This window comes from Streptomyces sp. TBY4 (assembly GCF_024213195.1).
GTDB lineage: Bacteria > Actinomycetota > Actinomycetes > Streptomycetales > Streptomycetaceae > Streptomyces.
On the sequence record NZ_JANAVF010000020.1, the window covers coordinates 1 to 55,256 of the forward strand.

Annotated in this window: 57 protein-coding genes (1 of these 57 running past the window's edge); 30 read left to right on the forward strand and 27 right to left on the reverse strand. The window is 73.0% G+C overall.

Going from position 1 to position 55,256, the window contains the following annotated elements:
- Positions 1-73: 73 nt before the first annotated feature.
- Positions 74-1,045, reverse strand: a complete 972-nt coding sequence (locus NLX94_RS33185) for a DMT family transporter (protein WP_254387007.1) — start codon at positions 1,043-1,045, stop codon at positions 74-76.
- 74 nt (positions 1,046-1,119) lie between these two features.
- On the opposite strand from NLX94_RS33185, the gene NLX94_RS33190 reads away from it, so the two are divergent.
- Positions 1,120-2,064 (forward strand): LysR family transcriptional regulator, encoded by a 945-nt coding sequence (locus tag NLX94_RS33190; RefSeq protein WP_254386852.1) that lies wholly within the window; start codon positions 1,120-1,122, stop codon positions 2,062-2,064.
- On the opposite strand, the gene NLX94_RS33195 is transcribed toward NLX94_RS33190, so the two are convergent.
- On the reverse strand, positions 2,061-2,564 hold the full coding sequence (locus NLX94_RS33195; protein ID WP_254386853.1) for a pyridoxamine 5'-phosphate oxidase family protein: 504 nt from the start codon (positions 2,562-2,564) through the stop codon (positions 2,061-2,063). The two genes, NLX94_RS33190 and NLX94_RS33195, sit on opposite strands and share 4 nt — an antisense overlap.
- 75 nt (positions 2,565-2,639) lie before the next feature.
- Between NLX94_RS33195 and NLX94_RS33200 the strand changes: the two genes are divergently transcribed.
- The 8 genes from NLX94_RS33200 to NLX94_RS33235 all read left to right on the forward strand — a co-directional run bounded on the left by NLX94_RS33200 (position 2,640) and on the right by NLX94_RS33235 (position 9,424).
- Positions 2,640-3,254: a cysteine hydrolase gene (locus NLX94_RS33200; protein ID WP_254386854.1), complete on the forward strand. Its 615-nt coding sequence runs from the start codon at positions 2,640-2,642 to the stop codon at positions 3,252-3,254.
- Positions 3,255-3,309: 55 nt separating this feature from the next.
- Entirely contained in the window at positions 3,310-4,149 is an 840-nt protein-coding gene (locus NLX94_RS33205; protein ID WP_254386855.1) for a HipA family kinase, read from the forward strand.
- Entirely contained in the window at positions 4,146-4,529 is a 384-nt protein-coding gene (locus tag NLX94_RS33210) for a DUF3037 domain-containing protein (protein WP_254386856.1), read from the forward strand. Before NLX94_RS33205 ends, NLX94_RS33210 begins: the two co-directional genes overlap by 4 nt.
- 144 nt (positions 4,530-4,673) lie before the next feature.
- Positions 4,674-5,435 (forward strand): 3-oxoacyl-ACP reductase FabG, encoded by a 762-nt coding sequence (gene fabG, locus NLX94_RS33215; RefSeq protein WP_254386857.1) that lies wholly within the window; start codon positions 4,674-4,676, stop codon positions 5,433-5,435.
- 20 nt (positions 5,436-5,455) lie between these two features.
- A complete protein-coding gene (locus tag NLX94_RS33220; protein ID WP_254386858.1) occupies positions 5,456-6,217 on the forward strand; it encodes an SDR family oxidoreductase in 762 nt (253 codons plus the stop codon).
- Positions 6,218-6,369: 152 nt separating this feature from the next.
- Positions 6,370-7,953: an ABC transporter substrate-binding protein gene (locus NLX94_RS33225; protein ID WP_254386859.1), complete on the forward strand. Its 1,584-nt coding sequence runs from the start codon at positions 6,370-6,372 to the stop codon at positions 7,951-7,953.
- A 190-nt stretch (positions 7,954-8,143) separates the two neighbouring features.
- Positions 8,144-8,812 carry a uracil-DNA glycosylase gene (locus NLX94_RS33230; protein ID WP_254387009.1) on the forward strand — a complete coding sequence of 223 codons (669 nt, stop codon included), beginning with the start codon at positions 8,144-8,146 and terminating at the stop codon, positions 8,810-8,812.
- Positions 8,813-8,908: 96 nt separating this feature from the next.
- The gene (locus NLX94_RS33235; RefSeq protein WP_254386860.1) at positions 8,909-9,424 is read left to right on the forward strand and encodes a hypothetical protein; all 516 of its coding nucleotides are present in this window, start codon (positions 8,909-8,911) and stop codon (positions 9,422-9,424) included.
- Between the two features lie 38 nt (positions 9,425-9,462).
- Here the strand turns inward: NLX94_RS33235 and NLX94_RS33240 are convergent, their stop codons facing one another.
- The gene (locus NLX94_RS33240) at positions 9,463-10,041 is read right to left on the reverse strand and encodes a hypothetical protein (protein WP_254386861.1); all 579 of its coding nucleotides are present in this window, start codon (positions 10,039-10,041) and stop codon (positions 9,463-9,465) included.
- A gap of 72 nt (positions 10,042-10,113) precedes the next feature.
- Complete coding sequence (locus NLX94_RS33245) at positions 10,114-10,638, reverse strand: DinB family protein (protein WP_254386862.1); 525 nt, start codon at positions 10,636-10,638, stop codon at positions 10,114-10,116.
- 82 nt (positions 10,639-10,720) lie between these two features.
- Here NLX94_RS33245 and NLX94_RS33250 point away from each other — a divergent pair, with 82 nt between their 5' ends.
- Entirely contained in the window at positions 10,721-11,626 is a 906-nt protein-coding gene (locus tag NLX94_RS33250; protein WP_254387010.1) for a Gfo/Idh/MocA family protein, read from the forward strand.
- Here NLX94_RS33250 and lnt read toward each other — a convergent pair.
- From lnt to NLX94_RS33275, 5 genes are all read right to left on the reverse strand, one after another.
- Positions 11,550-13,139, reverse strand: coding sequence for an apolipoprotein N-acyltransferase (gene lnt, locus NLX94_RS33255; protein WP_254386863.1), 1,590 nt, complete (start codon positions 13,137-13,139; stop codon positions 11,550-11,552). The two genes, NLX94_RS33250 and lnt, sit on opposite strands and share 77 nt — an antisense overlap.
- Positions 13,140-13,247: 108 nt before the next feature.
- A complete protein-coding gene (locus NLX94_RS33260; protein ID WP_254386864.1) occupies positions 13,248-13,727 on the reverse strand; it encodes a nuclear transport factor 2 family protein in 480 nt (159 codons plus the stop codon).
- Positions 13,728-13,796: 69 nt separating this feature from the next.
- The gene (locus tag NLX94_RS33265) at positions 13,797-13,973 is read right to left on the reverse strand and encodes a hypothetical protein (protein WP_243339660.1); all 177 of its coding nucleotides are present in this window, start codon (positions 13,971-13,973) and stop codon (positions 13,797-13,799) included.
- Positions 13,974-14,087: 114 nt separating this feature from the next.
- Entirely contained in the window at positions 14,088-14,966 is an 879-nt protein-coding gene (locus NLX94_RS33270; protein ID WP_254386865.1) for an undecaprenyl-diphosphate phosphatase, read from the reverse strand.
- Between the two features lie 48 nt (positions 14,967-15,014).
- Positions 15,015-15,752, reverse strand: a complete 738-nt coding sequence (locus NLX94_RS33275) for a TVP38/TMEM64 family protein (RefSeq protein WP_254386866.1) — start codon at positions 15,750-15,752, stop codon at positions 15,015-15,017.
- A gap of 49 nt (positions 15,753-15,801) precedes the next feature.
- On the opposite strand from NLX94_RS33275, the gene NLX94_RS33280 reads away from it, so the two are divergent.
- The 4 genes from NLX94_RS33280 (at position 15,802) to NLX94_RS33295 (ending at position 19,912) form a co-directional block, all read left to right on the forward strand.
- Positions 15,802-16,527 (forward strand): DNA alkylation repair protein, encoded by a 726-nt coding sequence (locus NLX94_RS33280; RefSeq protein WP_254386867.1) that lies wholly within the window; start codon positions 15,802-15,804, stop codon positions 16,525-16,527.
- A 344-nt stretch (positions 16,528-16,871) separates the two neighbouring features.
- Complete coding sequence (tuf, locus tag NLX94_RS33285; RefSeq protein WP_254386868.1) at positions 16,872-18,050, forward strand: elongation factor Tu; 1,179 nt, start codon at positions 16,872-16,874, stop codon at positions 18,048-18,050.
- Positions 18,051-18,145: 95 nt separating this feature from the next.
- Positions 18,146-19,033, forward strand: coding sequence for a patatin-like phospholipase family protein (locus NLX94_RS33290; RefSeq protein ID WP_254386869.1), 888 nt, complete (start codon positions 18,146-18,148; stop codon positions 19,031-19,033).
- A gap of 87 nt (positions 19,034-19,120) precedes the next feature.
- The gene (locus NLX94_RS33295) at positions 19,121-19,912 is read left to right on the forward strand and encodes a spermidine synthase (protein ID WP_254387012.1); all 792 of its coding nucleotides are present in this window, start codon (positions 19,121-19,123) and stop codon (positions 19,910-19,912) included.
- Between the two features lie 109 nt (positions 19,913-20,021).
- Here the strand turns inward: NLX94_RS33295 and NLX94_RS33300 are convergent, their stop codons facing one another.
- Together NLX94_RS33300 and NLX94_RS33305 are read right to left on the reverse strand one after the other, a co-directional pair.
- Positions 20,022-21,368 carry an MFS transporter gene (locus tag NLX94_RS33300; protein WP_254386870.1) on the reverse strand — a complete coding sequence of 449 codons (1,347 nt, stop codon included), beginning with the start codon at positions 21,366-21,368 and terminating at the stop codon, positions 20,022-20,024.
- A 70-nt stretch (positions 21,369-21,438) separates the two neighbouring features.
- Positions 21,439-22,500: a hypothetical protein gene (locus tag NLX94_RS33305; RefSeq protein WP_254386871.1), complete on the reverse strand. Its 1,062-nt coding sequence runs from the start codon at positions 22,498-22,500 to the stop codon at positions 21,439-21,441.
- A 95-nt stretch (positions 22,501-22,595) separates the two neighbouring features.
- On the opposite strand from NLX94_RS33305, the gene NLX94_RS33310 reads away from it, so the two are divergent.
- The 4 genes from NLX94_RS33310 to NLX94_RS33325 all read left to right on the forward strand — a co-directional run bounded on the left by NLX94_RS33310 (position 22,596) and on the right by NLX94_RS33325 (position 26,874).
- Complete coding sequence (locus tag NLX94_RS33310) at positions 22,596-23,048, forward strand: DUF4442 domain-containing protein (RefSeq protein ID WP_254386872.1); 453 nt, start codon at positions 22,596-22,598, stop codon at positions 23,046-23,048.
- 99 nt (positions 23,049-23,147) lie between these two features.
- Positions 23,148-23,300, forward strand: coding sequence for a DUF2191 domain-containing protein (locus NLX94_RS33315; RefSeq protein WP_254387014.1), 153 nt, complete (start codon positions 23,148-23,150; stop codon positions 23,298-23,300).
- 271 nt (positions 23,301-23,571) lie between these two features.
- Positions 23,572-26,109 carry a beta-glucosidase gene (locus tag NLX94_RS33320; RefSeq protein ID WP_254386873.1) on the forward strand — a complete coding sequence of 846 codons (2,538 nt, stop codon included), beginning with the start codon at positions 23,572-23,574 and terminating at the stop codon, positions 26,107-26,109.
- A 60-nt stretch (positions 26,110-26,169) separates the two neighbouring features.
- Positions 26,170-26,874 carry a DedA family protein gene (locus NLX94_RS33325; protein WP_254386874.1) on the forward strand — a complete coding sequence of 235 codons (705 nt, stop codon included), beginning with the start codon at positions 26,170-26,172 and terminating at the stop codon, positions 26,872-26,874.
- A 38-nt stretch (positions 26,875-26,912) separates the two neighbouring features.
- Here the strand turns inward: NLX94_RS33325 and NLX94_RS33330 are convergent, their stop codons facing one another.
- Positions 26,913-27,458, reverse strand: a complete 546-nt coding sequence (locus NLX94_RS33330; RefSeq protein ID WP_254386875.1) for a gamma carbonic anhydrase family protein — start codon at positions 27,456-27,458, stop codon at positions 26,913-26,915.
- A gap of 126 nt (positions 27,459-27,584) precedes the next feature.
- Between NLX94_RS33330 and NLX94_RS33335 the strand changes: the two genes are divergently transcribed.
- The gene (locus NLX94_RS33335; protein WP_254386876.1) at positions 27,585-28,325 is read left to right on the forward strand and encodes an acyltransferase; all 741 of its coding nucleotides are present in this window, start codon (positions 27,585-27,587) and stop codon (positions 28,323-28,325) included.
- A gap of 246 nt (positions 28,326-28,571) precedes the next feature.
- Here NLX94_RS33335 and NLX94_RS33345 read toward each other — a convergent pair whose 3' ends face one another.
- Positions 28,572-29,441: a DMT family transporter gene (locus tag NLX94_RS33345; RefSeq protein ID WP_254386877.1), complete on the reverse strand. Its 870-nt coding sequence runs from the start codon at positions 29,439-29,441 to the stop codon at positions 28,572-28,574.
- 112 nt (positions 29,442-29,553) lie between these two features.
- On the opposite strand from NLX94_RS33345, the gene NLX94_RS33350 reads away from it, so the two are divergent.
- Entirely contained in the window at positions 29,554-30,135 is a 582-nt protein-coding gene (locus tag NLX94_RS33350; RefSeq protein ID WP_254386878.1) for an XRE family transcriptional regulator, read from the forward strand.
- 32 nt (positions 30,136-30,167) lie between these two features.
- Here NLX94_RS33350 and NLX94_RS33355 read toward each other — a convergent pair whose 3' ends face one another.
- Complete coding sequence (locus NLX94_RS33355; protein ID WP_254386879.1) at positions 30,168-30,956, reverse strand: HAD-IB family phosphatase; 789 nt, start codon at positions 30,954-30,956, stop codon at positions 30,168-30,170.
- A 163-nt stretch (positions 30,957-31,119) separates the two neighbouring features.
- A complete protein-coding gene (locus NLX94_RS33360) occupies positions 31,120-31,524 on the reverse strand; it encodes a CoA-binding protein (protein WP_254387016.1) in 405 nt (134 codons plus the stop codon).
- A 215-nt stretch (positions 31,525-31,739) separates the two neighbouring features.
- On the opposite strand from NLX94_RS33360, the gene NLX94_RS33365 reads away from it, so the two are divergent.
- The 7 genes from NLX94_RS33365 (at position 31,740) to NLX94_RS33395 (ending at position 39,087) form a co-directional block, all read left to right on the forward strand.
- Positions 31,740-32,159 (forward strand): hypothetical protein, encoded by a 420-nt coding sequence (locus NLX94_RS33365; protein WP_254386880.1) that lies wholly within the window; start codon positions 31,740-31,742, stop codon positions 32,157-32,159.
- A 509-nt stretch (positions 32,160-32,668) separates the two neighbouring features.
- Positions 32,669-32,887 carry a hypothetical protein gene (locus NLX94_RS33370; RefSeq protein WP_254386881.1) on the forward strand — a complete coding sequence of 73 codons (219 nt, stop codon included), beginning with the start codon at positions 32,669-32,671 and terminating at the stop codon, positions 32,885-32,887.
- A 60-nt stretch (positions 32,888-32,947) separates the two neighbouring features.
- On the forward strand, positions 32,948-33,574 hold the full coding sequence (locus tag NLX94_RS33375) for a YigZ family protein (RefSeq protein ID WP_254386882.1): 627 nt from the start codon (positions 32,948-32,950) through the stop codon (positions 33,572-33,574).
- Between the two features lie 58 nt (positions 33,575-33,632).
- Entirely contained in the window at positions 33,633-34,247 is a 615-nt protein-coding gene (locus NLX94_RS33380; protein ID WP_254386883.1) for a DinB family protein, read from the forward strand.
- Positions 34,248-34,335: 88 nt separating this feature from the next.
- Entirely contained in the window at positions 34,336-35,508 is a 1,173-nt protein-coding gene (locus NLX94_RS33385; protein WP_254386884.1) for an exonuclease SbcCD subunit D, read from the forward strand.
- On the forward strand, positions 35,505-38,522 hold the full coding sequence (locus tag NLX94_RS33390) for an AAA family ATPase (RefSeq protein WP_254386885.1): 3,018 nt from the start codon (positions 35,505-35,507) through the stop codon (positions 38,520-38,522). Before NLX94_RS33385 ends, NLX94_RS33390 begins: the two co-directional genes overlap by 4 nt.
- A gap of 58 nt (positions 38,523-38,580) precedes the next feature.
- Positions 38,581-39,087, forward strand: a complete 507-nt coding sequence (locus NLX94_RS33395) for a rhodanese-like domain-containing protein (protein ID WP_254386886.1) — start codon at positions 38,581-38,583, stop codon at positions 39,085-39,087.
- Between the two features lie 70 nt (positions 39,088-39,157).
- Here the strand turns inward: NLX94_RS33395 and NLX94_RS33400 are convergent, their stop codons facing one another.
- From NLX94_RS33400 to NLX94_RS33415, 4 genes are all read right to left on the reverse strand, one after another.
- A complete protein-coding gene (locus NLX94_RS33400) occupies positions 39,158-40,864 on the reverse strand; it encodes a DUF885 domain-containing protein (protein ID WP_254386887.1) in 1,707 nt (568 codons plus the stop codon).
- 72 nt (positions 40,865-40,936) lie between these two features.
- On the reverse strand, positions 40,937-42,394 hold the full coding sequence (locus NLX94_RS33405; RefSeq protein WP_254386888.1) for a GNAT family N-acetyltransferase: 1,458 nt from the start codon (positions 42,392-42,394) through the stop codon (positions 40,937-40,939).
- A 153-nt stretch (positions 42,395-42,547) separates the two neighbouring features.
- Positions 42,548-44,146, reverse strand: a complete 1,599-nt coding sequence (locus tag NLX94_RS33410) for an alkaline phosphatase (protein ID WP_254386889.1) — start codon at positions 44,144-44,146, stop codon at positions 42,548-42,550.
- A 137-nt stretch (positions 44,147-44,283) separates the two neighbouring features.
- Positions 44,284-45,123 (reverse strand): alpha/beta fold hydrolase, encoded by an 840-nt coding sequence (locus tag NLX94_RS33415; protein WP_254386890.1) that lies wholly within the window; start codon positions 45,121-45,123, stop codon positions 44,284-44,286.
- Positions 45,124-45,453: 330 nt separating this feature from the next.
- Between NLX94_RS33415 and NLX94_RS33420 the strand changes: the two genes are divergently transcribed.
- Entirely contained in the window at positions 45,454-46,212 is a 759-nt protein-coding gene (locus NLX94_RS33420; protein WP_254386891.1) for a GntR family transcriptional regulator, read from the forward strand.
- A gap of 344 nt (positions 46,213-46,556) precedes the next feature.
- Here the strand turns inward: NLX94_RS33420 and NLX94_RS33425 are convergent, their stop codons facing one another.
- The 3 genes from NLX94_RS33425 to NLX94_RS33435 all read right to left on the reverse strand — a co-directional run bounded on the left by NLX94_RS33425 (position 46,557) and on the right by NLX94_RS33435 (position 49,673).
- Positions 46,557-47,714 (reverse strand): ROK family transcriptional regulator, encoded by a 1,158-nt coding sequence (locus NLX94_RS33425; RefSeq protein ID WP_254386892.1) that lies wholly within the window; start codon positions 47,712-47,714, stop codon positions 46,557-46,559.
- Between the two features lie 110 nt (positions 47,715-47,824).
- Positions 47,825-48,475: a response regulator transcription factor gene (locus NLX94_RS33430; protein ID WP_254386893.1), complete on the reverse strand. Its 651-nt coding sequence runs from the start codon at positions 48,473-48,475 to the stop codon at positions 47,825-47,827.
- Between the two features lie 4 nt (positions 48,476-48,479).
- The gene (locus NLX94_RS33435; protein WP_254386894.1) at positions 48,480-49,673 is read right to left on the reverse strand and encodes a sensor histidine kinase; all 1,194 of its coding nucleotides are present in this window, start codon (positions 49,671-49,673) and stop codon (positions 48,480-48,482) included.
- Positions 49,674-49,781: 108 nt separating this feature from the next.
- Between NLX94_RS33435 and NLX94_RS33440 the strand changes: the two genes are divergently transcribed.
- Together NLX94_RS33440 and NLX94_RS33445 are read left to right on the forward strand one after the other, a co-directional pair.
- Positions 49,782-50,693, forward strand: a complete 912-nt coding sequence (locus NLX94_RS33440; RefSeq protein WP_254386895.1) for an ABC transporter ATP-binding protein — start codon at positions 49,782-49,784, stop codon at positions 50,691-50,693.
- A 26-nt stretch (positions 50,694-50,719) separates the two neighbouring features.
- A complete protein-coding gene (locus NLX94_RS33445; protein ID WP_254386898.1) occupies positions 50,720-51,469 on the forward strand; it encodes an ABC transporter permease subunit in 750 nt (249 codons plus the stop codon).
- Positions 51,470-51,507: 38 nt separating this feature from the next.
- Here NLX94_RS33445 and NLX94_RS33450 read toward each other — a convergent pair whose 3' ends face one another.
- From NLX94_RS33450 to NLX94_RS33470, 5 genes are all read right to left on the reverse strand, one after another.
- On the reverse strand, positions 51,508-52,158 hold the full coding sequence (locus NLX94_RS33450) for an HAD family hydrolase (RefSeq protein ID WP_254387017.1): 651 nt from the start codon (positions 52,156-52,158) through the stop codon (positions 51,508-51,510).
- 21 nt (positions 52,159-52,179) lie between these two features.
- Complete coding sequence (mug, locus tag NLX94_RS33455) at positions 52,180-52,740, reverse strand: G/U mismatch-specific DNA glycosylase (protein ID WP_254387019.1); 561 nt, start codon at positions 52,738-52,740, stop codon at positions 52,180-52,182.
- The gene (gene purB / locus NLX94_RS33460; protein ID WP_254386900.1) at positions 52,737-54,170 is read right to left on the reverse strand and encodes an adenylosuccinate lyase; all 1,434 of its coding nucleotides are present in this window, start codon (positions 54,168-54,170) and stop codon (positions 52,737-52,739) included. Before purB ends, mug begins: the two co-directional genes overlap by 4 nt.
- 131 nt (positions 54,171-54,301) lie before the next feature.
- Complete coding sequence (locus NLX94_RS33465; protein WP_254386901.1) at positions 54,302-55,093, reverse strand: SGNH/GDSL hydrolase family protein; 792 nt, start codon at positions 55,091-55,093, stop codon at positions 54,302-54,304.
- Positions 55,094-55,185: 92 nt separating this feature from the next.
- A protein-coding gene (locus tag NLX94_RS33470; RefSeq protein WP_254386902.1) for a hemolysin family protein crosses the window boundary here: on the reverse strand, positions 55,186-55,256 show its end. It continues 949 nt past the right edge of the window; only the last 71 of its 1,020 coding nucleotides appear in the window; the start codon falls outside the window, past its right edge — the gene reads right to left on this strand; its stop codon occupies positions 55,186-55,188.

Here is a 55,256-nt window from a genome sequence, read left to right on the forward strand (position 1 = left end):
CAACCACAAGACCCGCCAGCCCGTCACACGATCACTGGTCGCCTACGACCACTGATCATTCGGAATGACTCATCTAGCGGCGACGGGTCTGGGTGAGGGCCGCACCGGCCAGGACGACGGCCGCGCCCACCGGGGTGTTCCAGTGGAGCTGTTCGCCCAGGAGGAGGACGCCCGCGGTGGTCGCGATGACCGGGATGAAGTACGTGACCATCTGCGCGGTGGTCGGACCGACCTCCGTGACCAGGCGGTACTGCATCTGCAGGGCCATGCCCGTGCCCAGGGCGCCCAGGGCGATCACCGACAGGGTCGGCCAGAGCGGGAACGAGGCGGGGGCCGAGGTGAACAGGGCGCTGATCACCGCCAGTTGGAGGGTCGAGGCCAGGAGCTGGGCGCCGGTCAGGGCGACCGGGGAGCCCGGTGTGGAGGCCAGGGTGCGGCGTACGTAGATCCAGCCGATCGGGTAGCAGAGCGCGGCCAGCAGGGCGAGCGCGGTGCCCTTGGCGTCGAGCCCCGAGAAGCCCTGCCAGGCGCCGAGGACGGTCAGGACGCCGAGGAAGCCCAGGCCCAGCCCCGCGAAGCGGCGGCGCGTCGGGCGGTCCTCGGAGAGCGCGACGAGCGAGAGGGCCATGCCCCACAGCGGCGAAGTGGCGTTGCAGATGCCCGCCAGGCTGGAGGGGATGCTCAGTTCCGCGTACGCGAAGAGGGAGAACGGGGCGGTGTTGAGGAGGAGCGCCGCCACCGTCAGGTGGGCCCAGGTGGTCCGGCCCCGGGGGAGCCGTTCGCGGCGGACCAGGAGCACGGTGAGCAGGGCGAGCGCGCCGAAGAAGACCCGGCCGAGGGCGACCTGGAACGGGGCGTACGCCTCCGTGCCCACCTTGATCAGCAGGAAGCTGAAGCCCCAGATCACCGAGAGGACCACGAAGCGCAGGCGCCAGTCCAGCCGACTGGTGGTGGTCTTCGCGCCGGAACCCCCGCTGGGGGTGGGGGCCGGGGCCTGGGTGGTCGCTGGGGCTGGGGCTGGGGCTGGGGTGCTGGGGGCGCTCATGACAACAACCTTGGCCTGCACGACCTCGTAGGACAAGCGAATGTTGCTGGGCATGACGTCGTAGGATTGCTTATATGTTGAACCTGGAGCGGCTGCGCACCCTCGACGCCCTCGCCCGCCACGGCTCCGTCAGTGGAGCCGCCGACGGGCTCCACGTCACCACCTCCGCCGTGTCCCAGCAGATGGCCAAGCTGGAACGGGAGGTCGGTCAGCCGCTGCTGGCCAAGAACGGGCGCGGGGTCAGGCTCACCGATGCCGGCCGGCTCCTCGCCGAGCACGCGGCCCGGATCATCTCCCAGGTCGAGCTCGCCCAGGCCGATGTGGAGGCCCGGCGCGGGTGTGCGGTCGGCGAGCTGCGGATCGGCGCCTTCCCGACCGCCATGCGCGGGCTACTGCCGCAGGTCCTGGCGGAGTTGCGTGCCGACCATCCCGAACTGCGGCCCCGGGTACGGGAGCAGGAATCGGAGGAGAGCCTGACCGCCGTGGTGCGGGGCGACCTCGACATGGCCCTCGCCATCGACTGGCACAACAAGCGGATGCCGGTACCCGCCGAGCTCACGCGGGCCCATCTGCTGGACGATTCCCTGGACATCGCGGTGCCGGTGGGGCATCCGCTGGCCGGCCGCGCCGGGATCTCGCTGGCCGAGTTCGGCGAGGACGACTGGATCTCCTGGACCGAGGGGCAGTTCTGCCACGAGTGGCTCGTCTCCACCCTGCGCGGTACCGGCATCGAGCCCCGGGTCACGCACATCGCCGAGGAGCACCACACCCAACTGGCCTTCGTCGAGGCCGGTCTGGGGGTGTGCGTGGCTCCCCGGCTCGGGCGCGGACCCGTGCCGCCGGGGGTCCGGCTGCTGCCGGTGCGCGACAGCGTCCGGCGGCATGTGTACGTCGTCTGGCGGGCGGACGCGGACCGTCGGCCGTCGATCCGGGCCGCCGTCGAGGCCTTGAGGAGGGCGGGGGCTGCGGCTGCTACAGGTGCTGGTGAGGCTGGGGGTCCCGCGGCCGCCGCGCCCTAGATCTTGCGGAAGTCCCAGGAGACGATCGAGTCCGGGGTCAGCCTGATCCAGGCGTGCCGTCCGTCGTGCGGCATCTCCGTGATGCCGAAGTTCTTGACGGGGAACAGCCGCTCCGGCTCCGCCAGTTCCTCGCAGGGCTCGCCCGTACGGGGGGCCTCGCCCACGAAGACGGCCGTACCGGACAGTTCGACGCCGCGCAGTTCGTCGTAGGCCTCGCCGGCGTCCACGACCACCGAGATCCGGGGGTCCTTGCGGAGGTCGGACCAGCGGCGGCTGCGGGTGATCGAGTACAGCCACAGGGAGGTGCCGTCCCAGGCGAACCAGAGCGCGCCCACGTGGGGGCGGCCGTCGGGGGAAACGGTGGCCACCCGGCAGGTGCGCTGCTCGCGCAGGAAGGCGTCCGTCTCCTCGTCGGTCATCATGATGCGGCGACCCCGCCGCTGCGCCCTGTCCGCGGGGGTGGTGTCCGTGGGTGTGCTGTCCACCGGTGTCCTGTCCATATGGCCGCGCCCCTTCACATCTGACTGTGTGTCAGGAATCATGCGTGCTCTTCCGTCGCCACGCCAGGGGGAGCCATGGCCGATCTCGATCCCGCCACCACCGCACTGCTCACCGTCGAGTGCCAGAACGGTGTCGTCGGCGAGGAGAGCGCCCTCCCGGAGCTGGCGAAGGAGGCGCGGGACTCCGGCATGCTCGACCGGGTCGCCGCGCTGGTCGAGGCCGCGCGCGGGGCCGGGGTGCAGGTGCTGCACGCCATCGCCGAGCGGCGGCCCGACGGGCTCGGGGCCAATGCCAACGCGCGGCTCTTCCGCGCCGCGGGGAAGCTGCCGGTGCGCCAGTTGACCGGCAGCCGGGCCGTGGAGGTGGCCGCGCCGATCACCGTCGCGGAGCAGGACCTCGTGCTGCGCCGCCTGCACGGACTCTCCCCGATGGCCGGCACGGACCTCGACGCCCTGCTGCGCAACCTCGGCGTCCGCACCCTCGTCGTCACCGGGGTCTCCTCCAACATCGCGATCCCGAACACCGTCTTCGACGCGGTGAACCTCGGCTATCAGGTCGTGATCCCCTCCGACGCCATCGCCGGGGTGCCCGCGGCCTGCACCGCCGAGGTGATCCGCAACTCCCTCTCCCTCGTGGCAGCCATCACCACGGCCGAAGCCCTCCTCGCGCAGTGGGCTCCGACGCACTGACCTTCGTACTCCGGGCCCGCCGGAGCCGTCGGCGGCTGCCCGTTAGTGTGGGGAAATGCTCACAGAAGTGATCGCGACCCGGTACGTGACGCCCCTGCGCGAGGGCGGATCGCTCCCGGGAATCGTGGAAGCCGACGATCTCGGCACCTACGTCATGAAGTTCACCGGAGCCGGTCAGGGCCGCAAGACCCTGGTCGCCGAGGTCGTCTGCGGCCGGCTGGCCCAGCGGCTGGGGCTGCGCGTCCCGCGGCTGGTGCAGATGCAGCTCGACCCGGTGATCGGGCTCGGTGAGCCCGACCAGGAGGTCCAGGAGCTGCTCAAGGCCAGCGGCGGGCTGAACCTGGGGATGGACTACCTCCCCGGCTCGATCGGCTTCGACCCGCTCGCGTACCAGGTGGACCCCGTGGAGGCGGGGCGGGTGGTCTGGTTCGACGCGCTGATCAACAACGTCGACCGGTCCTGGCGCAATCCGAACATGCTGGTCTGGCACGGGCAGCTCTGGCTCATCGACCACGGCGCCACCATGATCTGGCACCACAACTGGCCCACCGCCGGGAGCGCCGCCGCCAAGCCGTACAACGCCTCCGACCACGTACTGGCCCCGGTCGGCCCGGACATCGCCGCGGCGGCGGCCGCGCTCGCGCCGCTGGTCACCGAGGAGCTGCTCACCGAGGTCGCGGCCGACGTGCCCGACGAGTGGCTGGTCGACGAGCCGGGCTTCGACTCCACCGACGCGCTGCGCCGCGCCTACGTGGAGGCCCTGCTGCCGCGCGCGGCCACGATCCACGAGAGGATCACGATGGAGGCCGAGGTGAAGGTCCGGTCGGGTCCGCCCGGCTGGCTCGCCGACCGCCTCGACCCCCGTCCCCGGAAGATGAAGAGCGACAGCGAGTGATCAAGCGGGACGTGTTCGAGTACGCGCTCGTGCGTGTGGTGCCCCGGATGGAGCGCGGCGAGTGCTTCAACGCCGGCGTGATCGTCTACTGCCGGGGGCGTTCGTACGTCGCCGCGCGCACCCTTCTGGACGAGGCGAAGCTCCTCGCGCTGGATCCGGGGGCCGACGTGGCCGGCGTACGGGCCGCCCTGCGCGGCGTGGAGGGCGTGTGCGCGGGCGGGGAGTCGGCCGGTCAGGCGGCGGGCGACGACGCGGGGCGCCGGTTCCGGTGGCTGATCGCGCCGCGGAGCACCGTCGTGCAGCCGGGCCCGGTGCACACCGGCCTGACGGCCGACCCCGCCGCCGAGGTGGAGCGGCTGCTGGACCTGCTGGTCCGCTGAGCCGCCGGGCGGTGTGAGTCGCGGAGCCCTGGCACCTGGTGGCGTTGACACCGGGTGCCAGGGCTCCTAGCGTCTCCTCAGCTGAAGCTACTAAGCGGTTGCTCACCCATGGGGGCCGCTTTTTCGAGGGCGAGGAGATCCAGCATGTCCACCACCGAGCAGCGCGTCGCGATCGTGACCGGGGCGGCCCGGGGCATCGGCGCGGCCACCGCCGTACGCCTGGCGGCCGAAGGCCGGGCGGTCGCCGTACTCGACCTGGACGAGGCGGCCTGCAAGGACACCGTGGAGGCGATCACGGCGGCCGGCGGCACCGCCGTCGCGATCGGCTGCGACGTCTCCGACAGCGCGCAGGTGGAGGCGGCCGTCGAGCGGGTGGCGAGCCTGCTCGGCGCCCCGACCATCCTGGTCAACAACGCGGGTGTGCTGCGGGACAACCTGCTCTTCAAGATGAGCGACTCCGACTGGGACACCGTCATGAACGTCCACCTGCGCGGTGCGTTCCTGATGTCGAAGGCCTGTCAGAAGCACATGGTGGCAGCCAAGTTCGGCCGGATCGTGAGCCTCTCCAGCAGCTCGGCGCTCGGCAACCGCGGCCAGGCCAACTACTCGGCGGCCAAGGCCGGTCTGCAGGGCTTCACCAAGACGCTGGCCATCGAGCTCGGCAAGTTCGGCATCACCGCCAACGCCGTCGCCCCCGGTTTCATCGTCACCGAGATGACCGCCCACACGGCCGCCCGGGTCGGCATGGGCTTCGAGGACTTCCAGGCCGCGGCCGCCACCCAGATCCCGGTGCAGCGCGTCGGGCGCCCGGACGACGTGGCCAACGCCATCGCCTTCTTCACCGGCGAGGACGCCGGCTTCGTTTCCGGCCAGGTCATGTACGTGGCCGGCGGCCCGCTCAGCTGACGAGAGGCAGGACGCACGTCATGGCGTACGAAGGAACGGACAGCGGCAGGGTCGCACTGATCACCGGGGCGAGCCGCGGCATCGGCTACGGCATCGCCGAGGCCCTGGTGGCGCGCGGCGACCGGGTCTGCATCACCGGACGGGGCGAGGAGGCACTCAAGGAGGCCGTGGAGCGGCTCGGCGCCGACCGGGTGATCGCGGTCGCCGGCAAGGCCCACGACGAGGCCCACCAGGCCGCCGCCGTGGAGCGCACGATGGAGGCCTTCGGCCGCGTCGACTTCCTGATCAACAACGCGGGCACCAATCCGGTCTTCGGCCCGATCGCGGACCTGGACCTCGGGGTCGCCCGCAAGGTCTTCGAGACCAACGTGATCTCGGCGCTCGGCTTCGCCCAGCGGACCTGGCACGCCTGGCAGAAGGAGAACGGCGGCGCGATCGTGAACATCGCGTCCATCGCCGGGGTCTCCGCCTCGCCCTTCATCGGGGCGTACGGGATGAGCAAGGCGGCGATGATCAATCTGACCCTGCAGCTCGCCCACGAGATGGCGCCGGCGGTCCGGGTCAACGCGATCGCGCCCGCGGTGGTGAAGACGAGGTTCGCGCAGGCGCTCTACGAGGGCCGGGAACAGGAGGCGGCTGCCGCCTATCCGCTGGGCCGGCTCGGGGTTCCGGAGGACATCGGAGGGGCCGCAGCTTTTCTTACATCTGCACAAGCGGAATGGATCACGGGACAAACTCTCGTCGTTGACGGGGGAATGTTCCTCAATTCCGGGGTGCATTGACCGATAATCGGACGCATTTGCCTCCGAAGGGGAGGCAAATGCGTACCGAATGGGCACGTAATCGGTCAAGTGCCGCACGAAACCTACCCATTGGTTTCGTGATGCTCTGCGGTAGGGTCTGCCGCACCCCTGGCTGATCGAGGAGCGTGCACGTGTTCAACCGGACCAGATGCCTGCAGATCACTGCGGCCCTTGCGTCCATATCCCTGCTCTCCGGATGCGGCCTGTTCTCGGACGACGGCGGCAATGGCGACCAGCGGATCGTCGTCGGAACGACGAGCGCACCCACGACCCTCGATCCAGCCGCGGCCTGGGACGGCTCCTGGGAGCTCTACCGGAACGTCTACCAGACCCTGCTGGCCTTCCCCACCGGTGCCACCAAGCCCCAGCCGGACGCGGCCCAGAGCTGCGAGTTCACCGACTCCGGGAACGAGTCGTACCGCTGCACCGTGCGCAAGGGCCTGAAGTTCTCCGACGGCGAGCCGCTCGACGCCAAGGCCGTCAAGCACTCGCTGGACCGGATCCGGACCATCGACGCCCCGTCCGGCCCCAAGGCCCTCTTCGGCAGCCTCGACAAGATCGAGACCCCGGACGCTCAGACGGTGGTCTTCCACCTGAACACCCCGGACGCCACCTTCCCCTTCGTGCTCGGCTCCCCGGCCGCCTCCCTCGTCTCGCCGAAGCAGTACCCGGCCGACAAGCTGCGCGAGGGCAACGCGGTCACGGGCTCCGGCCCGTACACCCTGGAGTCGTACAAGGAGGCCGGCGAGGCGGTCCTGAACCGCAACGGGGGCTACAACGGCTTCGCCAACCGCCGCAACGGCGGGGTCACCATCCGCTACTTCGCGGACTCCAAGAAGATGATCGCGGCCCTCAAGGGCAAGGAGATCGACGCGACCTACCGCGGCCTCTCCGCCGACGAGGTCAAGGACCTCCAGACCCCCGCTTCGCACGACGCGGGCGTCCAGGTCGTCGAGAACGTCGGCTCGGAGATCCGCTACCTGATCTTCAACCCGACGGACCCGCAGGTGGCGAAGGTCCAGGTGCGCCAGGCGATCGCGCAGATCGTCGACCGCGGGGCGCTCGTCTCGAAGGTCTACCAGGGCACCGCCGAGCCGCTCTACTCGATGGTCCCCAAGGGCGTCGTCGGCCACAAGACGCCCTTCTACGACTCCTACGGCCAGCCGAGCGTGGAGAAGGCCAAGAAGGCCCTCAAGGACGCCGGGATCCCCACTCCGGTGCCCCTGACCTTCTGGTACACCACCGACCGCTACGGCGCCTCCACCGCCGACGAGTTCACCGAGCTCAAGCGGCAGCTCGACGAGAGCGGCCTCTTCAAGATCACCCTGCGCGGCCAGCCCTGGAAGGAATTCCAGGTGGGCTACAAGAAGGGCGAGTACCCGGTCTTCGGCCGCGGCTGGTTCCCCGACTTCCCGGACCCGGACAACTTCATCGCGCCGTTCGTCGGCAAGGAGAACGCGGTCGGCACCCCGTACGAGTCGGCCGAGATCCTGAACACGATCCTGCCCAAGTCCCGCCGCGAGAGCGACCGGTCGGCCGGCATCCAGGAGTTCGAGAAGGCCCAGCAGATCTTCGCCAACGACGTCCGGCTGCTGCCGCTGTGGCAGGGCAAGCTGTACGTGGCCGCCCGCGACGACATCGCCGGCGCGGAGCGGGCGCTCGACCCGCAGACCGTCATGCAGCTGTGGGAGCTGTACCGCAAGACCAGCTGGTAGCAGGCCCGTACGCGCTCACCGAGCGCTCCGTACGCCGCCCCGCCCGTCCGCACCGCCCACCCGGGCGGGGCGGGCGGGCGCCGCGTTGTCAGTGGCCACCGGTAAGTTCTGGACCAGTCGCGCGCAGCAGTTGCGCGAGTGGACGTGACGTATCGAAGAACGTGTACCGGAGGTTGTCGCCGTGACCCAGATGCTGCCCGAGTCCTGGCTCCCCGTCCTCGGCGGAGAGCTGGACAAGCCCTACTTCAAAGAGCTCACCGAGTTCGTCGAGAAGGAGCGGGCGAACGGGCCGGTCTACCCGCCCCGCGAGCAGGTCTTCGCGGCCCTGGAGGCCACGGCGTTCGACCAGGTGAAGGTACTGGTCCTCGGCCAGGACCCGTACCACGGCGCGGGCCAGGGCCACGGCCTGTGCTTCTCCGTGCAGCCCGGCGTGAAGACCCCGCCCTCGCTGCGCAACATCTACAAGGAGATGCAGGCCGAGCTGGGCACCCCCATCCCGGACAACGGCTATCTGATGCCGTGGGCGGAGCAGGGCGTCCTGCTGCTCAACGCGGTGCTCACCGTGCGCGAGGCCGAGCCCAACTCGCACAAGGGCAAGGGCTGGGAGAAGTTCACCGACGCGGTGATCCGCGCGGTGGCCGAGCGCCCCGACCCGGCCGTCTTCGTCCTCTGGGGGGCGTACGCGCAGAAGAAGCTCCCGCTGATCGACGAGGAGCGGCACGCCGTCGTCAAGGGCGCCCACCCCTCCCCGCTGTCGGCCAAGAAGTTCTTCGGCTCCCGGCCCTTCACCCAGATCAACGAGGCCGTCGCCGCCCAGGGCCATGCGCCGATCGACTGGCGGATCCCGGACCTGGGCTGATGCCCGACCGCGCCTAGGCGGCAATGGAGGTGCCTCCGGCTAGCGTCTTGATGATCGGACCGGAGCAGGTCTGACGGGAACGAGCCGGAGGCCGCGTTGACGGAGCAGCAGGAGGCGTCCGAGGACGCCGTCATGACCAGGATCGGCCAAGCGGTCATCCTGCTGCACGCCGGCGACCGCGAGGAGGCCCGCAACCGGCTCGGCGAGATCTGGTCCGAGATCGGCACGGAGGGCGACTCCCTGCACCGCTGCACGCTCGCGCACTACCTGGCCGACGCGCAGGACGACCCCGCCGAGGAGCTGGCCTGGGACCTGCGCGCCCTGAGCGCCGCGCACGCCGACGGCTCCGGTGGCTCCGGCGACGGGGCCGGCCCGCCGGCGGCCGTCCGGGTCTTCTACCCCTCGCTGCACCTGAGCCTGGCCGCCGACTACGTGAAGCTCCGGCGTCCCGAGGCGGCCCGGATCCACCTGGCGCGGGCCCGCGCCGCCACCGGGGCCCTGTCCGACGACGGGTACGGGAACGGCGTACGGGCCGCCATCGCCCGCCTGGAGCGCCGGCTCGCGGCGGAACCGGGGGAGGGTCCCCGGCCGTTCCCGGAACAGAACCAGTAGCCCGCCGCAGCAGCCGTCAGCGCCCCCGTGAGCCGCTGTCAGCCGCCCTGGACGCCCGCGCAGATGCGGGCCTCCGGGCTGTCCGGGTGCCAGCGGCCGTGCGCGCGGCCCAGCGCGCACACGTCGGCCGGCCGCACCGGCAGCTCCCGCACCAGCTCGCGCGGCACCTCGCCGCCCTCGGGACGGACCCGCCCGGGGTGCTGCCCGCCGGGCCGCCCGTCGGCGTGGTCCCGGTGGCCGCGGGGCTCCGGGATGTCCGGGACCGGCGCGGCAGCCGCCGCCGGGGCTCCGCGGCCTCCCCGACGGCCGTCACCGGCGCCCTCGGCGGCCGGGACCCCGGCGCGCGGGACGGCGGCCCGGCCGGACGTGGAGGGGGCGGGCCCGGCCGGGCGTCCCGGCGCCGCCTCCACGGCCTCCAGAGCCTCCAGGGCGGGTGCCCGGACGGCCACCGGGGCCCCCTGCCCGCCGAGGGGCTGGTGCCGGGGCAGCGCCCCGGGGGTGCCGGGGGCGGTCGCCGGCTGCACGGGGGCCGGGGTCACGTTCACGCAGCCGGAGACGGCCGAGACCGCGCAGGCGACGCCGAGCAGCAGTTTTGTCGTGGTTCGGGTTGGATGCACTCACACAACTCTGCTGTGCGAGGACCCTGTTGCGAAAACCCGGAGTCGATATTCACCCCGCACGGGTGACGGCTACTCGCCCGTGGCGCCGTCGAGGTGCTCGCGCAGCAGGTCGGCGTGGCCGTTGTGGCGCGCGTACTCCTCGATCATGTGGTTGTAGACCCAGCGCAGGCTGAACACCTCGCCCCGGCGGTGGCTCTCGGGCTTGGAGGCCAGGTCCAGGGAGCGACCGGCCGCAGCCTGCCGGGCCAGCTCGATCTCGGTCTGCCAGACCTGCTCGGCCGCGGCCCAGGTGTCCGCCTCGGTGACGTGGAAGTCCCCGTCCGGGTCCTCGCGGGTGCAGAACAGCTCGGGCAGGTCCTCGTCGAGCATGATCTCCCGGAACCAGTACCGCTCCACCTCTGCCATGTGCCGCACTAGCCCGAGCAGGCTCAGTCCGGAGGGCAGCAGCGGGGTGGAGCGCAGCTGGGCGTCCGAGAGGCCCGAGCACTTCCAGGCGAGGGTGGCGCGGTGGTAGTCGAGCCAGCCGTCGAGCATGTCGCGCTCGCCGGCCGTGGTGGAGGGTTCGGCGCGGTGGGATCCATCAGTGATCGTCATGGCGTTCATCCTGGTCGAACGCGTCCGCGGCCACCACCGATTAGGCTGCGTACTCCCACAAGGAACGAACCTGGAGGCCCCGGTGAAGGTCGGCTGCATCGGACTCGGCGACATCGCGCAGAAGGCGTACCTGCCCGTCCTGACCACCCGCCCGGGGCTCGAACTGCACCTGCAGACCCGGACCCCGGCCACCCTGGAGCGGGTCGGCGCCCAGCACCGCGTCCCGGCCGAACGCCTGCACACCGACCTCGACGCGCTGCTCGCGCAGAAGCTCGACGCGGCCTTCGTGCACGCCCCGACCGCCGTCCACCCCGAGATCGTGGAACGGCTGCTGGAGGCGGGCGTGCCGACGTACGTGGACAAGCCGATCGCCTACGAGCTCGCGGACTCGCGCCGCCTGGTCGAACTGGCCGAGGAGCGCGGGGTGTCCCTCGCCGTCGGCTTCAACCGCCGCCACGCGCCCGGCTACGCGCAGTGCGCGGACCACGCGCGGGACCTGATCGTCATGCAGAAGAACCGGGTCGGGCTGCCCGAGGACGTACGGACCTTCGTCCTCGACGACTTCATCCACGTCGTCGACACGCTGCGCTTCCTGCTGCCCGGCGAGGCCGACCAGGTCGACGTACGGGCCGTGGTGCAGGGCGGCCTGATGAGCCAGGTGGTGCTCCAGCTGTCGGGTACGGGCTTCACCGCGCTCGGCATCATGAACCGGCTCTCCGGTTCCACGGAGGAGGTGCTGGAGGTCTCCGGGCAGGACACCAAGCGCCAGGTCGTCAACCTCGCGGAGGTCATCGACCACAAGGGCCAGCCCACGGTCCGGCGGCGCGGGGACTGGGTGCCGGTGGCGCGCCAGCGCGGTATCGAGCAGGTCGTCGACTCCTTCCTGGAGGCCGTCGCCGCGGGCACGGTCCTCAGCGCGCGCGACGCCCTGCTGACCCACGAACTGTGCGAGCGGGTGGTGCGCTCGGCTCTGGACCAGGCCTCCTGAGCCGCACCGCGCGGGCGCCCGCGGCCGCGCAGTAGACCGCCAGGGCGGCCAGGGCGGCGCCCGCCGGCCAGTCCCCGAAGCGGACGTACAGGGTCGTGCCCCGCGCCAGCGGGACCTCGTACACCCGCGCGGTGCTCGCCGCGGTGGACAGGGCCGGCCCGATCCGCCCGCCGGACGGGCCGCGCACCTCGCTGATCCCGGTGAGGGTGGCGTGGACCACGGGACGGCCGGTCTCGGCGGCGCGCAGCGCGGACAGCGAGGCGTGCTGGGCGGGTGCCCAGCTGTCCTGGAAGGTGGAGGTGGCCGACTGGTCGACCAGCAGGGCGGCGCCCCCGCGTGCCAGGTGGCGGCTCATGTCCGGGAAGGCCGACTCGAAGCAGACCAGCGGGCCGAGGCGGACACCGGGCCGGCCCGGCAGGTCCATCAGGACCGGCGCGCTGCCCGGGACGCGGTTCTCCTCCGCCGCCTTGCCGACCGAGGTGGCCCAGCCCAGCAGCGCGCGGGCCGGCACGTACTCGCCGAACGGCACCAGGCGCATCTTGTCGTACCGCTCACCGGTCGGGCCGCCGGGGCCGACGAGCACCGCCGACTTGCGGATCCCGGGCCGGTCGGCGCCCCGCGCGTCCACGTTGACCAGCAGCGGAGCCCCGACCCGCGCCGAGAGCTCCGCGAGCCGCCGGGTCAGGTCCGGCCGGGCCGCCAGGTCCGCGCCGACGCTGCTCTCCCCCCACACCACGAGGTCGGGCCGCTGTCCGGCCAGGGTCCCGGTCAGCCGCTCCCCGAGGTCGAACCGCCGCTCGGGACTGTCCGGGGAGTCGGGAACCAGCCCCGGCTGTACGAGGGCCACGCGCAGGGAGCCGACCGGCTCGGGGCGGGGCGCCCACAGCCACACCGCACCCGTCAGCACCGCGCAGCCCGTCACCCCGGCCAGCGCCGCCGACCGCGCCGCCGGCGCCGTGATCAGCAGCACCAGCGCGCAGTTCACCGCCACGACCAGCAGACCGACCAGCCAGACCCCGCCCACCGAAGCCAGCCGCAGTGCGGGCGCCACCTGCCACTGACTGGCGCCGAGCAGCCCCCACGGCCCGCCCAGCCCCTGCCAGGACCGGGCCAGCTCCGACAGCAGCCACCCCGCCGGTACGAGGACCAGGGCGGCCGCCGCACGCCCCGGCCCCGGGGTCCCGCCGAGGAGCTCGCGCACCAGTAGCGCCCAGGGGATCCAGAGCAGGCCCACGAGCGCCGCGACGGCGAAGAGGAACACGTGCAGGCTGGGCAGCAGCCAGTGGTGGACGGCGAAGACGAAGCCGGCGCCGCCGAGCCAGCCCTCCAGGGCCGCGCGCCGGCCGCGGGGGGCCGACCTCAGCAGCAGGATCCAGGGCACGAGGGCGACGTAGGCGAACCACCACAGCGCGGGGGCGGGGAAGGCGAGGCAGGGCAGGGCTCCCGCCGTGACCGCCGCCGGCGCACGCCACCACGGGGCCCGCTCCGAGACCGTCAGGACCTCTCGCACCACGGGGGCCTCCGCTTCCAGTGTGGAACAGCCCCACGGGTGGAACCACCTGCGGGGCGAACCACCCGCGGGTCGACCGCCCGCGGGGCGAACCACCTGCCGGCCGAACCATCAGAACGACATGTGCCGCCACTTCTCGTGGACGGTGACCCGCGCGAGGCGCCAGCCGGAGCGGGCGGTACGGGCGACGGCGAAGGTGTAGCGCCCGGCCGCGACGAAGTTGGGCGCGGTGACGGCCGGGCCGCCCTCGTCGGGCTCCTCCCCGGCCAGCCGCATGGGGTTGAGGAAGTCGGCCCGGACCTCCGCCGTGTCACCGGGGGAGCCGCCCTGGTCCGCGATCCGGATCAGCCGGTTGACGATGAGGTGCTGGCGCACCGGGAACAGCTTCATCGTCTCCGCCAGCCAGTCCGCGACCTCCCCGGCCGGGCCCTCGATCCCGCCGGCCGAGGCGTAGTCGGCCCGCCCGCCCGGGGCGAACAGGGCGCGGTACGCGTCCCAGTCGCCGTCGTCCACGGCGATGGCGTACCCCGTGACCAGCTCGTCGATCGCCAGTCGGTCCATCACGCCCGCAAGGTCCACACGCTGCGTCATCGGGTCAGTGTGCGGGCGCGGGGCGCCGAGGCCAAGGGGCGTGCGCCGCCCGGATCCTGCGGCACCGGATCAGTGACCGGAACGCGCCTCCCGGGGACGGACCACCACGAGGTACGCATCGCTCGCCAGATCCATCACCACCTCCGCGGGCACGCCCTCGCGCATCCGCTGCGCCGCGTACTCCTCGGCCGGCCAACTCCCCCGCGGACTTCCGGCCGGAAACCGCTCCAGCACCACTCGACCCATGGGACACCCCCTGCAGTTCGACTCAGGTCCTCTCCCTCCACAACGACGCGAAGGCCGCCCGGGAACGTTCCCGGGCGGCCTCCGATTCACGCGAAGCGGTGAGCGGTCCGCGTCCTAGCCGCCCGACTCGCCCGCGTGGGGGCTGAGCACACCCATGCCGATCAGGACGAACAGCAGGATGCCGAGCAGGACCCGGTAGATCACGAAGGGCATGAAGCTCTTGCTGGAGATGAACTTCATGAACCAGGCGATGACCGCGTAGCCGATGAGGAAGGCGACGACCGTCGCGAAGACCGTCTGGGGCCACTCGATGTGGCCCGGGTCCTCCATCACGTCCTTGATCTCGAACAGGCCGGAGGCCAGCACGGCCGGGATGGCGAGGAGGAAGGAGTAGCGGGCGGCCGCCTCGCGGGTGAAGCCCAGCAGCAGACCGCCGGAGAGCGTGGCACCCGACCGGGAGACACCCGGGATCAGCGCCATCGCCTGGCAGAGGCCGAAGATGAGGCCGTCCTTGACGCCCAGTTCCTTCAGGGTCTTGCGCTCACGGATGGCGCGGTGCCGGCCGCCCTCCTCGTCGCGCGCGGCCAGCCGGTCGGCGAAGCCGAGCACGAGGCCCATCACGATCAGGGTGGTGGCGATCAGCCGCAGATCGCGGAACGGGCCCTCGATCTGGTCCTTGAAGGCGAGGCCGAGGACACCGATGGGAATCGAGCCGACGATCACCAGCCAGCCCATCTTGGCTTCCTGCTCGGAGCGCAGCGCCTTCGTGTACAGCGAGCGGAACCAGGTGGAGATGATCTTCGCAATGTCCTTGCGGAAGTAGATCAGTACGGCGGCTTCGGTGCCGATCTGCGTGATGGCGGTGAAGGCCGCTCCCGGATCGTGCCAGCCGGCGAATGCCGCGGTCAGCCGCAGATGGGCGCTGGAGGAGATCGGGAGGAACTCCGTAAGCCCCTGGACGAGACCGAGGATTAGGGATTCGAACCAGCTCATGTCGGGGTGCGCTCGTCCTTGTGATCGTCGGGCAGTTCGCGTCCGATGCTAGGGCCCGTGAGGTGCGGCCGTGACCACAGGGGGGTGTGCGGCCGTCAGTTCCCGTGCCGGCGCGGTCCGCTCGGGCCTCCGTGCGGGCGCCAGCCGGTGCCGCTTGCGCCAGGCGACGACCGCCCCTCCCACCACGGAGAGGGCGATGAAGGCGAACGAGGCGAGGAACGCGGGGGAGGTCGGGGAGGAGGCGCTGGCCCCCGCGATCACGTACGCGGCGGTGTTCGGGACCACCCCGATCGCGGTGGCGAGGAGGAAGGGGAGCCAGCCGCACCGGGACATCGCGGCGGCGTAGTTGGCCATGGCGAAGGGCATGCCGGGGAAGATCCGGACCGCGAGCATCGAGCGGAAACCGTGCCGCGCCAGCTGGTCGTCGGCCGCCTGGAGCCAGCGGCCGCGGATCAGCGGGCGCAGGGCGTCACGGCCCATCATCCGGCCGAGGCCGAAGGAGATCCCCGCGCCGATCACCGAGCCGCCGACCGCCGCGACCAGGCCGAACTGGGAGCCGAAGAGGGCCCCGGAGGCCAGGTTCAGCAGGGGGCGCGGCACCAGGGCCGCGGTGCACACCCCGTACGCCGCGGCGAAGAGCAGGACGGCGGTGCCCACCGGGAGGCCCGGGGGCCAGCCCTCCGAGAGCAGGCGCTGGGGCTCGTACAGCACGACGCAGACGCCGGCCGCGAGGAGCAGCACGACGAGCAGCGAGAGCCGCGTCCACGGCGCGAGGAGGAGGGACATTCCGGGAGACTAACCGACCCCCCTGTCCCGGCGCCGTAATCTGGGCCTCATGCAGTCGAACGACCGGCGGCCTCCGCAGGTTCCGAGCAGCGGCCTCGCCGAGCTGCTGGTGGCACGGCTCACGGAGTCCTACGGCGCGGCGGCCGACCCGGAGCTGGCCGGGCCCATGGCCGCGTACATGAAGGACGTCTCGCCCTTCCTCGGGATCCCCACCCCGCTGCGCCGCGAGCTGTCCCGGGCCGTGACCAAAGACACCCCGAAACCGTACGAAGCGGACTGCGCGGCCGTCGCGCTGCGCTGCTGGGCGCTGCCGGAGCGTGAGTACCGCTACTTCGCTGTCGACTACCTGCGCCGGCACGTCTCCCGCTGCTCCTCCGGCTTCCTGCCCGTGGTGCGGCACCTGATCGTGACGGGCTCCTGGTGGGACACCGTCGACCTGCTCGCCGCGCACACGGTCGGCCCGCTCGTGGCGGCGGACCCGGCGCTGGTCCTCGTGATGGACGAGTGGATCGGGGACGAGGACCTGTGGGTGGCCCGCACGGCCCTGCTCCACCAGCTCCGGTACAAGTCCGCGACCGACACCGACCGGCTCTTCGCGTACTGCCGGCGGCAGAGCGGCCACCCCGACTTCTTCGTCCGCAAGGCCATCGGCTGGTGCCTGCGCGAGTACGCGAAGACGGACCCCGGCGCCGTACGCGCCTTCGTCACCGCCGAGCGGGAGTCCCTGTCCCCGCTCTCGGTCCGCGAGGCGCTGAAGAACACCGGCGGGGAGTAGGGCCGCAGCACCGGGGCGGGGCGCAGGGCCGGGACACGCCCGCGGGGCGCAGATCCGTACGGCCCCGGGGCAAGCCCCGACCGCCGCCGCGTAATTCACTGGCCCCGCAGTCCCGGCTCCGGCAGGATCGGGCCCATGTCCAGGCAGACCTTCCCCGAAGCACCGTCCGCAGTCGCGGACGCGCCGAAGGCTGCCGTCCCCGCACAGCTCGCCGCAGGCGCACCCGCATTCGGCGGCGCACGAAGCTGACCCTTCCCGGATCGTCCGGCGGACCCCGCAGGGGGAGGGTCGGTTCGCTCAGGGGGTCCCGTCACATCCAGCTCCGGACCACACGGGAAGACATCATGGCCAAGACGGCCTTCGTGCGCACCAAGCCGCACCTCAACATCGGCACCATGGGTCACGTCGACCACGGCAAGACCACACTGACCGCCGCCATCACCAAAGTCCTCGCCGAGCGCGGCGGCGCCTCCTTCGTGCCCTTCGACCGGATCGACCGGGCCCCCGAGGAGGCCCGGCGCGGCATCACCATCAACCTCACCCACGTCGAGTACGAGACCGACACCCGGCACTACGCCCACGTGGACATGCCCGGCCACGCCGACTACATCAAGAACATGGTCACCGGCGCGGCGCAGCTCGACGGGGCGATCCTCGTCGTCTCCGCCCTCGACGGGGTCATGCCGCAAACCGCCGAGCACGTGCTCCTCGCCCGGCAGGTCGGCGTCGACCACATCGTCGTCGCGCTGAACAAGGCCGACGCCGGGGACCCCGAGCTCACCGACCTGGTCGAGCTGGAGGTCCGCGAGCTGCTCACCGCCAACGGCTACGGCGGGGACGGCGCCCCCGTCGTACGGGTCTCCGGGCTCGGGGCGCTGGACGGCGACCCGCGCTGGACCGCGTCGATCGAGGCCCTGCTCGACGCCGTGGACACGTACGTGCCCACGCCCGTGCGGTACACCGGCGCGCCGTTCCTGATGCCGGTGGAGAACGTCCTCACCATCACCGGCCGCGGCACCGTCGTCACCGGCGCCGTCGAGCGCGGCACCGTGGCCATGGGCGACCGCGTCGCGCTGCTCGGCGGCGAGGGCGCGGCCGCGGAGTCCGTGGTCACCGGGCTGGAGACCTTCGGGAAGCCGATGGAGTCCGCCGAGGCCGGGGACAACGTCGCGCTGCTGCTGCGCGGGGTGCCCCGCGACGCGGTGCGCCGCGGGGACGTGGTGGCCGCACCCGGCAGCGTCGTACCGGGGCGCCGCTTCACGGCGCGGGTCTACCTGCTGTCCGCCCGGGAGGGCGGCCGCAGCACGCCCGTCGCCACCGGCTACCGGCCGCAGTTCTACCTCCGCACCGCCGACGTGGTGGGGAACGTGGACCTGGGCGGGGCGGGCGCGGCGAGGCCGGGGGACACGGTCACCATGACCGTCGAGCTCGGCCGGGACGTCCCGCTGGAGAGCGGGCTCGGCTTCGCGATCCGCGAGGGCGGGCGCACCGTCGGGGCCGGGACGGTGACCGAGGTCGGCTAGCGGGCCGGCAGCGGCCCGGCGGTACCCGCTGTGGTGGCGGTGGTCGGCTTGCGCCAGACTGCCGTCACCACAGGCATGCGGGGAGGGAGCGGTTCGTGAACGACGGCAGCGTGAGCGAAGGCGGCGGCGAAGGCAAGGGCACGGCCCTGGTGCTCGGCGGCGGCGGGCTGACCGGCGTCGGCTGGGAGGCCGGGATGCTCTACGGGCTCGCCCGCGCGGGCGTCGACCTGACCGGCGCCGACCTCGTCGTCGGGACCTCGGCCGGCTCGGTCGTCGGCGCGCAGCTCACCTCCGGACTGCTCACCCCGCAGGAGCTGTACGAGCGCCAGCTCGGCGACCCCGGCGGGGAGCTGCCCGCGAAGCTGGGGGCCTCCCTGATCGGGCGGTACGCCGTCGCGATGGTGCGTTCTCGCGACGCGAAGTCCTACCGGCGCCGGATAGGAGCCTTCGCGCTCGCCGCCGACACCGAGCCGGAGGCGGTGCGCCGCAAGGTGCTCGAAGCCCGGCTGGTGTCGCACGACTGGCCCGAGCGGCGCCTCGTCGTCGCCGCGGTGGACGCGCTGACCGGCGAACTCGCCGCCTTCGAGCGGGGGAGCGACGCCGGGCTGGTCGACGCCGTCTCGGCGAGCTGCGCCGTGCCCGGGGTGTGGCCGCCCGTGACGGTCGCGGGGCGGCGGTTCATCGACGGCGGGATCCGCTCCGCGACCAACGCCGACCTCGCGTCCGGCTACTCCCGCGTGGTGATCCTCGCGCCGATGGCCACGGGGGCCGGGCTGATCCCCTCGCCCGCGGCGCAGGCCGCGCGGCTGCGGGAGGCCGGGGCGAAGGTGCTGCTGATCACCCCGTCGCCGCAGGCCCGGAAGGTCTTCGGACGCAACGTACTGGACCCCGCGCGCCGCGATCCCGCCGCGCGGGCGGGGCTGGAGCAGGCCGCGGCGCACGTGGAGCAGGCGCGCGAGGTGTGGGCGGCCGCGGGGGCCTGACGTGGCCTGACGTGGCCTGACAATGGTGCGGTGAGTGACGAACAGATCCCGGTGATCCGGGACGTGGCCCAGGGCACCGCCAAACTGATGCCGGACATCGACCGGGAGCGGGCCTGGCTGCTCACCGTGGACGGGGCGCCGCAGTCCTACGTGGACCTCGACGATCCCGAACACCTGGAGTTCGAGTACGTACGCCGCCTCGCGCACGTCCTGGACTGCGTGGGCGAGCCGGGGGCCGCGCTGGACCTGCTGCACCTCGGCGGCGGCGCGCTGACCCTGCCCCGGTACGCGGCGGTGGGCCGGCCGGGGTCGCGGCAGGACGTGGTCGAGTTCGACGGCGGGCTCGTCGAACTGGTCGGCGAGTTCCTGCCGGTGCCGGCCGGGAGCGGGATCACGGTGCACGTCGCCGACGCGCGGGCCTGGCTGGCGGCGGCGCCGGACGCGAGCGCGGACGTGGTGGTGGGCGACGTCTTCGGGGGGTCCCGGGTGCCCGCTTCGCTGGCCTCGGTGGAGTACGCGCGGGAGGTGGCGCGGGTGCTGCGGCCCGGCGGGGTGTACGTGGCGAACCTCGCCGACGGGGCGCCGTTCGCGTTCCTGCGGGGGCAGCTCGCGAACTTCGGTGCGGTCTTCGGGGAGTTGGCGCTGATCGCGGAGCCGGGGGTGCTGCGGGGGCGGCGGTTCGGGAATGCGGTGCTGCTGGCTTCGCGGTGGGAGCTGCCGGTGGGGCCGCTTTCGCGGGTGTGTGCGGGGGATGCGTTTCCCGCGCGGGTGGAGAGCGGGGCGGCTCTTGCGCGGCTGATGCGGGGGGCGCTGCCGGTGGCCGACGCCGATGCGGTGGCTTCGCCCGAGCCGCCGGAGGGGGCGTTCAGCCTCGGCTGAGGTGCGCTGCCGCTGCGCGGGGCGGAGTCCCCTACCCGCCCTTCGCCCGTTCCCCGGGGCTCCGCCCCGGACCCCGCGCCTCAGACGCCGGCGGGGCTGAAAGGTCGCCTCAAACGCCGGCGGGGCTGGAGTTGGCGGGGCTGGAGTTGGCGGGGCTCGGTTTGGTGAGGTCCGGGGCTGTGCCGGGGGTGTGCACGGCGTGGGGTTTGCGGGTCATGCGGCGGACGTCCGGGACCAGGAGGACGGCTGCCGTCACCACGATCACCAGGGCCGCGCAGCCCCAGAGGGCGGAGGTGCGGCCGATCGCCGATTCGACCGGGCCGGCCACCGCCGTGGCCAGCGGGAGCATCGAGAGCGAGCCGAACCAGTCGTAGGCGGAGACGCGGGAGAACTTCTCCTCCGGGATCTCCTGGTGCATCGTCGTCATCCAGCTCACGCCGAACACCTCGATGGCCACTCCGCTCACGAACATCACCGCGCACAGCCCCCACACCGGCAGCGGCACCGCCAGCCCTGCCGAGGGGAGCGCCAGCGGGAACACGCACAGGGTGCCGGCCAGCAGCAGGCGGCGCGGTTTCCAGAACATCATCAGGACGGCCCCGCCGATGGTGCCGAGGCCGAAGAAGGCCAGGGCCACGCCCCAGGGAGCCGCCCCGCCCAGTCGCTCCAGGGCGACCAGGGGCCCGTAGACCGCCTCGGCGGCGCCGACGACGGCCATGACGACGGCGAACTGGAGCACGATGCTCCACAGCCAGGGGCGGCTCCTGAACTCCACCCAGCCCTCGCGCAGATCGGTCAGCAGGCCGCCGCCGGGAGCACGCTCGGCGATGTGGCCGACGTCGAGGAAGGCCCGTAGCGCTCCGGCGACGGCGAAGGCGGCCGCGTCCACGGCGAGCACCCAGCCGGGGCCCAGCAGGGCGACCATCGCTCCGCCGAGGGCCGCTCCGCCGACGCCGGCGCCGTTCATCGCCATCCGGAAGACGGCGAAGGCGCGGGTGGCCTGGGGGCCGGAGACGCTGGCCATGAGCATGCCCTCGGCGGCCGGGTTGAAGAAGGCCGTACCGGTGCCGCACAGCGCCGTGAGCAGCATCATCTGCCACAGCTTCGGATCGCCGGCCAGGACGAGGACGGCGAAGACGGCCTGCGAGAGGCAGTTGAGGGCGTTGGCCGCGACCATGACGCGGTGGCGGGGGATCCGGTCGGCGACGGCTCCGCCGATGAGGAGGAAGAGGACGAGCGGCAGGGTACGGGCGGCGGCCACCAGGCCGACGTCGCCGGCGGAGCCGCCCGCCTGGATGACCGCGAAGGCGGTCGCGATGAGCGCTCCGTGGCTCCCGAGGTTCGTGATGACCGCGGCACCCGTCAGCAGGGTGTAGTTGCGGCCCGCCCACTCCGGCACGCGGCGGGAGCCGCCGGGGGAGGGGGAGGAGGACTGGGAGGAGGGAGGAGAGCTCACCTCCGGACTATCCCGGTCCCGGGCCGGGAAACCAAACGGGTTTCCGGCCCGGGAGGCAGGGCGGGGGAGGTCAGTCCGTGTGGAGGCGGACGCTGCTCAGGATCTTCTCGTAGGTCTCCTTGCTCACTTCGCCCGGTACGCCGGCGACGCCGTAGAGGACCCAGCTGGCGATGTCACCCTTGGCGGTCGTGAAGCTGAAGGCGACGGACTTGCCGTCCGTGGCGCACTTGTTCTCCTTGGGCAGACCGCTGACGCTCGCGGTCGCCATGTGGCCCTTGAGGCCGGAGGAGGTCGTGTACTCCTTCGCCGCGACGATCTTGGTGGTCCCCTTCGGGCCCTTCTGCGCGTACGCGGAGAAGGCCCAGTTGCCGGCCTCGTTGTAGGCGGCCTCGGCGGTGTCCTTCGCGCCCATGCCGCCCTTGGTGCCGATGCCCGCCAGCTCGGTCGACTCCTCCTTGCCGTCCTTGTCGGCGTCGACCTTGCACCAGTCCTCCTTGAGGATGGCGGGCGCCCCCATCATGACCAGGGGCGTGCCGTCCTTCTTGGCGTGGTCCTCGAAGCCGATGGACAGGCCCGAGGACTTCACCTCCCAGTCCGGCGGGACGTCGAAGGCGGTGCCGTGCTTCGGGTTGATGACGACCTTCCAGCCGGGGATGACCGGCTTGGCGTCGGCGCCGCCGCGCGGGTTGGCGCTGGAGGCTCCCGGGGAGGGCGCGGCGGAGGAGGCCGGGGCGGAGGGGGAGGAACTCGGCTTGCCGTCCGCCAGGTCGGCGCCCTTGTCGTCCCGGGTCAGGACGAACGCCCCCGTGGCGGCGGCCGCCACGACGACGGCCGAGGCCGCGACGATGGCCACGGTCCGGGTCGAGAACGGGCTCCCGCCGCGCGGGGGCGGGGGCGGCGGCGTGCCGCCCCACTGGGGTACGGGAACGGTCGGGGGCTGCTGACCCCACCCCTGGGGGGCGGGGGGCTGCTGCGGGTACCCGTAGCCGGGCTGCTGCTGCTCCCCGTACGCCGCCGTGGGCGGCTGCTGCTGGTACGGGTTCGGCGTTCCCGGCTGCTGCTGGTACGGGTTCTGGTGCGCGTCCTGGGGGTTGGGTTCGCCCCCGGGCGGCTGCTGCTGTCCTGGCCACATGGCCGGTAACGATAGTGGGAGCGCGGAGCGGGAGCCACGGCCGCCCCCGTACAGGTCTGGTCAATGCTGCTTACTCGCGGGTAACATCGCGTCCCATGAGCGCTGAACAGATGAACGTGGGCGAACTGCTCGCCGCGACCGTGCCGATGGCCAAGACCCTGAACCTCCAGTTCCTGGAGACCACCCCCGAGCGTGCCGTCGTCCGCCTCCCGGACCAGCCCGACTTCCACAACCACCTCGGGGGCCCGCACGCCGGCGCCATGTTCACCCTCGCCGAGTCCGCGAGCGGCGCGATCGTCCTGGCCGCCTTCGGCGACCAGCTCTCGCGCGCCGTGCCGCTCGCGGTGAGCGCGGAGATCGGCTACAAGAAGCTCGCCAAGGGCGTCGTGACGGCCACCGCCACCCTCGGCCGCCCGGCCGCGGAGGTCGTGGCCGAACTCGACGCGGGCGGCCGCCCCGAGTTCCCCGTCACCATCGCCATCCAGCGCGAGGACGAGGCCGTGACCGGCGAGATGACGGTCGTCTGGACGCTGCGCCCCAACGCCTGACCCCGCTAGAGTCCCTCCTCCGACGACGGATGGAGGGGTCCCGTGCCGGGCCGAGCCAAGATCAGCATCAGCCTCGACGCCGAGCTCGTGGTGGAGGTGATGGTCCTCGCCGGGATCGGGTCGCCCCAGGACGCGGTCGAGGCCGTCGTACGGGACTACATCGAGCGCGGCCACCGCGCCGAGGCACGGGTCCAGCTCCAGGACGAGCCCCGGCGCGAGGCCGACCTCGGACAGCAGCCGCCGCAGGGCTGACCCCGGGCGTGTGGCCGTCGTGGGGTTGACCCCGGGCGTGTGGCCGCCGTGGGGTCGGCCCCGGGTGAACAGGTGCCGCGGGACCGGCCTGGTGCGGCGGGCGTCGCATGGTCGACCTCGGCGGGCGGCCGCCGCAGGGCTGAACATCGGGGTCGTGGTGGCGCGCCTGAGGCGGGCCCGTGCCGCGGGCGGCGCACAGTGGGCGGCGGGAGCGGTCCGGCGCGGGTCGCTCCCGCACCCGACGCCGATGCCCACGCCGCAGGGAGCGCCCATGAGCGAGGCCGTGTCCAGACGTCGTGCGCTGCGCCTCCTCGGGGCGGTGGGCGCCGCCCTCGGCGCGGCCGGCTGCGTACCGGCGCCGCCGCCCGGCGCGCAGCAGCGTAGGACCTCCGCGGGCGCGGGCAACCCCGCCGCCGCGCCCGCGGCCGGCAGCGCCGCCCGGATCGACGCCCTGCTGGAGCGGCTCACCCTGGAGGAGAAGACCGTCCTGCTGCACGGCGGCCCGGACCCGGAGCCGCTCGGCCAGGCCGGCTACGTGCCGGGCATCCCGCGCCTCGGCATCCCGGCGCTCCGCCTCGCCGACGGCCCGGCCGGGGTCCGCGTCGCCCGGCCCGCCACCGCGCTGCCCGCGCCGGTCCTGCTCGCCTCCGCCTTCGACCCGGCGCTCGCCCGCGCCTACGGGCGGGTCATCGGCCGCGAGGGCCGCGCGCTCGGCGTCGACGTGCTCCTCTCCCCGATGGCCAACCTCATCCGCACCCCGTACGCGGGACGGAACTTCGAGACCTTCTCGGAGGACCCGAAGCTGACGGCCGACCTGGTCGCCGAGGTCGTCCGGGGCATCCAGGACGAGGGCCTGATCGCCACCGTCAAGCACTTCGCGCTCAACAACCAGGAGAAGGGCCGCGACACCGTCGACGTGATCGCCGCCGAACGGACCCTCCACGAGACGGAGCTACGGGGCTTCGAAGCGGCCGTGGCCGCCGGGGCCGGCGCCGTGATGGGCGCCTACAACAAGGTCAACGGGGTCTACGCCTGCGAGAGCAGGCCGCTCCTCGACGAACTGCTCCGCGGCCGCTGGGGGTTCGACGGCTGGGTGATGTCGGACTGGGACGCCACCCACAGCACCGTCGCCTCGATCGGCGCCGGCCTCGACATGGAGATGCCCGCGGGCACCCACTACGGCGCCCCCCTGCGCGAGGCTGTGCGCGGCGGCTCCGTCCACGAGGACACCGTCGACCTCGCCGTACGCCGGATCCTCACCACCATGGACCGCTTCGGACTGCTCACCGGGAACTCCGCCGGGCACCCCGCCGCGCGGCCCGCCCGGGACGCCGCCGCGGGGGCCCGTACCGCACGGCAGATCGCCACCGCCGGGGCCGTCCTGCTGCGCAACGAGCGGGGCACGCTGCCGCTGGCGGGCCCCGCCGCCCGTTCCGTCGCCGTGATCGGACCCACCGGGCGGACCCCCTTCGTCGGCGGTGGCGGCAGTGCCCATGTGGTGCCGGACGCGGCCGCAGCCCCCCTCGACGAGATCCGGCGGCGGGCCGGCAGCGGCTCCACCGTGGTCTACGCCCTCGGCGAGGACATCTACGGGCGCCCGCTCCCGGCGGACCTGCTGCCGTCCGCCCCCGGGCTCGACGACCGGGCGGTGGCCCCCGGGCGCACCTGGGGCTACGAGGGCAGCTTCCGGCTGGCCGCCGACGACGAGTGGACCCTGCTCGTCCACTACACCGGGAAGCGGCCGTCCGTCCGGCTCGACGGGGAGGAGCTCTTCCCCGTACGGCAGGGCGTGGCCGAGCAGTTCGCCGGCGGCCTGCTCGGCCACGCGCCCGACGGCCGTACCGTGCGCCGCCGCACGCTCGCCCTCAAGGCGGGCGAACACCGCCTCGCCGTCTTCGCCGAAGGCGGGCCGAAGGGGCAGCGGCTGCGGCTGCGGCACACCACGAAGGCCACCCGGGCCGCCGACCTCGCCGAGGCCGTCAAGGCCGCCAAGGCGGCCCGCAGCGTGGTGCTGTTCGCCTACGAGGACGCCACCGAGGGCAGCGACCGCACCTCCCTCGGACTCCCCGGCGGACAGGCGGCGCTGATCGAGGCGGTCGCCGCCGCCAACCCGCGCACCACGGTGGTGCTCAACACCTCCGCCGGTACGACCATGCCCTGGCTCCCGCGCACCGGAGCGGTCCTCCAGATGTACTACCCGGGCCAGGAAGGCGCGGCCGCCACCGCCGACGTGCTCTTCGGCGACGCGGAGCCGGGCGGCCGCCTCACCCAGACCTTCCCGGCCGACGAGCGGGCGACCCCGGTCGGCGGGGACCCGATGCGCTACCCGGGGGTGGGCGGGCGGCAGGAGTACGCCGAGGGGGTGCACGTGGGCCACCGCTGGTACGACCAGCAGCGGGTGGCTCCGCTGTTCCCCTTCGGGCACGGGCTCTCGTACACCACTTGGGCCTACGAGAAACTGGCGGTCCGGCCGGGCGGCTCGCACGGGAAACGGAGCGGGCTTCGGGTGGAGTTCACCGTCCGCAACACCGGACGCCGTACGGGCACCGAGGTGGCGCAGGTCTACGTAGGACCCTCCCCGGACCTGAAGCTGGACCAGCCGGTCCGGGCGCTGGCCGGGTACCGGCGCCTGACCCTCGCACCCGGCGAGGCGCGGCGGATCGTCCTGGACATCGACGCGCGCACGCTGTCCTCCTGGGATCCGGAGCGGGACGCGTGGGTGGTGGGCACCGGCCGGCGCGAGGTGTTCGCGGGGCGCTCCTCGCGGGAACTGCCTCTGAGGGCAAAGGCTGTGGTGGGGACCGGATAGGCTGCCCGTTCGGTCCGCCACAGGGGGCGGGCCGGGGGGACAACTCGGGAGGACGTACCGGTGCACATCCAGGAATGGCTGGAGACGATTCCGGCGGTCAGCATCTACCTCCTGGTGGGGCTCGTCATCGGACTGGAAAGCCTCGGCATCCCGCTGCCGGGGGAGATCGTCCTGGTCAGCTCCGCGCTACTGGCCTCGCAGCAGGGGCACATCGACCCCGTGGTGCTGGGCATCTGCGCGACCACCGGGGCGATCGTGGGCGACTCGATCGGCTACGCCATCGGGCGCAGGGGCGGCAAGCCGATGCTGGAGCGGCTGGGCCGGCGCTTCCCCAAGCACTTCGGGCCGGACCAAGTGGCCATGGCGGAGCGCTCCTTCGACAAGTGGGGCATGTGGGCCGTCTTCTTCGGACGGTTCGTGGCGCTGCTGCGCATCTTCGCGGGGCCCCTGGCGGGCGTCCTGCACATGCCCTACTGGCGGTTCCTCGTGGCGAACGTCCTCGGCGGGATCCTGTGGGCGGGCGGTACGACGGCCGTCATCTACTCGATCGGGATCGTCGCCGAGCCGTGGCTGAAGGGGTTCTCGTGGGTGGCCCTCGCCCTGGCCCTCGTCTGCGGGCTCGCGATGACGGTGGTGGTGCGCGGCCGGATGAAGAAGGCGGCCGCGGCGGCGCGGGCCGAGGCGGGTACCGATGCGGCGGCGGACGCTGCCGCGGTGCCGGTGCCGGGGCAGGCTTCGACCGCTTCGACCGTGCACACCGACTGAGAGGCCCGGCACCGACGCGTGCCGGGCCGTAGCGCCCGTTACGCCTCCGGGGCCACCGAGGCGCGGTGCTGCTCGGCCAGCTCGTTGTACATGAGGGCGTTGACCTTGATGCCCTCCCGCTCCTCCGCAGTGAGCTCGCGCCGCACCTTCGCCGGGACCCCCGCGACCAGCGAACCGGGCGGGACGATCATGCCCTGCGGGACCAGCGCCTGGGCCGCCACCAGCGAACCGGCGCCGATCACCGCACCGTTGAGGACCGTCGCGCCCATCCCGATCAGGCAGTCGTCCTCGACGGTGCAGCCGTGCACGACGGCGTTGTGGCCGATGGAGACGCGCTCGCCGATGGAGACCGGGAAACCGGGGTCCACGTGCACGGTGCAGTTGTCCTGCACGTTGCTGTCGGCGCCGAGCGTGATCGGACCGCAGTCCGCGCGGAGCACCGCCGAGTACCAGATGCTCACGCCCGCGCCGAGGCGCACGTCCCCGACCACGACGGAGGTGGGAGCGGTGAACGCCGTCGGGTCGATCTCGGGGTTCTTCCCGCCGACACCCGCCACGAGTGCCTGGGCCGCCTGCTGCGTCATGTGTTCTCTTCCTCTTCCGGTACGACGTGTCGCGCTACCGGAACCGTAGGCCACGCCGCCCGCACCCCCGGGGATGGGGTGAAGATCACGGCGCGGCCCGGGCCGCCGGCGCGCTACGGTGACCCGGTGGCGAAGAACCAGAACACGTTCTCTTCTCTGACGGCCCTGCGCCGCCGGCTGGCCGGGCGCGCGGTCCACGCGGGCTGGCGCTGGATGCAGCGGGCCGGAGCGGTCACCGCCCAGACCCCCGGAGGGCTGCGCTTCGGCGCGATCGGGCACGGCACCCGGCTCGCCTTCCCGCAGGGCACGGTCTTCGGCGCCCCCTGGATCAGGCTGGGCGACCACTGCATCATCGGGGAACAGGTCACGCTCACCGCTGGGATGATGCCGGACCTCGACCTCGGCGCCGAACCGGTCCTGGTCCTCGGCAACGGCGTGGTCATCGGCCGGGACAGCCACGTCATTGCCGACACCCGGATCACCATCGGCAACGACACCTTCTGCGGCCCCGGGGTGTACATCACCTCCACCAACCACAGCTACGACGATCCGCACGAGCCCATCGGCAAGCAGTGGCCGCGCAGCGCCCCGGTGGAGATCGGCCCGGGCTGCTGGCTGGGGACCGGGGCGGTGATCCTTCCCGGGGCGCGGCTGGGCCGCAACGTGGTGGTGGCGGCGGGGGCCGTCGTACGGGGCGAAGTGCCGGACCACGCCGTGGTGGCGGGTGCGCCGGCCCGCATAGTCCGCCGCTGGGACCCCGAGACGGGCTGGCAGCCCCCGCTGCGCACCCCGGCCCCCGTCCCGATCCCCGACGGCGTCACCCCGGAGCAGCTGCGCGCACTGACGGAGCTGACGGAACCGGAGTGAACGCGACGCCTCCCGCCCGGCCGGCGGGCAGCGGGTGGTGGGCGCGGCAGTGGATCAGGGGCAGGTTTCCTCGAGTTTGACCGTGTTGAACACGATCTTCGTGCTGGTGGCGGCCCGTGTGCCTGCGGCGGGCGCCTGCGAGCAGACCGTCCAGTTCCGGTCGAGGACCTGCATGCGGCTCTGACCGAGGGCGTCGGTGGAGCCGAGGAGGAAGAACCCCGCGGCCTGCGCGTTGTCCTGGGCGGCCTAGCCCGCCGCCAGGAGGACCGTGCCGGCCAGGGCCAGGCCCGCTCCCGCTGCCTGGACGGGGCGCAGGCGCTCCTTGAGGACGGCGAAGGCGGCCAGAGCGGTGATGACCGGGTAGAGGGAGGAGAGCACGGCGGCGGTGGTGACCGGGCCGTGCTGGGCGGCGAGGGAGTAGGTGCCGTTCGCCGTGACGTCGGCGAGGCCGACGAAGGCGAGCGGCGGCAGCAGCCCCCACAGGATCCGCGGCCCGCCCGTACCCGCCGGGAGGGCCGGGATCCCGCGCCCGGCCCGCACCCACAGGGCGGCGCCGCCGACGGCGACGTTGGTGACGCGCTGGACGAACAGGGCGAGGAACAGGCCGGGCACGGTGGAGGAGGCGGGGGCGATCAGGGCCATCACCGCTCCGAAGCCGAAGGCCGCGACGAGGGTGAGGACGACGGCCTGCCGCTGTACGGGAGCGCCGCGCAGCTCGGGCCCGCCCGCGAGGACGATGCCCACGACGGCCACCGCGATCCCCGCGAGCTGGGCGGCGCCGGGCCGCTCGCCCAGGAGCAGCCCGGCGGCCATCGGCACCACGACGCCGAGGGACCCGAGCGGGGAGACCACGCCCATGGGGCCGAGGGCGAGCGCCTTGTAGAAGCTGAGCATCGCGACCGGCCCCACCAGCCCCGCCCCCACCGCGAACCAGAGCTGCGGCCCGGCCTCCCGCCAGGCACCGGTTCCCAGGACCACGGAGCCCAGTACGAGGACGGTGAGGACCTGGGAGGCCACCACCACCGTGAGGGCCGGTATCCGACGGGTCAGCAGCCCTCCGCCGAAGTCGGCGAGGCCCCACAGGACGGCGGTGGCCAGAGCGAACAGGGCGGTCATGACAGGCCTCGCAGTACAGTGCGTTGAACGGTGGAGTACAGCGCACGATAGTTCAGTGCAGTGAACTCTGTCATTCAAAATCTTGTACTGAGTGGATGGAGTGGACGGAACGGTGTCGGATCTCGAACAGCTCACCCAGGCGCTCGGCCGCAACCTCAGGCACTGGCGCGGGGAGCGCGGGTTCACCCTGGAGGCCCTCTCCGCCCGTGCGGGAGTGAGCCGCGGCATGATCATCCAGATCGAGCAGGCCCGCACGAACCCCAGTGTCGGCACGACCGTCAAACTGGCCGACGCGCTCGGAGTCAGCATCACCACCCTGCTCGACCACGACCGCGGTCCGAAGGTGCGGGTGGTCCTGCCGGGCCAGGGGGTGCGGATGTGGTCCACGGAGGGCGGCAGCGGCGCGAGCATGCTGCTCGGCGACGACCGGCGCGGGCCGGTCGAGATGTGGACCTACCGCCTCGAGCCCGGCGAGGGCACCGCCTCGGACCCGCATCCGCCGGGCACCTTCGAGATGCTGCACGTCACGGTGGGGGAGCTGACGCTGGTGATCGCCGACGAGACGTACGTCGTACCGGCCGGCGGAGCCGTCTCCTTCGAGGCGGACGCCCCGCACGCCTACCGCAACGAGGGGCCGGGCCCGATGGAGATGACGATGGCGGTCTCCATCCCGCCGGTGACCTCCCACGGGTGACCGGTGCGCGGGGTTGTCGGATATCGGGACGGTCAGCGCGCGCCGGCGGCCCTGAGGCCTGCGCCTCGGCCGGTCGCGCCCAGGACGGGGTGCGTCGCGATCAGGTCCCGGCAGACGGCCAGTACGTTGCGGCGGTCGGCCGTGATCCAGTCCCGGTCCATCGCCCAGCCCCGCAGCACCGGGTCCGGTTCGAAGGCGACGGCCAGCCCGACCTGCTCGAACACCTCGGCGTCGGAGGGGGAGTTCCCTATGGCGAAGGAGCTCCGGCGGTCCACGGGGCTTCCCTTGGTCGCCGTACGCAGGGCCGCGCGCTTGCCGCCGGGCAGCGCCGGCGTGCTGGTGAGCGCACCGGTGCAGCGGCCGCGCCGGAACTCCGCCCGCATGCCGTGAGCTTCGCCTATGCCCAGCTCCGCCGCCGCACGCCGGACGATCTCGTACGGGCTTCCGGAGATCAGTACGGTCCGCAGCCCGGCCGAGTGCAGGAGCCGCACGAGCTCGTCGGCGAAGGGCAGGATCCTCTTCCGGGCCGCCGGCCAGGCGGCTGCGGCGGCCCGCTCCACCTCGGTCCGCTCGGCGCCTTCGAGGGCCCGCGCGAGGTGCGCGTAGGCGGCGGCCGCGGAGGAGGAGTGGGCCGCGGTGCCCCCGTGGTAGCCGGCCATCGCGCCGAGCGCCGCCCGCCCGGCCACCGGATCGCCGACGCCGCCGGCGATGAGGGACTCCACGAAGGGGAGGGCCACCGAGCCCTCCGCGAGCGTGCCGTCGAGGTCGAGCACGGCGATCCGGGCGTGGCTGCGAGCGGGACTCTGGGCATGGCTGATCACGGTGGGACTCCCTGGTCGGGGCCGGTCTGAGGTGCGCGGCAGACCCCGACGGGGGAGGCGCGGTCTCAAGTATTCGTACCGTTTGTCCGGTTTGGATACCCGAGTCGCGTTGAAAGGGTTGAAGGCGCAGCGGCCCCCGGATCCCTCGGATCCTTCAGATCCCTCAGAGGGCGGGGATCTCGATCGCCGGGCAGCGGTCCATGACCATGTCCACTCCGGCCGCACGAGTACGGTCGAAGGCGGCCTCGTCGACCACGTTCAACTGGAACCAGACGGCCTCCGCCCCCTTCGCGACGGCCTCGTCGGCGACCGTGCCGGCCAGCGCGCTGTTCACGAAGACGTCCACCACGTCCACCTTGAACGGGATCGCCTCCAGCGAGGGATAACCCTGCTCGCCGTGAACCGTCTCGGCCTTGGGGTGCACGGGAACCACGCGCTTGCCGTACCGCTGCAGCACCTCGGCCACGCGGTACGCGGCCCGCTCCTGATTGTTGGACAGCCCCACCACGGCCCAGGTGTCCCCGAGCTCGGTGAGGATCTTGCGGATGGTTGCCGGATCGCCGTACACGCGCGCCGCCTCCTGCTGCTGGTACTGGTAAACGTCCTGGTCCAGCTGCCCCTGCCCACTGACAGCCACCAGCCCCTTCAACGAAGAACACCTCCGCCGGATTCCCTGCACCCACCTCGGAAGCCCTCAGGCTCCTCGCTGGTCAAGCCGCGGCCGTCGGCCCGCGCTGTGTAGCCTGTCGTTCGATCTGTGCGAACGGGATGAGGGGGCTGCCGGTGCATGCCGAAGGAGTGCATGCCGCGATCCAGCTTCCCGAAGGATCTTGGTGGGACTGGGACGTGGTCTCCTGGGGGCGTGGACAGCTCAAGCTCGCCGCCGACCACGACCTGACCTACCACCACGGCCTGGAACTGGTCTTCGGCGATCCGGTCTTCGTCAGTTGTCCGTCCGCGTTCCACGACCCGGTCTTCCGGGCCCCGTCACCCGGCGAACTCCTGAAGGTCACGCGTGAACTCGGCGAGGAGCCGCCCCTCGTGGTCGCCTTCGAGGCCGACGCGGGCGGGCAGGGGCCCGTTTCATGCCTTATCGCCGCGGGGCGGCTCGACATGGTCCAGGAGACGGTCCTGCGGTACTGGCGCGAGGACGCGGGCCCCGACCAGCGCTTCGCTCCCTGGGTGAGCTCGCCTGACCAGTAGCGGCTTCAGGTTGGTTGGCGCGGCCGAGGGCGGTGGACGCCACCGCGTCGTGCGGCTGAAGAAGGCCTCCGGGAACCCAGGGCCGAGTCGTTTCGCGCCGTGAAAGCATCGGGGGATGATCAACGATGAGGGCCTCGCGGGAAGACGCCTGCTGCGGGACGGGCACACGACGGTCGTGGGCGACCTGCCCGACTTCCCCATGACCCGGTTCATCGGCCAGTAGATCCTTTCGGTCCGAGAGATCCGCTACCGGCACGGCACCTGCGACGCCGCCGTCGGCATCACCGCCCGGTTTCCCGGCGGGGCCGTCCGCGTCCTCGACCTCGCGGACGAGATCGTCGTGGCACATGACCGGCACCTGGGTCAGGTCGAGGCGCATCTCCATGAGGTCGCGATGCCCGCGAGCCAGGGTGCCTCGCCGTGAGGCGGAGCGCCCGCCGCGAACGGTCGAGCTCCGAACCGGCTCAAATCCCCACCGCCCGGCCCCGGAGCAGGCCTAGCCTCCCGGCATGAACCCCACCCTGCACCTGCACCTCGTAGCCGCCGCCCCCGCCGACACGGAACCCAACCCGTACGTCTACGAACTGGCCGACCGGGCGAAGGCAGCCGCGGACGCGGCCTACGCGATGCGGCACGCGCACGACGCGGCAGACCTGTCGGAGCGGCGGGAGTCGGCGCGGCAGGCCGCCGAGGATCTGGTGGACGCGGCGGCCTCCCTCTTCGCCTGAGGCCGGTGACGCGGCTCCGGGGCGGGCGGGCCGTCCTCGGCCACGGCTTAGGGTGGACGGGTGAAGGCAGACCAGTACGTGACGGTGGCCCGTGAGGGTGTGCACGAGTCCGAGATCAACCGCTCGCGGTTCCTGTGCGCGCTCGCGCCCGCGGCGACCGAGCGGGAGGCGCAGGAGTTCGTCGCCCGGATCCGCAAGGAGCACCCCACCGCCTCGCACAACTGCTACGCCTACGTGATCGGCGCCGACGCCTCCGTGCAGAAGGCCAGCGACGACGGGGAGCCCGGCGGCACCGCCGGGGTGCCGATGCTGCAGATGCTCACGCGCCGGGACATCCGCTACGCCGTCGCCGTCGTCACCCGGTACTACGGGGGCGTGAAGCTCGGCGCCGGAGGGCTCATCCGCGCCTACGGCGGAGTCGTCGGAGAGGCGCTCGACGCGCTCGGCACGATCACCCGGCACCGGTACCGGCTGGTCACCGTCACGGTCGACCACCAGCGGGCCGGCAAGACCGAGAACGACCTCCGCTCCACCGGCAGGACCGTGCTCGACGTGCGCTACGGGGCCGCCGTGGAGATCGAGGTCGCCCTGCCCGAGGCCGACCTGCCCGCCTTCGAGGCCTGGCTCGCCGACAGCACCGCGGGCAGCGCCACCCTCACCCCGGGCGGGGAGACGTACGCAGCCTGAGGCGTCCGGAGGAAATGATCTTGAGGTCGCCGGGCAGTCCGTGGCAGGCTCGGGCCGCATGATCGACGAGTTCGCGAAGGACAGCCTGCACCAGAGACTGCGGCGGGACCGTGAGGCGCTCCTCTGGAAGCTCGACGGGTTGTCCGAATACGACGCCCGCCGGCCTCTGACGGCGACCGGGACCAACCTCCTCGGCCTGGTTAAGCACGTGGCCACGGTCGAGGCCAGGTACCTCGGTGAGGTCCTCGGCCGGCCTTCCCCGGAGCCGCTGTGCCGGTGGCAGGACTCCGACGGCAGCGATCAATGGGCGGCCGAGCACGAGACGCGCGAGCAGATCGTGGGGTTCTACCGGCGCACGTGGGAGCACTCGGACGCGACGATCGGCGCACTCGCCCTCGACGCCCCCGGCCGCGTGCCCTGGTGGCCGGAGCCTCATGCCGACACCAACCTGTTCGCCGTCCTGGTCCATGTCCTCGGAGAGACCGTCCGGCATGCCGGGCAGGCCGACATCCTGCGCGAGGGTGTGGACGGCCGGACCGGGATGCGCGCCGAACACGAGCAGCCGGTCGACGAGGAAGCCCGGGCGGCCCACTTCGCGAAGGTCGAGCAGGCCGCCAGGGCGGCCGTCCGTATTGACGAGGTCCGTGGTGGTTCAGGGGGCGGCATGCGTTAGCGTGGCACGGGGGCGACTGCGGCCCCGTGCCGGGTCGTGTTGGTCTCAGAGGGGCAGTAGGGGTAAACGTGCAGGTCAGGGCGATTTCGTGAAGTTCCTGCACACCTCCGACTGGCATCTGGGCCGGAGCTTTCACCGGGTGAACCTGCTCGGCGCCCAGGCCGCCTTCATCGATCACCTCGTCGAGACCGTCCGCGAGCACGAGGTCGACGCCGTGCTCGTCGCCGGTGACGTGTACGACCGGGCCGTGCCCCCGCTGCCCGCCGTGGAGCTGTACGACCGGGCCCTGCACCGGCTCGCCGAGCTCGGCGTGCCCACCGTGATGATCTCCGGGAACCACGACTCCGCCCGCCGCCTCGGGGTCGGGGCCGGGCTGATCGGGCGGGCCGGGATCCACCTCAGGACCGACCCCGCCGGGTGTGCGGACCCCGTGGTGCTGACCGACGTACACGGTGACGTGGCGCTGTACGGACTGCCGTACCTGGAGCCCGCGCTGGTGCGGGACCAGTTCGGTGCCGGGAAGGTGAGCCACGAGGCCGTCCTCGGCGCGGCCATGGACCGGATCCGGGCCGATCTGGCCGGGCGGGCGCCCGGGACCCGGTCGGTTGTCCTCGCGCACGCCTTCGTCACCGGCGGGCAGGCCAGCGACAGCGAGCGCGACATCACCGTCGGCGGGGTCGAGGCCGTGCCGGCCTCCGTTTTCGACGGTGTCGACTACGCTGCCCTCGGCCACCTCCACGGCTGCCAGACGATCAACGAGCGGGTCCGGTACTCCGGTTCCCCGCTGGCCTACTCCTTCTCCGAAGCCGACCACCGCAAGAGTGTGTGGGTCGTCGAGCTGGGTGCGGGCGGGGAGATCGTGAGTGCCGAACGCGTCGGCACCCCCGTGCCGCGCGGCCTCGCCCGGGTCCGCGGACCGCTGGAGGAGCTGCTCTCCGAGGACGCGTACGCCCGGTACGAGGACTGCTGGCTGGAGGCCACCCTCACCGACGCCGTCCGGCCCGAGGACCCCATGGCCCGGCTCGCCGCACGGTTCCCCCATGTCCTGAGCCTCGCCTTCGACCCCGAGGGGCGCGCCGAGGACGGCGGCGGCTCCTACGCGCAGCGGCTCAGGGGCCGCAGCGACCGGGAGATCGCCGAGGACTTCGTCGCCCACGTGCGCGGGGGCGGCGGTTTCTCCGACGAGGCCGAACGGGAGGTGCTCCAGGGCGCCTTCGACGAGGTACGGGCCGAGGACAGCCGGCAGGAGACCCACCGATGAGGCTGCACCGGCTCCGCATCACCGCCTTCGGGCCCTTCGCCGAACCCCAGGAGATCGACTTCGACGCCCTCTCCGGCGCCGGGATCTTCCTGCTGCACGGTCCCACCGGCGCGGGCAAGACCTCCGTCCTGGACGCCGTCTGCTACGCCCTCTACGGGTCGGTCCCCGGCTCCCGTCAGGCGCCGGGCACCAGTCTGCGCAGCGACCACGCGGCCTCGGGCACCCCGACGGAGATCACCCTCGAACTCACCGCGGGCGGCCGCCGCCTGGAGATCACCCGGCGCCCCGAACAGGACCGGCCCAAGAAGCGCGGCACCGGGACGACCAAGGACAAGGCGCAGAGCTGGCTGCGGGAGTTCGACGGGGAGGGCTGGAGCGCCCTCAGCCGGTCCCATCAGGAGATCGGCGAGGAGATCGAGCAGCTGCTCGGCATGAGCCGCGAGCAGTTCTGCCAGGTCGTGCTGCTGCCGCAGGGGGAGTTCGCGCGCTTCCTGCGGGCCGACGAGGCGGCGCGCGGGCGGCTGCTGGGACGGCTCTTCGACACCCGGCGCTTCGCCGCCGTCGAAACCCTGCTGGGTGAGCGCCGCCGGGCCGCCGAGGCCAAGGTCCGCGCCGGTGACGAACAGGTGCTGCACACCGCCCAGCGGCTCGCCCAGGCCGCCGGGGACGCCGCCGACCTGCGCGCCTGGCCGCTGCCCCGGCACCAGCCGGGCGACCCCGGGCTGTCCGGGGCGATCCGCGCCTGGGCCGCCGTCGCGCGCTGCTCCGCCCGGGAGCGGCTCACCGTCGCCGAGTACGCGCTCGCCGCCGTCGAGGGCCGCCACGCCGCCGCCCGGCGGGCCGCCGAGGAGGCGCGGGAGCTCGACCGGCTCCAGCACAGGCACGCCGAGACCACCCGACGGGCGGCCCTGCTCGCCGAGGCCGGTCCGGAGCGGGACCGGGTGGCCGGCCTGCTCGACCGGGCCCGGCGCGGGGCCCTCGTCGCCCCCGCCCTGGAGCTGCGCGGAGCCGCCGCCGGCGCCCACATGGCCGCCGCGCACGCGGAGTCCGTGGCCCGGGCGGAGCTGCCGCCGCAGCTCGCCGAGGCGGGGACCGAGCAGCTGGCCGCGGTCGAGCAGCGGCTGCGCGAGGATCTCGGAGCCCTCGGAGCCGCCCGCCGCACCGAGCAGCGCAGCGCCGAGATCGGCCGCGAACGGGCCGACCTGGAACGGGAGTCCCGGGCCGCCGAGGAGCAGCAGCAGGAGACCGCCGAATGGCTCGGCCGCTGGGACGCCACCCGGACCGAGCTGGCCGGCCGCGCGGACGCCGCACAGCAGGCCGCGACCCTGGCCGAGCAGATCGCCGGCAAGCTGGAGCCCGCCCGGCTGCGCATGGACGCCGCCCGGCGGCGCGACGCCCTCGACGCCGACGCGGAGCGGGCCTCGGGCGAACTGCTCAGCGCGCGCGAGGAGTCGGCCGCCGCCCGGGAGCGCTGGCTGGAACTCAAGGAGACCCGGCTGCGCGGCATCGCCGCCGAACTCGCCGCCGCCCTGGTGGCGGGAGAGCCCTGCACCGTCTGCGGGGCCGCGGAACATCCCGCTCCGGCCCGCCCCGCCCCCGGTCACGTCGACCGGGCCGCGGAGGAGGCGGCGCACGCCCGCTTCGAGGGGGCCGAGGAGCGCAGGGCCGGCGTCGAGCGCAGGCTGGCCGCCGTCCGGGAGGCCCGCGCCGAGGCTGCCGCCGCCGCGGGGGAGGCCACCACCGCCGAGCTCATGGAACTCACCTCCGGGCTGAGCACCCGGCACGCCGAGGCGCACGCCGCGGCCGCCGGACTGCACACCGCGCGCGAGCGCCTCGCCCGCGCCGAGCGGGAGCACGCGGTGCGCAGCGCCGAGCGCAGCGAAGCCGAGGCCCGGGCCGCGGCGAGGGCCTCGCGCCGCGAAGCCCTCGACCGGGAGCAGGCCTCGCTCGAGGCGGAGCTGGCCCTGGTACGGGCGGACGCGCCCAGCGTCGCGGCCCGCGCCGGAGTCCTGGAGGACCGGGTCCGCATCGTCACGGCGGCGGCGGCCTCGCTGCGCCGGGCCGACACCACCGCAGCCCGGCTGAAGGAGGCCGACGACCAGCTCGCCGACGCCGCCTTCAAGGCAGGCTTCGACACCACCGAGGAGGCGGCCGACGCCGTCCTCCCCGAGTACGAACGCAGCGCGCTCCAACGCCGCACCGACGCCTGGCAGGCGGAGGAGGCCATGCTGGCCGACCGGCTCGGCGAGGCCGACACCGCCGCGGCGGCGGCCCTGCCCCCGGCCGCGCCGGAGGAGGCCGAGGCGTACGCGGCCCTGGCCGCCGCGAAGCTTCGTACGGCCGGGTCCGCCGTGGACGCGGCCCGGGTCCGGTGCACGGACCTCGACGGGCTCTCCCTCCAGATCGAGCGGGAGCTGCGCTCCCTGGGACCGCTGCGCGAAGCCTACGAACGGGTGGCCCGGCTGGCCGGACTCACCGCGGGCACCTCCGCCGACAACGAGCGCAAGATGCGCCTGGAGGCCTACGTGCTCGCTGCCCGGCTGGAGCAGGTCGCCGCCGCGGCGACCGTACGGCTGCTGCGCATGTCCGGCGGCCGCTACACCCTGCTGCACTCCGACGCCAAGGCGAGCGGACGGGGGCGTTCCGGGCTCGGGCTGCACGTGGTCGACGCCTGGACCGGCAGCGAGCGGGACACCGCCACGCTCTCCGGCGGCGAGACCTTCTTCGCCTCGCTCGCCCTCGCGCTGGGCCTGGCCGACGTGGTCACCGACGAGGCGGGCGGCATGCGGCTCGACACCCTCTTCATCGACGAGGGTTTCGGCAGCCTCGACGACCAGGCGCTCGACGAGGTGCTCGACGTGCTGGACTCGCTGCGCGAACGCGACCGCAGCGTCGGCATCGTGAGCCACGTGGCCGACCTGAGGACCCGGGTGCAGGCCCAGCTGGAGATCGTCAAGCAGCGCGGGGGCTCGGTGGTGCGGCACCGAACGGCGGGTGGACAGATCCGGGCATAGGTTGTGACCTGCGAAAACGCCTTTTCAACGGTGATCAACAAATTGTAGATTCGTCGCCATGACGACTTCGAACACCCAGGCCGCCTCCACCAACCCCGTGCTCCGGGTCCCGCCGGCCGCGCCCGCGGCGGCCGCCGCCTATTTCGCGGCCAGCCTGGCCTTCCACGCCGACGTCTCCGACGTCGCCGCCGCCTTCAAGGCCCACCGGGAGCAGGGCGCGGAGCTCGGCTTCCAGCTGGTCGACTCGCGCTCCACCCCGTCCTGGGACCAGGCCCACGTGCCCGGTGCGGTCCACCTGCCCACCGCGCTCATCGCCGAGCAGGCGGAGAAGCTCCTCGACAAGAGCCTGCCCGTGGTCACCTACTGCTGGGGCCCCGGCTGCAACGGCGGCACCCGCTCCGCGCTCGCCCTGGCCCAGCTCGGCTTCCAGGTCAAGGAGATGCTCGGCGGCATCGAGTACTGGATCCGCGAGGGCTTCGAGGTCGAGACCTGGCAGGGCCGCGAACAGCGCGCCGAGGCCGACCCGCTGACGGCCCCCACGGACTCGGACGACTGCGGCTGCTGAGTGCGAGCAGACGGACGGGCCGGCCCCGCGAGGGAGCCGGCCCGTCCGTGCGTGGCGCGGGTCCCGGAGGTCAGAGCTTCGACAGCTCGTCCACCAGGTCGTCCAGGCCCAGCGAGCCCTGGGACAGCGCCGCCATGTGCCAGGCCTTCAGGTCGAAGGAATCGCCGTGCGCGGCACGCGCGTTGTCGCGGCCCAGCAGCCAGGCGCGCTCGCCCAGCTTGTAGCCGATGGCCTGGCCCGGCATCGACAGGTAGCGGGTCAGCTCGCTCTCGACGAAGTCGCCCGGCCGGCCGCTGTGCAGGCCGAAGAACTCCTGCGCCAGGTCCACCGTCCAGCGCTCGCCCGGGTGGAACGGCGAATCCGCCGGGATCTCCAGACCCAGGTGCATGCCGATGTCCACGATGACGCGCGCGGCGCGCATCATCTGGCAGTCCAGGTAACCGAGGCGCTGCTCGGCGTCCTTGAGGTAGCCCAGCTCGTCCATGAGCCGCTCCGCGTACAGCGCCCAGCCCTCGGCGTTGGCGCTGACGAGACCGACGCTGGCCTGGTAGCGGGAGAGCTGGTCCGCCACGTGCGTCCACTGCGCCAGCTGGAGGTGGTGGCCCGGAACGCCCTCGTGGTACCAGGTGGAAACCAGGTCGTAGACGGGGAACCGGGTCTGGCCCATCGTCGGCAGCCAGGTGCGGCCCGGACGGGAGAAGTCCTCCGACGGGTTCGTGTAGTACGGGGCCGCGGCGCCGCCGGGAGGGGCGATCCGCGACTCCACCCGCTTGACCCGCTCGGCGAGCTCGAAGTGGGTGCCGTCGAGGTTCTCGATGGCCTCGTCCATCAGGCCCTGCAGCCAGGCCTGGACCTCGTCCACGCCCTCGATGTGGGTGCCGTGCTCGTCCAGGTGCTTGAGCACCTCCCAGGGGCCGGCGTCCGGCAGGATCTTGGCGGCTTCCGCCTTCATCTCCGCCAGCAGTCGGTGGTACTCCGACCAGCCGTAGGCGTACGCCTCGTCCAGGTCCAGGTCGGTGCCGTTGAAGTAGCGCGACCAGCGGGCGTAGCGCTCGCGGCCCACCGGGTCGGGCTTGCCCTCGACTGCGGGGGCGTACACGTCCCGCATCCAGTCGCGCAGTTCCACGACGGCGGCGGTCGCGGCGGCGGCGGCCTCGTCGAGCTCGGCGCGCAGCGCCTGGGGGCCGGTGGCGGCGAACTCGGTGAAGTAGCCCTCGGCACCGTCCTCGCCCTCGCCGGCCCAGGCGGTGAGCTGCTCGATGAAGGTCGCGGTGGGGCGCGGGCTCCCGAACAGGCCGCGCTCCAGGCCGAGCGCGAGGCACTCGCGGTAGCCCGCGTACGCGGCCGGTACGGCGCGCAGCCGCTCGGCGATCGCGGCCCAGTCCTCGTCGGTCTCCGCCGGGGTCAGGGAGAAGATCTCGCGCACCGAGTGGGCCGGGGAGTGGATGTTGCTGACCGCGCGCAGGTCCTCGTCGGCCTCGTGGACCGCGAGTTCGGCGGTGAGCCGCTCGCGCAGCAGCCGGGCGCAGCGGCGCTCGGCGTCGCTGTCGGCGCCCGGCAGCTGCTCGGCGGCGTCGAGCCGCGCGAGCGTGGTGCGGGAGAGTTCGGCGGCCGCCGCGCGGCCCGCGGGCGAGAGGTCCGGGAGCTTGGAGGAGCTCGCGGCCACGCCGAGGTAGGTGCCCGTGATCGGGTCGATGGCGATGAGGTCGTCGACGTAGGCATCGGCGACCTGGCGGGGCAGCCGTGCGGAGCTGTCACTGGTGATGATGTCTGACATGTGGACATCTTCGTATGCGAGACGGCTCCGCGTCATCACCAAAAGGTCCTCAGCCTGCTGACAAGGTCCGGCTCACGGCTGGCTGCGGGGCAGGCTGCGGGGTTCGCCGGGGAGTTCGTACGGGACCTCGTGCGGGAGTTCGTACGGCAGGCGGGAGCTGACGGGGGTCGCGTCCAGCCGGGCCGTGATCACCAGGGTGCCCTCCTCGATCTGGTAGTCGAGGGGGAGGCCGAGGCCGCGCATGGCGGCGACCATGCCGGTGTTCGATGCCTGGGTGACGGCGTACACGCTGTCGCATCCGGCCTCGACGGCCATCCCGATCAGCCGGCCCAGCAGCTCGGAGCCGATGCCGCGGCGCTGCCAGTCGTCCTCGATGAGCAGCGCCACCTCGGTCTCGTCGCCGTCCCAGAGCAGGTGGCCGAGGGCGACGAGCTTGCCGGAGGCGGTGGTCGCGGCGAGGGTGCGGCCGAAGCGCGGGCTCAGCAGGTGGCCGAGGTAGCGGTCGGCGTCGGCCACGGGGCCGTGGTACCGCAGGCCGAGGGTGCGCTCGGAGCAGCGGTCGTGCATGGCGCGGGCCGCGGGCAGGTCGGAGCCGTCGGCGCGGCGCACGGTGATCTCGTTGCCCTCGGGGAGGGTCAGCACGTCGCGGCTGCGCGGGACCCGCGGCCCGAGCCGGGCGTCCAGCTCGACGAGGGCGCGTGCGCGGGCGAACTCGGTCGGGGTGAAGGGCAGGTAGGGCCGCTCGATGGTGATCGCACCGCCTGACGGGTCGCGCAGCCGCATGACCGTGGCCTCCAGCACGCCTTCGACGGGCGCGTCGGCGCCGGCGTTGGGGCGTCCGGAGAGGGTGGTCGCCGGGATCGAGTGGATGGTGCAGCGGCCGAGCAGCTGCCGCAGGGCGAGGGGCAGCTCGGCGGCGTCCAGCGCGGTGCGGGTGGCCAGCCCGAGGACCCGGGTCGGGGTGTCGACCAGGTCGTGGGCGTCGGCGCGCTCGATCCAGGTGCTGTGGCCCCCGGCGCCGGCGATGGCCCGGGTGAGGTCGGCGGAGGGCAGCTGCTGCGGGGCGCGCAGCAGGAACTCGTCCACCGTGCCGCCCTCGGGGAGGGGGTGCGTCTGCAGGGTCAGGATGTCGACCCCGCTGCGGGCGAGGGCGGTGCAGAGCGCGGCGAGGCTGCCGGGCTCGTCCCGTACGGTCGTCCGCATCCGCCACAGGGCGGAGGCCAGCGCGGTGTCCGTACCGGCCGTCGCTGAGGCTGCCGCCGTTCCCGTGACCGGGTCCGTGGGCGCGGTGTCCGCTGGAGGCGGCGCATGGCTGTGGCGGCGTGCCCACCAGGTGTGGAACGCCGCCGTGACCAGGAGCGCGACGGCCGAGGCCACGAGCAGGACCGGGCCGCGGGGGCCGTGCACGACGAGGTTGGCGATGGCGTCGGCGACCGCGACGGCGCAGAAGAGGGCGGCCAGTTCGACGACGTCGCGGCGCCAGTGGTGGCGGTGGGGACGCTGGGCAGGGGCAGGAATACGCTCAGTCATGCAGACCACTGTGACGCAGGGGTGTTGCGTGATCACGAACGATCTGTGACCGACTGGTTAAGGATCCATCTGGCCGATTTCGCCCTGTTTTCCGGCCGATTTCAGATCCCGGAGCGGCTTCCTGCCTGCCTGCCCGCCTCTGGGCCCGCGCGCCTATTGGCCCACCCGTCCCGGTTGCAGGGTCCGGGTGAAGAGTACGCCGCCTCCCTGGCGGCGCAGCCGGACGGTGAGTTCGCCGCACTCCCCGTCGATCTCGACCTCCCCGTAGTACGGGGGGTTCTCGGACGGGGACATGTTGGCGAAGGGCGCGGACTGCACGTACGCCATCTCCGGGCCGAAGGTGGCGTCGAGCCGGCCGGACGGGAACCCGCCCGCGCCGATGGGGCCGGAGACGAACTCCCAGAAGGGCGCGAAGTCGGCGAAGACGGCCCGCTCGGGCGCGTAGTGGTTCGCGGCCGTGTAGTGGACGTCGGCGGTGAGCCACAGGGTGCCGGTGATGCGCTGGTGCTTGATGTGACGCAGCAGCTCGGCGATCTGCAGCTCCCGCCCCAGCGGCGCGCCCGGGTCGCCCTGGGCGACGGCCTCGAAGTTCGCGGCGCCGTCGGCCACCACGATGCCCAGCGGCATGTCGGCGGCGATGACCTTCCAGGTGGCGCGGGAGCGCGACAGCTCGCGCTTGATCCAGGCCAGCTGTTCGGGGCCGAGGATGCCGATGGGGTCTTCGGTCTGGCGGCCGGGGGAGTTCGCGTTGCGGTAGGTGCGCATGTCGAGGACGAACACGTCGAGCAGCGGGCCGTAGCGCATCACCCGGTACATCCGGCCCTCGGCGCGGCCGCCGCGCAGGTCGGTGACCGGGAAGTACTCGCCGAAGGCCCGGCGGGCCCGGGCGGCGAGGGTGTCGACGTCCTTCACGGTGTAGCGGGGGTCGTCGAGGATCTGGCCGGGGTACCAGTTGTTGCGCACCTCGTGGTCGTCCCACTGGGCGAGGACCGGCACCTGGGCGTTGAAGTCGCGCAGGTTGCGGTCGAGCAGGTTGTAGCGGAAGTTGCCCCGGTACTCGGCGAGGGTCTCGGCGACCTTCGCCTTCTCCTCGGTGGTCACGTTGTGCCACAGGGTGCCGTCGCGCAGCGGTACGGAGGCCTGGATCGGCCCGTCGGCGTAGATGGTGTCCCCGCTGAAGAGGAAGAAGTCGGGGTCCCGCAGGCGCATTTCGTCGAAGACGCGGTAGCCGCCGAGCTCCGGGTTGATGCCCCAGCCCTGACCGGCGAGGTCGCCGGACCACAGGAAGCGCACGTCGCGGCGGCGGGAGGCGGGGGTGGTCCGGAAGGTGCCGTGGACCGGCTCGCCGGTGCGCCGCGGATCGTCGGGGTCGGCGAGGAGCACCCGGTAGTGGATCTGCTGTCCGGGCGGGAGCTCGCGCAGGGTGGTGGTGCCGGTTAAATCGGTGTCCGGACCGAGCAGCGGGCCGCGGTGGCGGCGGACGGCGTAGCGGAACGACTCGCTCGGGGAGGTTTCCACGTACATCCGGGCGGGGCGGTCCGAACGCGTCCAGACGGTGGCCGAGTGGGCGGTGATCTCGCCGGACTGCACGCCCCAGAAGGCGTTCGGACGGTCCGAGCGGATGAAGGCGGGCGCCGCCGCGTGGGCGGGAGTGGTCAGGGAGCCCGTGAGGGCGCTGGACAGGGCGAGGCCCACGGGAACGGCGAGGGAACCGCCGAGCAGGGAGCGTCGGGTGTGCGGCAGAGGTGCCATCGGTGCGTCTCCAGAGGCCGGCGGGGACGGGCCGGACCAGTGTGCTGCCGTACACCGGCCGCACACCGGACCGCCCACGTCGTGCACGCGAACCATGCGTGAACACTGGTGCGCGCGGCTGACGTCCGGTCAACACCTCACCGGGTGAGCCTGGTTGTGTCCAGGATGACGCGGGCCACCAGGGCCGGGTCGTCGTTCATGGGGACGTGGCCGCAGCCGGGGAGCCGGACGAGGCGCGCGCCGGGGATGGTCTGCTTCGCGCGGACGCCCTGGCGGCGCAGGAGCAGCCGGTCGCTACTGCCCCAGGCGATGGTGACGGGCAGGCCGGGCACGTCCGCGGTGAACCGTACGGAGCCGCCCGCGGCCAGGGTCCGCTCGAAGCCGGTGGCCTCGCGCAGGGCGAGGGTCTCGGCGACCACGGCCTCGGGCGAACGCCGTCCCGGCCGCGCGTAGATGCTGCCGGTGAGCGCGGCGCGCCCGGCGGCGCTGCGGGCGAGCCGTTCCACGGCGGGGCGGGGCAGCGCGCCGGCGCCGGCGCGCATCGCGCGCAGGGCGGTGAAGGCGTACCGGCGTTCGCCCTCCGACCAGAACCCGGCGGGGGAGAGCGCGGTGACCGAGCGCGCCAGGCCGACGCGCCCCATCTCCAGGGCGAGCAGCCCGCCGAGGGAGTTGCCCGCGACGTGCGGCCGCTCCACCCCGAGCGCCGCGCAGAGCGCGCCCAGGGCCGGGGCGATGGTGCCCAGATCGTACGGAACCCCGTGCGGCAGCGGCTCCGAGGCGCCGAAGCCGGGCAGGTCGACGGCGATCACGTCGTACTCGGCGGCCAGGACGCCGGTCACCGGGTGCCAGGCCTGGAGGTGGTGGCCGATGCCGTGGAGCAGCAGGAGCGGCTCGCCGGCGCCCTTGCGCTCGTAGGCGGCGGTGGTGGTGCGGGGGCCCAGCGGCGAATCGATCGTGAAGGAGACCGTGGCGGTCATGCTGCTCCTCGTCGGGGGTCGGGCGGCTTCGGCGGCCGTGGCCGTGGCTGTGTGAGACGGCTTGTCAGTAGTGTCGCGCGGCCGGTTACCGCCCGGTAGCCCCTGGGGGCAGGACTTCGACTTTCGCAGCGTCCTTTGCGGTCCTCACGAACATCCCGTGAACAGCTTGATGCATATGCCCGATCTGCCCGGTAAAGCGGTGAGCATTGGTCTTGACCAAGGGGGTGCGCCGTCCTATCGTCGCAGGCATAGTGCAGGAACCTTTAATAAACAAAGGCGCGGAACTCCCGCTGGAACACGGCGAGTGCGGCGATTGCAGGAGGAGTCAGGGTGGGGACCACGCAGCTCGAATCGGTACCGGAGCCGAAGTACTGGCACCTCAAGACCGTCCTCAGTGAGGCGCTCGACCAGGACTTCGCCGTGGGCGAGATCCTGCCGAACGAGCGCGAGCTCGCCGCCCGCTTCGGCGTGGCCCGGGCAACCCTGCGCCAGGCCCTGGAGCAGCTCGAACTCGAAGGCCGCCTCCAGCGCCGCCGCGGCGTCGGCACCACGGTCGCCCCGCCGCGCGTGGGCGTCGACGTCGGCGGTGCGCAGCACAGCTGGCCCGGCGAGAGCATCGACGGATGGGAGCCGGTGGACGCGGCGGAGGCCGTCGTGCCGTCCGCCGTCCTGAAGCTCCTCGGTGCGGCCCCCGGCGAGCTGGTGCTCGCGGTGCGCCGGAGCCGCGTCGAGCAGGGCCAGGTCCTCGCCGCCGAGCTGCTCTACGTGCCCGCCTCTTCGGTGCCGGGCCTCTCCGCGATCGACGCCCCGGCCGGTCCGGCCCGCGCCCGCGCCGTGATGCGCGAGCTGCAGAAGCTGGTCCTCGACGGACAGGACCGCTCGGTGGAGCTCGGCTCCGCCCGTGCCGAGGACGCGAAGGAACTGGACCGCCTGCCCGGCGCACCGGTCCTGCTGGTCACCACCCGCTACTTCACGGCGGCGGGCACGGCGGCCGTCTCGGTGGCCACCTACCGGGCGGACACCTGCCGGCTGACCTTCGGCGACTCGGGCGACGTGCAGATCACGCACGACGCGCAGGTCGCGTCCTGACCTCTACCACCTGCTGACTTCAGCCTGCTGTCCGGCATCGGCTGGCCGGCGGCGGCTGATCTGCACCGTCGGCGGGGGTGAGGCATGAGCGGTGCCGGCTCCTCCGCACGCCGCCGGCAGTGCCACGGGCCGGCCCGCGAAGCCGGTCGGCCCGCGCTCGTACCTCTCTGAACCCCGCCCCGGCTCGGCTCCGGGGCACCGCGGAGACCGGGCGGGACCCCCGGCGGGGCGACGGCAGGGCGTACGGTCCCTGATCCGCGGCGTGCGCGCGGGTCCGCGGCCCCCGGGTCGTACTCGGAGGCAGCGCGGACCCGGCCCGGCATCCGTACCGCCCGCGGAGGGGATCAGCGGCGTCGGGCGGTGACCGTCTTCTCCACCGCGAACAGTTCTTCTTCGACGTGGTCGAGCGCCAGCCGCAGCGCTCCCGTGGCCACCGCCGCCTCGCCCAGCAGGGACAGCGCCACGCGCGGCGGGCGCAGGCAGTACCGCTCCAGCTCCCGGCGCAGGGGATCCAGTACCCCGTCCAGTCCGGCCGCCCAGCCGCCGACCACGACCAGCTCCGGATCCATCGCCAGGACCAGCGCCGCCACGTCGTGGACCAGCCGCTGGATGAACCGCTCCACCGCCGCCACCGCGCCCACGTCCCCGCGCTTGGCCATCGCGAAGACCTCCGCCACCGCCCGCTCGTCCAGGGGGTGCAGCGGTTCACCGGTCGTCGACAGCAGCTTTTCGGGCGTGACCTCGCGCCCCAGCAGGTGCAGCGCGCCGATCTCCCCGGCCGCCCCGCCGAACCCGCGGTGCAGCCGGCCGCCGATCAGGGAGCCCGCTCCGGGGCTGAGCCCGGCCATCACGAAGACCATGTCGTCCGTGTCGGTCGCGGCGCCCTTCCAGTGCTCGGCGACCGCCGCGGCGTTGGCGTCGTTCTCCACCTGTACCGGGCACCGGAACGAGCGCCGGAGCCGTTCCCCGAGCGGGAGCCCGGTCCAGCCGGGCAGCGCCGTGCCGAGGCGAACGGTGCCGTCGGCCTCCACGATCCCGGGGCTGCCCACGCCGACCGCCCGCAGCGAGTCCCGGGGTACCCCGGCGCGGCGCAGCAGATCGGCCACCGCACTGCGGACCCGGTCGAGCCGCTCGTCGGCGGAGGCCGTCTCGGCGACCTCCTTGGTGCCGGCGCCGATCACCCGGCCGTCCAGCCCGGAGAGCAGCACCGCGATCCGGTGTGCGCCGATCTCCACGCCGAGCAGGTGCCCCGCCTCCGCGCGGAAGCGGAACCGCCTGGCCGGGCGTCCCTGGCGCCGCGCACCCTCCTCCGCGCCCGCCTCGACGACCAGGCCCGTCCCGATGAGCCCTTCGACGACTCCCTCGACGGTGGGCCGCGAGAGCCCGGTGACCCGGGTGAGGTCAGTGAGCGTCGGCGATTCGGCCGCACGCAGGGCCCGCAGCACCACGGCGGAGTTGATCCGCCGCAACAGAGAGGGGTCCCCGCCGGTCAGCTGCCCCAACGTGTGTCCTCCCAGCTAGCGAGCTTGTCTGCCGGATCGTACTGCGCACCGGCCGCGGCGGCGAGAAGCGGCCCCCCATCGGTCGGAATCCGGCCTTTCCGGGGTGCCGGTCACGCGGGAGCGACGAACCCGGACTCGTACGCGGTGATGACGGCCTGGGTCCGGTCCCGGGCCCCCAGCTTCCCCAGGATCGCACTGACGTGGGACTTCACCGTCTCCGTGCCGACGATCAGCTCGCGGGCGATCTCGATGTTGGTCAGCCCCTTCGCCATCAGGCGCAGCACGGCCTCCTCGCGCTCGGTCAGCGCCGCCCGCTCCAGTACCGTCCGCGCAGAGCGGTTGCCGTACTCGGCGGCCAGCGAGCGGACCGCCGCGGGGAAGAGCAGCGTCTCGCCCTCCGCCACCAGCCGGACCGCGTGCACGATCTCCGACGGACGGGCCCGCTTCAGCAGGAACCCGTCCGCGCCGGCCAGCAGCGCCTGGTAGACGTACTCGTCGTTCTCGAAGGTGGTGACCACGAGGATCTTCGGCGGCGAGTCCACGCTCCGCAGGACCGCCCGGGTCGCCTCGATCCCGTCGAGCAGCGGCATCCGCACGTCCATCGCCACTACGTCGGGGCGCAGTTGCCGCACGAGGGGGACCACGGCGGCGCCGTCGGCGGCCTCGCCGATCACCTCGATGTCGGGCTGGGCGTCCAGGACGGCGCGCAGACCCGCGCGCACCAGGGGTTCGTCGTCGACGAGCAGTACGGTAACCGGCATCCGGTCAGCGTATTCGCTCCAGCGGCAGCCGCGTACGCACCCTCCAACCCCCCTTGTGCGGACCGGTCTCGGTGTTCCCGCCGAGCAGTGCGGCCCGCTCCCGCATCCCGCGCAGTCCGGTGCCGCCGCCGGCCATGATGGAAGGCCGGTCCGGCAGCGGATTGGTCACCTCCAGGTCCAGCCGGTCGGCGACCATGCCGATCCGCACCCGCACCGGTACGGGGCCGCAGTGCCGCAGGACGTTGGTGAGCGCCTCCTGCAGGATCCGGTACCCCTCCTGGCTCACCGCATCGGGCAACTGGTCGAGCGGGCCGACCAGTTGGGCGTCGACGGTGGCGCCGGAAGCGCGGGCCGACTCGAGCAGCCGGTCGGCCTCCGCCAGGGTGGGCCGCTGGGACGGACGCTGACCGGACTCGCGCAGGACGCGCAGCACCCGGTCCAGGTCCTCCAGCGCGGCCCGGCCCGTCTCCTCGATCGCGCTCAGCGCGCGGTCCGTGAACTCCGGATCGCCCGCCGCCCGCGCGGCCCCCGCCTGGACCACGGCCACGGTCAGTGCGTGGCCGATGGAGTCGTGCAGCTCCCGTGCGATGCGGGTGCGCTCCAGAAGCTGCTCGGTGCGCACTTCCAGGGCGGTGAGCCGTTCCGCGGCCGAAGGCCCCAGCAGTCGGCGGGCGATGGCCGTGATCATGTCGCCGAGCAGGACCACGACGACGATCAGGAGGACCGGCGGCAGCGGAGCCAGCGCCCAGGCCGCCCAGACCGGGAGTCCGGCGGGTATCACGTTCTCGGAGGTGACCCTGCTGCCGAGTCCGGCCGTGACCAGTTGGACCGTCAGCATCGGCAGCCACACCGTGGCGAGCATCGTGGCCAGGGAGACGACGAGCCGTATCTCCAGCCACAGCAGGGTCCGCCAGCGGTCGCTCCACGTCTGGGACCCGACCGTGCTGAAGCTGTTCTCCTCGGCCTCCCGCGCGCCGCGGGCGTTGCGCTCGGAGGGAGTGAGGAGGAACTGCGCCTGGAGTCCTTCGGCCACCCGCATCCAGGGCAGCATTCCCAGCGGTACGACGAGGACGAGCGGGACCCACGGAGCCTCGGGCTCTATGAACATCCAGACGGCCAACATCAGCATGGGCACGCACAGATGCACCCAGCGCGAATAGGTCACTGGGCGCAGCGCGGCGCGGAACAATCGGTGCATCCCCACATCGTCGCAGTTCGGTGCGGTGCGGCTCCTCCCCCACGTGGGGGAGAAGGAACCCTCGCATGGGGGAGGAAGAGGGGTGGGGCCGACGGCGAACCTTGAGGCATGAACAGCATCGAGATCCGAGAACTGACCAAGGAATTCGGCCGCACCCGGGCCGTGGACCACCTCACCTTCGATGTCATGCCCGGCCGTGTCACCGGCTTCCTCGGACCCAACGGGGCCGGGAAGTCGACCACGATGAGGCTGCTGCTGGGCCTGGACCGGATCACCTCCGGCACGGCCACCATCGGCGGCCGGCGGTTCACCGACCTTCCCGACCCCCTCTACCGGGTCGGCGCCCTGCTCGACGCGCACTCGGCGCACGGCGGCCGCACGGCACGCGACCACCTGCGCTTCCTCGCCGCGGCCAACCGCATCCCGATGAGCCGGGTGGAAGCGGTCCTGGAGCAGTCCGGGATAGCCTCCGCGGCCAAGCGGCGGATCAAGACCTTCTCGCTCGGCATGCGTCAGCGCCTCGGCATAGCGGCCGCGCTGCTCGGAGACCCCGAAGTGCTGCTCCTGGACGAGCCCACCAACGGCCTCGACCCCGAGGGCATCATCTGGATCCGCGAGCTCATGCGGGGCCTGGCCGCCGAGGGGCGCACGGTCCTCGTCTCCAGCCACCTGATGACCGAGACCGCCGCCCTCGCCGACCACCTGATCGTGCTCGGGCAGGGCAAGCTGCTGGCGGACACCTCGATAGAGGAGTTCATCGACGCCCGCAGCACCCCGAGGGTGCGGCTGCGCACCACGGACCCCGTCCGGCTGCGGGCGACCCTGGCCCGTGACGGCTTCGAACTGGTCACCGCCGAGGGCGGGCGGTGGACCGTGGACGGCATACAGGCCGAGCAGCTCGGAGTCATCGCCGCCCGCGAAGGCATTCCGATGCTGGAACTGATCGACGAGCGGGCCTCCCTGGAGCAGGCCTACCTCGATCTCACCGCGGACAGCGCCCAGTTCGCCGCCACCCTCTGACCCGTCCTTTCCAAGGAGGCTTCCCCATGAGCACCGCTCTGCCCACCGTCCCCGTCCTGCACTCGGAATGGATCAAGATACGGTCCCTGCGCGGCACCTTCGGGGCGCTGATAGCCGTCTTCGTGGCCACGGTGGGCATCCAGATGCTGACGGCGTCGATGATCGGCACGGAGGAAGCCGGCAGCATGGGAGAGGACCCGCTCCTCGCGGCCTTCTACGGCCTCAACTTCGGCCAGATAGCGGCCTTCGCCTTCGGTGCGACCGCGCTGTCCTCGGAATTCCACAACGGCGCCCTGCGCACGTCCCTGACCGCGGTGCCGGACCGTACGCGGCTCTACCTGTCGAAGATGGCCATGGTGGGCGGACTGGCCTTCGTGGTCGGGCAGTTCACCGGACTGGCCGCCTTTGTCGGCGGACAGGCGTTCATGGGCCCCTACACCCTGGAACTGGGCAGCCCGGGCACCTACCGCGCGATCTTCGGCTGCGGAGCGTACCTCGCGCTGATGGCCCTGCTGGCGGCCGGACTGACGGCCGTGCTGCGCAGTGCTTCGGCCGTCCTGAGCCTGCTCATACCCTTCGTGCTGATCCTGTCGTTCGTCATCGGCCAGGCCACCGAAGGTGTCGCCGGGTACCTGCCGGACCGTGCGGGGCAGATGATGATGCGACTGGACACCTCGGTGGGTCTGGCCCCCTGGACCGGGCTCGGGGTACTCGCCCTGTGGGCGCTGGCCGCCCTCGTCGGCGGATGGGTGTCGGTGCGGCGGCGGGACGCCTGACACCGGACCGGCTGCCCGGACCCCGCCGACCGGCGGGGTCAGTGGGCGGTGAGGAGGGCGGGGAGTCGGCGCATGTCGTCGAAGACGACGGTGCCGGGGCCTTCGAGTCGCCCGGCGGGGGTCAGCCCGCCGGCGTAGCCGAAGGCCCGCATTCCGGCGGCGCGGGCCGCCTGGACGCCGGGAAGGCTGTCCTCGACGACCGCGCAGGCGGAGGGATCCACGCCCATCTGCCGCGCGGCGTGCAGGAAGAGGTCCGGGGCGGGCTTGCCGCGGGAGACCTCGGTGGCGCTGTGGATGCGTCCGGCGAAGCGTTCGTAGAGGCCGGTGCGGCCGAGGGTGTGCCGCATCTTCTCGTGCGAGCCGCTGGAGGCGACGCAGGTGGGCAGTGTGATCGCGTCGAGTGCCTGAGGCAGGCCGTCCACGGGGGACAGTCCCGAGTCCACGGCCTCGCGGTGGAGTTGCTCGAACCGGTCCCACCAGTGGGCGGCCGCCTCGGGACCGAGCCGTTCGGTGATCTGTTCGCGGATGGAGGCCGAGGAGCGTCCGATGAACCGGTCGATGACTTCGGCCTCGGTGAGCGGCCAGCCGAGCTCCGCGCCGAGAGCGACCTGCACACGGGCGGCTATCCGTTCGCTGTCGACGAGAACGCCGTCGCAGTCGAATATCACGAGTTCGATCGGCTTGATGATCATCCCCGGATGATAGATGCCCTACGGATCGACGCCGGCGGGATCGTCGGACTCGGCGGCTGCGCGCAGGCGGGCGTACTCCTCGGCCATGGCAGCTGCGGTCCAGCCGGCGTTCAGGCCGCTGGGGTTGGGCAGGGCCCAGATGCGGGTGGCGCCGATGGTGCGGTCCTGGGGGCCGATCCGGGCCTTCCGCTCGCCGAAGGCGGTGCGGTAGGCGGTGACGCCGACCACGGCCAGCCACTGGGGGCGCAGGAGTTCCACCTTGGCCGTCAGGATGCGGCCTCCCTCGCGGAACTCCTCGGCGCTCAGCTCGTCGGCGCGGGCCGTGGCGCGGGCGACGACGTTCGTGATGCCGAGGCCGTAGGACGGCAGTTCCTCCTGCTCGGCGGGGGAGAGGAGTCGCGGGGTGAAGCCCGACAGGTGCAGGACCGGCCAGAAGCGGTTGCCCGGGCGGGCGAAGTGGTGGCCCGTCGCGGCGGAGAGGAGGCCCGGGTTGATGCCGCAGAAGAGGACACGAAGACCGCCCGCGACCACGTCCGGGAGGACGCGGTCGCGGGCGGCGTTCAGCTCTTCGGGGGTCAGAGGATCGACCCGGGGGTGTAGCCCGCGGCCTCGGGGTGCTCCTTGGTGATCTCCTCGATGCGCGAGACCACCGCGGCGACCTGGTCGCCCGCCGCGCCGGTGAAGGAGAGCTTGTCGGCCATCAGGGCGTCCAGCTGGGCCCGGTCCAGCGGCATGCGCTCGTCGGCGGCCAGCTTGTCCAGCAGCTCGTTGCGCTCGGCACCCTGCTCGCGCATGGCGAGGGCGGAGGCCACCGCGTGCTCCTTGATGACCTCGTGGGCGGCCTCGCGGCCCACCCCGGCCCGCACGGCGCCCATCAGGACCTTGGTGGTGGCGAGGAAGGGGAGGTAGCGGTCCAGCTCGCGGGCGACGACGGCCGGGAAGGCGCCGAACTCGTCGAGGACCGTCAGGAAGGTCTCCATCAGGCCGTCGAGCGCGAAGAACGCGTCGGGCAGCGCGACCCGGCGGACCACGGAGCAGGAGACGTCGCCCTCGTTCCACTGGTCGCCGGCCAGCTCGCCGGTCATCGACGCGTACCCGCGCAGGATGACCATCAGGCCGTTCACGCGCTCGCAGGAGCGGGTGTTCATCTTGTGCGGCATCGCGGAGGAACCGACCTGGCCGGGCTTGAAGCCCTCGGTCACCAGCTCGTGGCCGGCCATCAGGCGGATCGTCTTGGCGACGGAGGAAGGGGCGGCGGCCAGCTGCACCAGGGCGGTGACCACGTCGTAGTCGAGCGAGCGCGGGTAGACCTGGCCGACCGAGGTGAAGGCCTGGCCGAAGCCGAGGTGGGCCGCGATCCGCTGCTCCAGGTCGGCCAGCTTCGCGGCGTCCCCGCCCAGCAGGTCGAGCATGTCCTGCGCGGTGCCGACCGGGCCCTTGATCCCGCGCAGCGGGTAGCGGGTCAGCAGGTCGTCCAGGCGGCCGTACGCGACCAGCAGCTCGTCGGCGGCGGTGGCGAAGCGCTTGCCCAGCGTGGTCGCCTGGGCGGCGACGTTGTGGGAGCGGCCGGCCATGACCAGCTCGGCGTGCTCGCCGGCCAGCTTGCCGAGGCGGGCGAGGACGGCGACCGTGCGGTCCCGGGCCAGTTCCAGCGAGAGCCGGATCTGGAGCTGCTCGACGTTCTCGGTCAGGTCGCGGGAGGTCATGCCCTTGTGGACGTGCTCGTGGCCGGCGAGGGCGTTGAACTCCTCGATGCGGGCCTTCACGTCGTGCCGGGTGATCTTCTCGCGCTCGGCGATGGAGGCGAGGTCGACGGTTTCGAGGACGCGCTCGTAGTCGGCGAGGGCCTCGTCGGGGACCTCGATGCCGAGGTCCTTCTGGGCGCGGAGCACGGCGAGCCACAGCCGCCGCTCCAGCGTCACCTTGTACTCGGGGGACCACAGGACGGCGAGCTCCGCGGAGGCGTAGCGGCCGGCCAGGACATTGGGGATGCGGGGCTTGGCAGTCACGTGGAGGGATTCTACTTGGGCCTCGGCTGTGCGTTTACGCAGGTAGGGGACCCGACCTGCATTGTGCCTTGCTACGAGAGAGCGCCCGGGCAGGGCGAGGGTGGGCGAGGGCGCGCCCCGGACCCCCGCGGCTAGGCGGGCCGGTCGGCCGCCGGAGCCTCGTAGGGCAGCAGTTCCGGGCGCTTGGCGGGCCGGCCGTCCCCGCTGGAGCGGCCCGTCAGGCGGCGGCCGACCCAGGGGATCAGGTGCTGCCGGGCGAAGCTGAGGTCCTGCGTGCGGCGTGCGGCCCAGCCCGGGGGCACGGCGGGCGGCAGGCCGGTGTTCCAGTCCGCCTCGGGCGGCAGGCCCAGGGTCTGCCAGACCGCTTCGGCGACCCGGCGGTGGCCCTCGGCCGTCAGGTGCAGCCGGTCCACGTCCCACATCCGCGGGTCGCCGAGCGCGGAGGACCCGTACAGGTCGACCACGAGGGCGCCGTGCCGCGCGGCGAGCTCCTCGATGATGACGAAGAGCTCCTCCATGCGCGGACGGAAACGCTCCATCACGGGGCCGTTGCGGCCCGGCGAGCGCATCAGGACCAGTGTCCCGCAGGAGGGCGCCAGCAGGCCGACGGCCTCTTCCAGGTGCCCGCGCACCCGGCCCATGTCGACCTTCGGGCGCAGGGTGTCGTTCAGCCCGCCGACCAGGGTCACCACATCGGCGCCCATCTTCGCGGCGACGGGCGCCTGCTCCCCGGCAATCTGCCCGATCAGCTTGCCGCGGACCGCGAGGTTCGCGTAGCGGAAACCCGGCTCGCGGGCGGCGAGGCGGTCGGCGAGCAGATCGGCCCAGCCCCGGTAGGAGCCGTCCGGGAGCAGGTCCGACATGCCCTCGGTGAAGGAGTCGCCGACCGCGACGAAACTGGTGTAACGCGCATTCATCTCCATGGCGGGAGCGATGCTACCGCGCGGTGCCCCCGCCCCGCAGACGGGGCCGGGGTACCGCGCGCAGTGCGGCGCCGTGCCGCGATGTCCGTCCGCTACGTGGCGGCCGGCCGCCCGAACAGCTCCCGCAGCACGTCCTCCATCGTGACCAGGCCCGTCATGACCC

What these genes read in the sequence shown, in the direction of transcription:
- NLX94_RS33185 (WP_254387007.1), bottom strand. Translation starts at nt 1,045, where the DNA reads ATGAGCGCCCCCAGCACCCCAGCCCCAGCCCCAGCCCCAGCGACCACC.
- NLX94_RS33190 (WP_254386852.1), top strand. Translation starts at nt 1,120, where the DNA reads ATGTTGAACCTGGAGCGGCTGCGCACCCTCGACGCCCTCGCCCGCCAC.
- NLX94_RS33195 (WP_254386853.1), bottom strand. Translation starts at nt 2,564, where the DNA reads ATGGACAGGACACCGGTGGACAGCACACCCACGGACACCACCCCCGCG.
- NLX94_RS33200 (WP_254386854.1), top strand. Translation starts at nt 2,640, where the DNA reads ATGGCCGATCTCGATCCCGCCACCACCGCACTGCTCACCGTCGAGTGC.
- NLX94_RS33205 (WP_254386855.1), top strand. Translation starts at nt 3,310, where the DNA reads ATGCTCACAGAAGTGATCGCGACCCGGTACGTGACGCCCCTGCGCGAG.
- fabG (WP_254386857.1), top strand. Translation starts at nt 4,674, where the DNA reads ATGTCCACCACCGAGCAGCGCGTCGCGATCGTGACCGGGGCGGCCCGG.
- NLX94_RS33220 (WP_254386858.1), top strand. Translation starts at nt 5,456, where the DNA reads ATGGCGTACGAAGGAACGGACAGCGGCAGGGTCGCACTGATCACCGGG.
- NLX94_RS33230 (WP_254387009.1), top strand. Translation starts at nt 8,144, where the DNA reads ATGCTGCCCGAGTCCTGGCTCCCCGTCCTCGGCGGAGAGCTGGACAAG.
- NLX94_RS33245 (WP_254386862.1), bottom strand. Translation starts at nt 10,638, where the DNA reads ATGACGATCACTGATGGATCCCACCGCGCCGAACCCTCCACCACGGCC.
- NLX94_RS33260 (WP_254386864.1), bottom strand. Translation starts at nt 13,727, where the DNA reads ATGACGCAGCGTGTGGACCTTGCGGGCGTGATGGACCGACTGGCGATC.
- NLX94_RS33265 (WP_243339660.1), bottom strand. Translation starts at nt 13,973, where the DNA reads ATGGGTCGAGTGGTGCTGGAGCGGTTTCCGGCCGGAAGTCCGCGGGGG.
- NLX94_RS33270 (WP_254386865.1), bottom strand. Translation starts at nt 14,966, where the DNA reads ATGAGCTGGTTCGAATCCCTAATCCTCGGTCTCGTCCAGGGGCTTACG.
- NLX94_RS33275 (WP_254386866.1), bottom strand. Translation starts at nt 15,752, where the DNA reads ATGTCCCTCCTCCTCGCGCCGTGGACGCGGCTCTCGCTGCTCGTCGTG.
- NLX94_RS33280 (WP_254386867.1), top strand. Translation starts at nt 15,802, where the DNA reads ATGCAGTCGAACGACCGGCGGCCTCCGCAGGTTCCGAGCAGCGGCCTC.
- tuf (WP_254386868.1), top strand. Translation starts at nt 16,872, where the DNA reads ATGGCCAAGACGGCCTTCGTGCGCACCAAGCCGCACCTCAACATCGGC.
- NLX94_RS33295 (WP_254387012.1), top strand. Translation starts at nt 19,121, where the DNA reads ATGCCGGACATCGACCGGGAGCGGGCCTGGCTGCTCACCGTGGACGGG.
- NLX94_RS33305 (WP_254386871.1), bottom strand. Translation starts at nt 22,500, where the DNA reads ATGTGGCCAGGACAGCAGCAGCCGCCCGGGGGCGAACCCAACCCCCAG.
- NLX94_RS33310 (WP_254386872.1), top strand. Translation starts at nt 22,596, where the DNA reads ATGAGCGCTGAACAGATGAACGTGGGCGAACTGCTCGCCGCGACCGTG.
- NLX94_RS33315 (WP_254387014.1), top strand. Translation starts at nt 23,148, where the DNA reads ATGGTCCTCGCCGGGATCGGGTCGCCCCAGGACGCGGTCGAGGCCGTC.
- NLX94_RS33320 (WP_254386873.1), top strand. Translation starts at nt 23,572, where the DNA reads ATGAGCGAGGCCGTGTCCAGACGTCGTGCGCTGCGCCTCCTCGGGGCG.
- NLX94_RS33330 (WP_254386875.1), bottom strand. Translation starts at nt 27,458, where the DNA reads ATGACGCAGCAGGCGGCCCAGGCACTCGTGGCGGGTGTCGGCGGGAAG.
- NLX94_RS33345 (WP_254386877.1), bottom strand. Translation starts at nt 29,441, where the DNA reads ATGACCGCCCTGTTCGCTCTGGCCACCGCCGTCCTGTGGGGCCTCGCC.
- NLX94_RS33370 (WP_254386881.1), top strand. Translation starts at nt 32,669, where the DNA reads ATGAACCCCACCCTGCACCTGCACCTCGTAGCCGCCGCCCCCGCCGAC.
- NLX94_RS33380 (WP_254386883.1), top strand. Translation starts at nt 33,633, where the DNA reads ATGATCGACGAGTTCGCGAAGGACAGCCTGCACCAGAGACTGCGGCGG.
- NLX94_RS33390 (WP_254386885.1), top strand. Translation starts at nt 35,505, where the DNA reads ATGAGGCTGCACCGGCTCCGCATCACCGCCTTCGGGCCCTTCGCCGAA.
- NLX94_RS33395 (WP_254386886.1), top strand. Translation starts at nt 38,581, where the DNA reads ATGACGACTTCGAACACCCAGGCCGCCTCCACCAACCCCGTGCTCCGG.
- NLX94_RS33400 (WP_254386887.1), bottom strand. Translation starts at nt 40,864, where the DNA reads ATGTCAGACATCATCACCAGTGACAGCTCCGCACGGCTGCCCCGCCAG.
- NLX94_RS33405 (WP_254386888.1), bottom strand. Translation starts at nt 42,394, where the DNA reads ATGACTGAGCGTATTCCTGCCCCTGCCCAGCGTCCCCACCGCCACCAC.
- NLX94_RS33410 (WP_254386889.1), bottom strand. Translation starts at nt 44,146, where the DNA reads ATGGCACCTCTGCCGCACACCCGACGCTCCCTGCTCGGCGGTTCCCTC.
- NLX94_RS33415 (WP_254386890.1), bottom strand. Translation starts at nt 45,123, where the DNA reads ATGACCGCCACGGTCTCCTTCACGATCGATTCGCCGCTGGGCCCCCGC.
- NLX94_RS33430 (WP_254386893.1), bottom strand. Translation starts at nt 48,475, where the DNA reads ATGCCGGTTACCGTACTGCTCGTCGACGACGAACCCCTGGTGCGCGCG.
- NLX94_RS33435 (WP_254386894.1), bottom strand. Translation starts at nt 49,673, where the DNA reads ATGCACCGATTGTTCCGCGCCGCGCTGCGCCCAGTGACCTATTCGCGC.
- NLX94_RS33440 (WP_254386895.1), top strand. Translation starts at nt 49,782, where the DNA reads ATGAACAGCATCGAGATCCGAGAACTGACCAAGGAATTCGGCCGCACC.
- NLX94_RS33445 (WP_254386898.1), top strand. Translation starts at nt 50,720, where the DNA reads ATGAGCACCGCTCTGCCCACCGTCCCCGTCCTGCACTCGGAATGGATC.
- NLX94_RS33465 (WP_254386901.1), bottom strand. Translation starts at nt 55,093, where the DNA reads ATGGAGATGAATGCGCGTTACACCAGTTTCGTCGCGGTCGGCGACTCC.